Genomic DNA, 55,014 nt, shown 5'->3' on the forward strand with positions numbered 1-55,014 from the left:
AAGGTCGCAGATTCGAAAGGCCTTCTGATCACAAGGCCTTGTCCGTACTCTCGACGTCATCCTCGGGCTTGTCCCGAGGATCTGCAACGTTCCGATTTTGTGAGAGGTGGTTAGATCCTCGGGACAAGCCCGAGGATGACGAAAGTTACCGGAGTGGCCTAACGGCGCCCAATAGAACCACCAGCTTCAATCACAGATCCGGGCGGCGAAAGTCGCCCGTTTTGCCGTCCATCACCCACAATTCGCCGGTCGAGATGTCGAACCATGCGCCATGCAGCTTGACCTTGCCGGCGGTTTCCTGCGCCTTGACGAAGGGGAAACCGCGCAGATTGGCGATGGAGTTGCGGATGGAGACGCGTTCCAGCGCGGTCTGGCGCTCGGAGGCGGTCATGACGTCATTGCTCTGGATCTGTTCGGCCGCAGATTTGACCATGTTCATCCATTTGCCGATGAAGTCACCGGGTGACAGCGGCTCGAGATTGGGGTCGAGGGCCGCCTGAATGCCGCCGCAGCGGCCGTGGCCCATGACGACGATGTCTTTCACCTTCAGAACCTGCACGGCATATTCGATGGCCGCCGAAGTGGCGTGGTATTGCCCATCCGGCTCGAAAGGCGGCACCATGTTGGCAACGTTGCGGACGACGAAAAGCTCTCCCGGTCCGCAATCGAAAATGGTTTCCGGCGCTGAACGGGAGTCACAACAGGCAATGAACAGGGTCTGCGGCTTCTGTCCGGTATCGGCCAGAACGCGATATCTTTCGCGCTCATCGACATAGCGGCCGCTCATGAAGTTCTTGTAGCCGTTCAAAAGAGTTTCCGGAAAATCTTTCATCTATCGCAGTACCGTTATGCTTGGACCAAGATCACGGGGCGAACCTGGCGCGTTGAAGACCAATCCTTTAGAGCATTTTCGCTTTTCTTCGAACCGCGAAACCGCTCCAACTTCCTGTTGCCGCATTTCCGGATGGAAAACCGAGGGCCGCTTTTCCTGGAAATGCTCTAGCCGCTATTTGCGCTTGCTGCGTGAAGGATGCAAGAGATGACGCATCTGCACCATGGCCATGGGTGTGGAAAGACTTGAAGAATCGGTCTCCAGCGTCAGTTCGTTCATCCCGCGTTTTTTCGTTCGTGCCAGAATTTCGAACACGCTGGCGGTGGCCAGTTGCAGCGCCTTTTCATCATCCACACCTTCCAGCAGGCGGGCGAGGAACAGCGCCGACATCAGGTCGCCGAGGCCGTTCGGCGCATTTTCTATGGCGCGGTGTTCGGCAAGCAGGGCGTGGCGGCCGCTGAGGTAAAGATTGCCGGTTCCGCCCGTCATCATCGGCACGGCCGAAGTGACAAGCATTTTCGGCGGGCCGAGCGCGAGCGCGGCATCCATGATGGCATTGTTGGTTTCAAGCTCGGCGCCGCTCATCCAGGCCAGTTCGTAGCGGTTTGGTGTTGCGACGGTCGCAAGGGGAATGAGGTGGTCGCGGATGGCTTCGGCGGTCTCAAGGGGAATGTAAAGCCCGCCCAGATCGCCCATGACCGGGTCGCAGGCATAAATAAGCCCCGGGTTCTTTTCCTTCAGATTGCGGATCAGCCTTGCGACGGAGCGCACCTGCCCGGCACTGCCGAAATAACCGGTCAGAACAGCCTTGACCTCGCCGATCCATTGGGCGTTCTCAAGGTCGGTCATGGCCTTGTCGAAGTCATCGTCCTGAAAGCGCATCCGCGTGGACGGGCCATGGCCGGGATGCCAGGGCATGACGATGGTGGGCACTGCCCAGACCGGGTAACCTAGCGTCTCCAGCGCAAAAACGGCGGCGCGATTGCCGACGGAGCCACGCATGACGTGGCTGGAAATGACGATGACGGCGCCCTGTGTATTTTCCTGCATCACGGCCTTCTTGCTTTCAAATATCGCAGAAGCGCGCAAGTGCCCCTGCTTAGAGATCAAGATGCGCTCTCATGACATATCGCAAGGCTGGTTTCCACCGTTAATCCCGCAAGGGTCTGTCCCGCAAAAGCATGGGCGGGGCCGGGCGTTCTTCCGTTGTCGGGTCGCCTTCCTGTCATTGCGGGATTGGCTGAGTGCTCTATAGTTGCACCATGCTCGATCTCGTCATTGCCTATTGGCCGCATATCCTTGCCGTTCTCTCCATTCTGATGGGAACTGTGGCGGCCGTGCATGCCACGATGACGAAGGAGGAGGTGCGTTCCGCGCTGGGCTGGGTGGGCGTCATCGTACTGTCGCCGATTGTCGGCGCGGTCATCTACGCCATCGCCGGCATCAACCGCATCCGCCGGTCGAACATCACGCAGCAGCGGTCCTTCATGCTGGACGAGATCATGGATCGTGTGGCGCGCCTTGATGCCAGCAACGACATGATCGCGACGCGTTTCGGCCGCCGTTTCGAAGCGATGAAGACGCTGGGCGACCGGGTGACCCGCCATGCGCTGACGACCGGCAACGGCATCGAGCCGCTGGTGACCGGTGATGCCGCCTATGCCGCCATGCTGGAGGCTATCGGGGAGGCGAAGCGCTCGATCATTCTCGAAACATATATTTTCGATAATGACCGGATCGGCGCCCGTTTCGTCACGGCGCTCGAAAGGGCGAAGCTGCGTGGTGTGGAGGTGAGGGTGCTCATCGATGCCGTGGGCGCCCGTTATTCGGTGCCGAGCATCCTGCCGACACTCAGGGATAAGGACATCGTTGCCGATGTCTTCAACGGCAATGTCATCATGGGGCTGCGGTTGCCCTATGCCAATCTGCGAACCCACCGCAAGATTCTCGTGGTGGACGGTCGTACCGCCTTCAGCGGCGGCATGAATATCCGTGAGGGTTTCACCTTGGAATTCGGTGGCGAAAGCCAGTCGCACGACACGCATTTCAAGATTACCGGGCCGGTGGTCTCCGATTTTTTCTCAATCGCTGCGGAAGACTGGCGCTTCACGACGGGGGAGGTTCTCGACGCACCGGTCTGGGATATCGCCATTCCCGATGGTGTGCCGGGGTCGCAGATCGTTGCCCGCGTCTGTTCGTCGGGACCGGACAAAAGCATCGAGACCAGTCACAAGATGCTGATGGGGGCCTTTTCCGTCGCGCGCTCCTCCATTCTCATCATGTCGCCCTATTTTCTCCCCGATCGGGAGCTTATTTCGGCGCTCATTACCGCTGCAAGGCGGGGATGCGTGGTGGATATCATCGTGCCGAAGAGCAACAATCTGGTGCTTGTCGACAGGGCGATGACGGCGCAGTTCGACCAGATGCTGAAGAATTATTGCCGCATCTGGCGGGCGACAGGGGCTTTCAACCATTCCAAGCTTCTGGTGATCGACGGGCGCTGGAGTTATATCGGCTCCTCCAATCTCGATCCGCGGTCGCTGCGATTGAACTTCGAGATCGATCTCGAAGTCATGGACGAAGAATTCGCCGGGACGATCGGAGATCGTATCCGGAATGCGCTTGCAACCGCCTTGCCCGTCCGGCTCAGCGAACTGAATGCGCGGCCATTCGTTGTCCGTTTTGTGGAACGTGTCCTGTGGCTCGCTTCACCCTATCTTTAGAGTGCGGTGCGCCCGACAGGACGTCCCGCGAGACCGGAGGCATAAACGCGTGAAAAAGAACGGTTTGCTGGATGATGAAAAAACGGCCTTGACGAAAAACACCAGCCTGTCCGCCTTCGTCATGCAGTCGTTGCGCGACCATCGTCAGCGGCAGAAAGCGGTTCAGGCGGCGAAAGATCATTCTTTTCCGGTCATTGCTTCCTACAATGTGCATAAATGCGTCGGCCGCGACCGCAAGTTCGACCCCGATCGTACCAGCCGCGTCATTCAGGAAATCGGCGCCGATATCATCGCCCTTCAGGAGGCGGACAGCCGGTTCGGCGAGCGAACGGGCCTGCTCGATCTTGCCCGGCTGGAGCGGGAAAGCGGCCTCGTTCCCGTGCCGGTGCAGGCTGGCGTGAAAGCGCATGGCTGGCATGGCAATGTCGTGCTTTTCAGGGAAGGGGCTGTCAGGGATGTGCATACGCTGAAATTGCCGGGGCTGGAGCCGCGCGGCGCGCTCGTCGTGGAACTCGACCTTAAAAGCGGCGGCACGCTCCGGGTCATCGCCGCCCATTTCGGCCTGCTCAGGCATTCCCGCGCCCAGCAGGCCAAGGCGCTTGTCGGTCTTCTGGAAGCGCGCAACGAATGCGCGACCATCCTCATGGGAGACCTGAATGAATGGCGTCTCGGTAACGGATCGTCACTCAATACGTTCCGGGATGCTTTCGGTACCCTGCCGCCGGCGGTGCCAAGTTTTCCGTCCAACCTGCCGGTGCTGGCGCTCGACCGGATCATCGCCAATCGCGAAGGGCTTATCGAGCAGGTGGAGGCGCATGATAGCGCGCTGGCGCGCATCGCCTCGGATCATCTGCCGCTGAAAGCCGCGATCCGCACCGATCTGCTTCCGGCCTGAGCCGCCGCCTTATCCGCCGCCGACTGGCCGCGCTTCACGCCGCCGTCATGTGGTTGCGCGAGCGCGCTTCCAGCAAGGACGTGCGAATGGCTTCCATCAGTCGCTCACGATTGTTCCTGGTCTTGCACCGGTCGAGATTTTGCGCGGCAAGCGCGAGATCAAGACCCTCATGCATCACAATCGAATAGGCAACGGTTGTTGCCCAGTTTTCGTAGTCCTGCTCCATCATGTCGCCCCTGAACTAAATCATTTAGTCCGAATCACCCGCTTCTTGAAAGTTACCATAAAATTCAAAGCATAAAATAGCGTTGTTTCTTCGGGTTTCCGTCAATGGGTGAAGCTATATTGTTTTTGGGCAGTTCTACTGCGGTGCATATAGGTGCTTACTTCAGTTAAGTATTTGAAACTGATTCCATTTCAGGAAAGCCGCATAAATGTCTTTGGCCATGAAAAACGCCGCGCATCTGATGATGCGCGGCGGGCTTGCTTTGAAGGTGGCGGTGGATGGGAGTGTGGTCTCAGCCGGCCTTTTCGAGCTTGTAGTCCGAATTGGCCGGTTCTTCCTGCTTGTGCTGGATGAGCGGGCGGTTGCCCGCCAGCTTGCGCACCAGCACATAGAAAACCGGTGTCATGAAGATGCCGAAGAAGGTTACGCCGATCATGCCGGAGAACACCGCGACACCCATGGCGGCGCGCATTTCAGCACCCGCACCGGTGGAGATGACCAGCGGCACCACGCCCATGATGAAGGCGAGCGAGGTCATCAGGATCGGGCGAAGGCGAAGCCGGCTTGCCTCGATGGCCGCCTGAAGCGGCGTTCGTCCTTCAAATTCCAGCTCCCGGGCGAATTCCACGATCAGGATCGCGTTCTTCGCCGAAAGACCGACAAGGACGACAAGGCCGATCTGCGTAAAGATGTTGTTATCCCCTCCCGTCAGCCAGACGCCCGTGAGGGCCGCAAGTACGCCGAGCGGGACGATCAGGATGATCGCGATCGGCAAAGTGAGGCTTTCATATTGCGCGGCGAGCACGAGATAGACGAGCAGCAGTGCAAGCGGAAAGACCACGATGCTGGAATTGCCGGCCAGAATCTGCTGATAGGTCAGGTCCGTCCATTCGTAATCGACGCCGGCGGGCAGGGTTTCGGCGAGGATTTTTTCAATCGCCGCCTGTGCCTGTCCCGAGGAGAAGCCCGGTGCCGGTCCGCCGTTGATATCGGCCGCAAGGAAGCCGTTATAGCGGTTGGTACGTTCCGGTCCCGTCGTCGCATCCACCTTCAAGAGCGTCGAGAGCGGGATCATCTGACCCGTTGCCGAACGCACCTTCAGGCGGCCGATATCTTCCGCATGGGCGCGGAACTGCGAATCTGCCTGCACCCGAACGCTGTATGTCCGTCCGAAGGCATTGAAGTCGTTGACATAGAGCGAGCCGAGATAGATCTGCAGCGTCTGGAAGACGTCGCTGACGGAGACACCCAGCTGCTCGGCCTTGGCACGGTCGAGATCAGCGAAGAGCTGCGGCACGTTGATCTGGTAGCTGGAGAAGATGCCCGCCAGCTCCGGCGTCTGATAGGCCTTGCCGATCACCGCTTTGGTTGCTTCATCGAGCGTCTGGTAGCCGTAGCCGGCGCGGTCTTCGATCTGCAGCTTGAAGCCGCCCGTCTGGCCGAGACCGTTGACCGGCGGCGGCGGGAACATGGCGATGAAGGCATCCTGAATGCCCGCATATTTCTGGTTCAGCTGCATGGCGATGGCATTGCCTGACAGTTCCGGCGTCTTGCGCTTTTCGAAGTCGTCGAGAACCGCAAAGACGATGCCGGAATTGGAGCCAATGGTGAAGCCGTTGATCGACAGGCCGGGGAAGGCGATGGCGTGGCTGACGCCGGGGGTTTCCAGGGCGATGTCGCTCATGCGCTTGATGACGTTTTCCGTGCGGTCAAGCGTTGCACCATCGGGAAGCTGGGCAAAACCGATCAGGTACTGCTTGTCCTGCGCCGGCACGAAGCCGCTCGGCACCGTCGTGAACATGCCGTAGGTGGCGGCCACCAGCGCCATATAGACGATCATGACGAGGCTCTTGCGCGTCACCAACCCGCCGACGGTCTTGCCGTAGCCGTTCGAGGCCGCGCCGAAGGCACGGTTAAAGCCACGGAAGAACCAGCCGAGTATCTTGTCCATGAAGCGGGTCAGCCAGTCTTTCGGCGCACCGTGTTCCTTCAGCAGCAGGGCCGCAAGCGCGGGTGACAGCGTCAGCGAATTGATGGCCGAAATGACGGTGGAGATGGCGATCGTCAGCGCGAACTGCCGGTAGAACTGTCCGGACAGGCCGGAGATGAAGGCGAGCGGCACGAAGACGGCGACCAGAACCAGCGCAATCGCGATGATCGGTCCGGAGACTTCACGCATGGCCTTATAGGTGGCGTCGCGCGGCGAGAGCCCGTTTTCGATATTTCGCTCGACGTTTTCCACGACCACGATCGCGTCATCCACCACGATGCCGATGGCGAGCACAAGGCCGAACAAAGTCAACGCATTGATGGAAAAGCCGAAGGCATACATGACGGCGAAGGTGCCGATGATCGAGACCGGAACGGCGATCAGCGGAATGATCGAGGCGCGCCAGGTCTGGAGGAAGAGGATGACGACAAGCACCACGAGGCCAACGGCCTCGAGGAGGGTATCGACAACCTTCTCGATGGAGGAGCGCACAAATTTCGTCGTATCGTAGACGATCTCGTATTTCACACCATCAGGCATTGCCAGCTGCAGATTGTCCATCGTGGCGCGGACATTGTCGGCGATTTCGATGGCGTTGGAGCCGGGGGCCTGAAGCACGGCGACAGCCACGGCGGGTTCGCCGTCGAGCAGCGAGCGCAGCGTGTAATCAGCCGCACCCAGTTCAATGCGGGCCACGTCGCGCAGGCGGGTGATTTCACCGTTGGCGCCGCTCTTGACGATGATGTTGCCGAATTCTTCAGGCGTCGTCAGACGGCCCTGGGCATTGACGTTGAGCTGCAGGTCGACACCATTAGGGCTTGGTGAAGCGCCGATGACGCCGGCTGCTGCCTGCACGTTCTGCTGGCGGATGGCGTCGGAGACGTCGCTGGCGGCCAGATCGTGTTCGGCGACCTTTTGCGGATCGAGCCAGACGCGCATGGAATAGTCACCTGCGCCGAAGACCTGCACCTGGCCAACGCCTTCGATGCGGGCAAGACGATCCTTGACGTTCAGCGTCGCATAGTTGCGCAGATAGGTGATGTCATAGGCGTCGGTCTTCGAGACGAGGTTGACGACCATGATGAAGTCAGGCGAGCTCTTGACGGTGGTGATGCCGAGCGCGCGCACTTCCGCCGGCAGGCGCGGTTCGGCCTGCGACACGCGGTTCTGAACCAGCTGCTGCGCCTTGTCCGGGTCGGTGCCAAGCTTGAAGGTGACGGTCAGCGTTAGCACGCCGTCAGATGTTGCCTGGCTGCCCATGTAGAGCATGTCCTCGACGCCGTTGATCTGTTCTTCCAGCGGTGTCGCGACGGTTTCGGCAATAACGGTCGGGTTCGCACCGGGATAGGTGGCGCGGACGACGACAGATGGCGGAACGACTTCCGGATATTCGGAAATCGGCAGGGCGCGCATGCCGAGAAGGCCTGCCACCACGATCAGGATCGACAGCACGCCGGCGAATACCGGCCTGTCGACAAAAAATCTGGAAATATTCATATCCAGTCCCTCTCCGGGTCTTTGGGAATGCGAAGGCCGTTCCGGCGACAATCCTGCCGCCGGGTGAAGGCCGGTTCTGTGTGAAGGGGCGTCTCGCACAAGGGCGGGACGCTTATGGATCAAAAAGGCGGGTTACTGCGAGGTCGCAACCTTGTCTTCGGCCTGGGGTGCGATGGTCGCACCGGGACGAATGCGCTGCAGGCCGTTGACGACGATCGTATCACCGGCGGCAAGGCCGCTTTCGATGATGCGCTGGCCATCAGCCGGAGCGCCGGGCTTGATCTGGCGGTAGCTCACCTTGTTTTCGGCATCGACCACGAAGACGAAACGCTTGTCCTGATCCGTGCCGATGGCGCGATCGCTGATGACGATGCGGTTTTCCGGCTTCGGTTCGCCCATGCGTACCCGCACGAACTGGCCGGGGATCAGCCTGCCATTCGGATTGTCGAAGATGGCGCGCACACCGATGGTGCCGCTTGCCGAATCCACCTGGTTGTCGATCAGGTGCAGCGTGCCCTTGATCGGTGTGCCTTCATCCGAAAGCGTGCCGATTTCCACCGGTATCTGTTCCAGTGCCGGCAGGGCGCCGTCGGTCTTCGGCAGCTCTGCAAGAGCCTTCGCAACCGTACCTTCGCTGGCATTGAAGCTCGCATAGATCGGGTTGACCGAGACGAGCGTCGTCAGTGCCGGCGAGGTTGAGCCGGCGGCGACGAGGTTGCCGGCGGTGATTTCGATCCTGCCGACCCTGCCGGAAACCGGCGCGATGATTTCGGTGTAACCGAGATCAAGCTGGGCGGTGGTCAATGCTGCGCGGGCGGCGCGAAGCTGGGCTTCGGCATCCGCAAACGAGCTTTGACGCTGGTCGAGATCGCTCTGGGAGATGGTGCGATTGTCGGAAAGCCTGCGGCCACGGTCGAGTTCCGTCTTTGCAAGGCTGACCTTGGCTTCGGCGGAAGCGACCTGTCCTTCAGCGCCAGCGACCGCGGCCTGATAAGGGGCCGGGTCGATGGTGAAGAGGGCATCGCCTTCCTTCACCAGCGCGCCTTCGCGGAAATGCACGGCCTTGATCTGGCCGGCGACGCGGGAGCGGATCTGCACCCGGTCGACAGCTTCGAGACGGCCGGAAAATTCCTCCCAGCGCATCACATCACGGCTTTCCACCTTGGCGACGGTGACCGGGATCGCCGGCGTCTCGGCAGGGGTGGAAGCGGCCGTGGCATTGCGGCTGGTGGGGAGGTCGAAAAACAGTGCTCCTGCTGCAACGGACATGGCAAGCCCGATGCCGGCACCCGTCAGGGCCCGGCGCTTTGTGTTCAGCGTCATGGGTATCTCCTTGGCCCCAGATCAGGAGCCGATCAGTTTCTCAATAAATGCGGTATTCAGTGTTTCAATTGGTCAACGAAGGTTTTGAACTCCGAACAGACGGAGGAAACCCATCCGCCGCCCTCTCCTTGATAAAGCCCCGTCCAGCCGACGCCGGCGGGGAAAACATGCTGACGGACGCTGACACCCGAGGCGATGAGGCGGTCTCCATAATTGACCGTTTCGTCGCGCAGAGGATCATCCTCGGCTGTAAAGATCAGCGCCGGTGCCACCCGGTTCAGCCGCGTGCACTGGCAGGGCGCGGCATAGGGGTGGAAAAACCCGCACGCCTTGGCAAGGTAATGGCTCCAGCCATCGGCCCAACGCTGGCGCATGCCGATCCTGTCCGCATTGCGGAAGGATTCCGTCGTCATCATCGGATCGATCATGGGCGACAGAAGAATCTGGCCTGCGAGTTTGCCCGGCATGCGGTCACGGGCCTTCAGCGCAAGAACCGCCGCCACATTACCGCCAGCCTCTTCGCCGGCCACGAACAGCAGCGATTTCGCGCCACCATAATGCTTGCGATCCCGGCTCAGATGGTCGAGCGCCTCATAGGCACAGTCGATGACCATCGGAAACTCGTTGCCGGACGGCTTGCTGTAATCGGCCTCCACGACCACCGCGCCGCTTTCCGCAAGCGCGCGGGCCACCGGAAGCTCGGGGCAATTACCATCAGGCTCAAGGCCGGGTTCCAGAAATGATCCGCCGCGCAGATAAAGCACGATGGGCGGATGGCTGCACAGGCAGGACCCTTCATAACGGCGCACGGAGAGCTTTGACGCGGACGCCTCGCTGCTGCCCATGTTTTCCCAATGCGCGTTCATGAAACCAGATCCTTTGCGCCGCCACCCATTGGCGGATCATATTGCAAAATCTGAAATCCATATTATTGTTCGGATCGAAACGATCAAGCATGCAAATTTGAAAACACTATTCCGAAATCACGGATAATAATATCTTCGAGGCAGTGAATGGACCAGCTCTCCGCCATGCGGGTTTTTACGCGGGTCGTGGAAACCGGCAATTTCAGCCGCGCCGCCACCGCGCTGAACATGCCGAAAACCACGGTTACCAATATGGTGCAGGCGCTCGAGGCGCATTTGCAGACCACGCTCCTCAACCGCACCACGCGGCGAGTGATGCTGACGACGGACGGCGCTCTCTATTATGAGCGGGCATCACAGATTTTATCGGAAATCGAAGAGTTGGACGGCAGTATGTCCAGCGCACAGGTGCAGCCATCCGGCCGGTTGCGGGTGGAAATGGCCGGTGTCTTCGCGGACTTGGTGGTTATCCCACATCTTTGCGAATTTTACCAGCGCTATCCGCAAATCCGTCTCGACCTCGGCGTTGGCGACCGTCTGGTCGACTATATAGCGGAGAATGTCGACTGCGCGCTGCGTGTCGGCGTGCTTCGCGATCAGTCGCTCATTGCCCGTAAAGTCGGTGAACTTCGGTTCGAGACCTTCGCCTCGCCATCCTACATCGAAAATTTCGGCATGCCGCGCGAGCCGGAGGATCTGGAGAAGGATCATTATTCGGTGGGCTATCTCAATGCCACCACCGGCCAGATCATGCCGGCCTCCTTCGACAATGGCGTGCGCAGTGTCGAGCTGACTCCGAATTATGTCGTCTCGGTGAATGACAGCCGCACCTATCTCAATGCGGCGCTGGCCGGCATGGGCATCGTGCAGCTTCCCGTCTTCATGGTGAGGGATGCGCTCTCGCGCGGCGAACTGGTGCCGGTGCTTTCGGAATGGCGGCGCGAAGCCATGCCGATCTATGTGGTTTATCCGCAGACCCGGCATGTGACCAACAAGGTGCGCGTTTTTGTCGACTGGCTGGCGAAGCTGGTTCACGGGCTGGTGTGAGGCAGGCGGCGAATGCTCATGGCCGGGCATGAGCCACAGCCGCCGCAAATTGCCTGATCTATCTGGAAACTGGAGCGGGCGAAGGGATTTGAACCCTCGACCCCAACCTTGGCAAGGTTGTGCTCTACCCCTGAGCTACACCCGCTCAAATCCACCGGTCCGGGGTAGTTCGCTGAACCGTGGGTCGCCGAAGCGGCGACGGGTGCTATATCGCTCAATCGTTTTTGGAATGCAACAGTTTCTTTTGCGGTTTCGGTGGAAATCCTTCCGGTCGCGGGTTTATTCGAAAGGGCGTGCCCGATGCGGTTCCGGATGGTGGCAGTGGCGGGCGAAAGCATTGTTTCGGCTGCTCTTTATTCCAGCAGCAAAGGGCGCACGGACGGCCGATAGTGCAGGAAATAACCTGTTTACATTTGGTTAAAATCTGATTCGACAAGTGATTCGTTCGGGTGTACAAAATTGATGCCCACGAAAAAGAAACGATACTTGGCATATCATCATCGGGAGGATGAGCCTTGTCGTACGCAGCTTTTGAAAGAGTCGGCGCACAATTGTCGCCAGAACAAATCACCGATCTGCAGAATATTTTCGATGGTGTTTGTTTCGAGTGTTTTCAGGATCGCAGCAGCCATGTTGCCAATGAATGTGCAGCAATTTTGATCCGCAGCGCCCAGCGCGGCATTCTGGATCATGAAATGTTGCGCGACATAGGGCTTGCTGTTCTGCGCCGCCATTGATGACATCATCTCTACTAAAAAGCGCCCGAATCTCTCGGGCGCTTTGCTTTGACGGACCTGCTGGAAATGCTTTCGGCTCAGCTCTTTTCCTGTACATGGGCTTCGAGGAACCACAGGGATTTGTCGAGATCGCGCGAGGCGGCGGTGAAGATATCGGCCGTCGTCGGATCGCCGGCCTCGTCGGAATCGTCGATCGCCTTGCGGATCATGTTCGCCACCTCGCCATAACGCTCGATCAGAGCGTCGAGATGATCGTGGATTTTATAGATATCGGTCGGATAGGCCTTGAGCTTCGTCGTTGAAGAGACGGCTTGCAGGCTGCCGAGCGCCGTGCCGCCAAGCTGCACGACGCGTTCGGCAATCGTATCGCCGTGATTGTCGAGCTGGGTGCGGAAGGTGTCGAGAAGTTCGTGGACGGCGATGAATTGCGGGCCTTTCAGGTTCCAGTGCGCCTGCTTGGTGACAAGCGCAAGGTCGATCACCGAGGCCAGCGATTCATTCAGAATGCCGATTACGGTCGATTTCGCGTTGGAAGGCAGATCGTTTTTCGTCTTGTGCGTCTTCATCGATGTCTCCTGAAGTTGCGGACGGAATGCCGCTTTGGAAAAGTCTGTCGATTAACGTCCGGGCCTGTGGCCCTGTTCCATGTTAAGCACTGCAGCGGCAAAAAATCCTGCGCAATCATCATGTCATTCGTAAAACAGGCAGATGCGCCGGCCGTCTATGTCCTCGACGCGGATCGGCATGTCGTAGATGTCCTTGAGAATCTCCGGGCGGATGATTTCTTCCGCCGGTCCCTGATGGCAGATGCGGCCCTCGCGCATGGCGATGATGGTGTCGGAATACCAGGAGGCGAAGTTGATGTCGTGCAGCACCAGAACCACGGTCTTTTTCAATTCGTCGGCTGCCTTGCGCATGATCTTCATCATGCTGGAGGCATGTTTCATGTCGAGATTGTTGAGCGGCTCGTCGAGCAGCACATAATCCGTGTCCTGACACAGAACCATGGCTACGAAGGCGCGCTGGCGCTGGCCGCCGGAAAGCTCGTCCAGAAAACGGCCGGCCAGCGGTTCGAGATGGAGATATTCCAGCGCCCGGTCGATATGGACCTTGTCCTCGATGGTCGGGCGGCCCTTGGAATAGGGGTAACGGCCGAAACCGACGAGATCGCGCACCGTCAGGCGCGAGGAGATGTGGTTGTCTTGCCGCAGGATCGAAAGGCGTTTTGCCAGCGTATCGGAAGCGGTCTTGCTCACATCCAGACCATCGACCGTCACGGTTCCTGCATCCATGGACATCAGCCGCGCGACGATGGAAAGCAGCGTGGATTTTCCCGCCCCGTTCGGGCCGATGATCGAGGTGACGCCGCCTGCCGGAATGGAGACGGAGACGTCGTCGACGACGAGCGTATCGCCATAGGATTTGCTGATCTGACTGGCGATGATCATCGCGCACCCCGCTTTAAAATAAGACCGATAAAGACGATGCCGCCCAGGAATTCGATGATGATGGAAAGTGCCGTATCGAAGGCGAAGACCCGCTCCAGCACCACCTGGCCACCAACGAGGCAGATTATGGCGATGAGGATCGCCGCCGGCAGCACATAGGCGTGTTTGCCGTTGCCGGTGAGATAATGGGCAAGGGCGGCGACCAGCAGGCCGAAGAACATGACCGGGCCAACGAGCGCTGTTGAGACGGCGACGAGCACGGAGACCAGCACGAGGATGATGGTGACCGTGCGTTTATAGTCGACGCCGAGGCTGATGGCCGTTGCCCGGCCAAGCGAGAGGACGTCGAGCGTGTGCATGAGGCGCAGCCCGATGATGCTCACGACACCGATGATGATCGCCGAGATCGTCAGAAGCGTGGGATCGATGGAGTTGAAGCTGGCGAAGAGCACGTCCTGCAGCACGGTATATTCGTTCGGATCGAGCACGCGCTGCATGAAGCCCGAGAGGCTGCGGAAAAAGACGCCGAAGACGATGCCTACCAGTACGAGAAGATGCAGGCTGCGTTCCGCGCCAACGAAAAGCCAGCGGTAGAGCAGGGCGGAAAAGGTGACGAGCAGCGCGGTTTCAACGATGAACTTCAGCTGCGGATCGATCATGACAACGGTTGCCGAGCCGAAGACGAAGATCAGCCCGGTCTGCATCAGCACATAAAGCGAATCGAAACCCATCACCGAGGGGGTGAGGATGCGATTGTTGGTGACCGTCTGGAACAGCACGGTGGAGACGGCAATGGCATAGGCCACCAGCAAGAGCGACAGAAGCTTGATGCCGCGAAACGGCAGTACGAAGCTCCAGCTCCCTTTTGCGCCGAGCGTCATGAAGGCGGCCATGGAGATGAGTGCGAATGCCGCAAGCACGAGCAGAACGGTTTTTGCACGCCGGTCGGGATGTCTCTCACGCATGGTGGCGTTTCCGCAGCAGGAGATAGAGGAACAGCACGCTGCCGATGACGCCGACCACGGTGCCGATCGGTATCTCGTATGGCGCGCGCACGGTCCGGCCGATGATGTCGCAGGAAAGCACGAAGACCGCGCCAAGTGTTGCCACCCAGGGCACGGAGCGGCGCATATTGTCGCCGATCATCAGGCTGACGACATTCGGTACGATCAGGCCGAGAAACGGGATCATGCCGACGGTGACGACGACGACGGCGCTGACCAGCGAAACGATTGTGAGACCGAGCGCCATCACCCGGCGGTAGTTGAGGCCGAGATTGGTGGTGAAGTCGCGCCCCATGCCGGCCACGGTGAAGCGGTCGGCGGCGAGATAGGCGGCAATGGCGAAGAAGAAACCGACCCAGAGCAATTCATAACGGCCGCGCAGCACGCCGGAAAAATCGCCGGTCATCCATGCGCCGAGCGATTGCAGCAGGTCGAAACGATAGGCGAAGAATGTGGTGATGGCGGAAATGACGCCGCCCAGCATGATGCCGATCAGCGGCACCAGCAGCACATCGCGCAGCGGCACCTGTCTCAGGATACGCAGGAACAGCGCTGTTCCGGCGAGCGCGAAAGCCGCCGCCACCAGCATCTTGCCGAAGATGGGCGTTTCGGGTGCAAACAGGGTGACGACGAGAAGGCCGAGACCGGCGGATTCGGTCGTGCCGGCCGTCGAAGGTTCCACGAAGCGGTTGCGCACCAGCATCTGCATGATGAGACCGGCAATCGCCATGGAGCTGCCGGCCAAGATGAGCGCCAGCGTGCGCGGAATGCGGCTGACGAGCAGCACGCGCAGCGCATCCGCGCTCGTATCAGGCGCGAAGAGCGTTGTGAGCGAAACGTCGCTCACGCCGACGAACAGGCTGACGATGGCGAGCGTCAAGGCCAGAAGAAGGGCTGATATGAGGGGCAGGGATTTCACGTTGGTGATGTTTCAAAAATGGTAGGCGTTCAGGCGACCTCGCAGGGTGCCGAGAAGGCGTAAACCTCTCCTCCGTCATCCTCGGGCTTGTCCCGAGGATCTGCAACCGATTGATTTATTCGACGTGTTTAGATCCTTGGGACAAGCCCAAGGATGACGTTGCGTATGGAGCAGCCTTGGAGAAGATGGTCTGTGCCTTCTACGACTTCTTGCCTGAAACCGCGTTGTAGACCTGATCGAGCAAAGTGGTGAGCGCCGTATAACCGCTGCTGACGATATAGGCCGCCTGCGGATCGAGATAGACGATCTGCTTTTTCTTCCAGGCATTGGTCTGGTGGATCAGTTCGTTGTCCAGCACCTGTGCGGCGGCCTTGCCGGGGTCGGTGGCGCGGCCGATGCCGGCGTCACGGTCGATCACGAACAGCCACTCGGGATTGACCTCGGCCAGATATTCGAAGGAGACGACGTCACCGCGGTCGAAGCGGTCATCAATGTCGGCGGCGACCGGCTTGAAGCCGATCTCGGTGTGCAGCCAGCCGGTGCGCGAGCTCGGGCCATAGACGCCGACCTTGCCGGCATTGGTCAGCAGGATCATCGCCGTGCCGGAATTCGGGGCGATCTCTTTCAGCCTGGCGACTTTTTCGTCGAGGGCGGCGTCGAGCTTCTTTGCCTCTTCCTGCTTGCCGAAGATATCGCCGAGCTTGGTGATGTTGCCTTTGACGCTGTTGATGAATTCCTTGGAATCGATCGACATGTCGATGGCGGGCGTGATCTTCGAAACGTCAGGATATTTCGCCCGCGAACGGCCGCCGACGATGACGAGATCGGCTTCAGCCGCATTGATCGCCTCGTAATCGGGCTCGAACAGCGTGCCGACCTTCAGATATTTGCCGTGGGCATATTTCTGCAGATAGGCAGGCAGGTTTGAGTTGACGACACCGGCGGGCTCGACACCGAGCGCATCGAGATTGTCGAGCGAGGGAATATCCAGAACCAGAACCTTCTTCGGTGCCGCTTTCAGCACGGTTTCGCCCTGCGCATGGCTGATCGTCATTTCCTGCGCGCCTGCGGTCATCGCGCCAAGGCTGAAGGCTGCTGCCGCCAGCAGCCGAACGGGGAGGGTGAAGTTGATGGCCACGGATATGTCCCTTGCAATATGGTTCCAAGCCCGCGGAAGGATGTCCCGGCGGGTTAACTTGATGTCAACTGTCAGCTTTATTGGCAAGGTTCGCGGAAATCAAAAATATGTTTTAGAACGGTTCTGAATTGCGGTGAGCGGGAAATGTGGGGGCGGGAGAGCATGGCTTGCGATCTCTCCGGACGTCATCCTCGGGCTTGTCCCGAGGATCTAATCACGTTGAACAAAATCGATGGGTTGCAGATCCTCGGGACAAGCCCGAGGATGACGGAAGCACCGTTTTCACTCGCGTCGCTAACCCAGTCTGTGTCCGCACGCCTCAATCCGGCGGCCAGTCACCAACAATTTCGCGCCTCTCCAGTTTCAGTGACCGGTCGGGCTGCACACGGTAGGTCTCAACCGCAAGCCGTCCGTCACCCATGACGAATTCATTGCTGAGTGTGCTGCCGATGGGGGACTTGGTCAATTTGGTGCGGGGTTGCCCGCCGTAGGTGATACTGCCGGGAATGGGTTGCACGTCGGGTGCCGCGGTGGCGCAACCGGCGAGCGCCAGAACCATCATGATTGCGATCGTGCGCATGTTTTTCTCCTGCGTTTGGGGCGGAATCATATCACGGTCACGTCGGCGCCACACATCCCGTTGGCGTGAATAAAAAAAGCCCCGCATCCGGAGATACGGGGCCAGTTGCCTTGGGAGGTTTCCGGTTTCTCAGTCCTCGTTGGCGGCAAGCTGCGACAGCACCTCGCCGCGGCCGCGGATGCGCATGATGAGCGGGACGATGAAGGCGGCGGCCGCCACGATGAAGAGGCCAACGGCAATTGGCGAGGTGAGCAGCACCGTCGGATCGCCCTGGCCGATGGCGAGCGCGCGGCGCAGCTGCTGTTCGGCCAGCGGGCCGAGGATGAGGCCGACGACCGCGGGCGCAATCGGATAACCGAAGATGCGCATGATATAGCCGAGGATACCGAAGGCGAGCAGCATGCCGAGTTCGAACACCGACGGGTTGGCGCCGATGGTGCCGAGCGTGGCGAACAGCAGGATGCCGGCATAAAGCCAGGGCTTCGGAATGGTCAGCAGCTTCACCCAGAGACCGACGAGCGGCAGGTTGAGCACCAGCAGCATCAGGTTGGCGATGAACAGGCTGGCGATCAGGCCCCAGACGAGCTGCGGATTGGTGGCGAACAGCAGCGGGCCGGGCTGCAGGCCGAACTGCTGGAAACCGGCGAGCATGATGGCGGCGGTTGCCGTCGTCGGCAGGCCAAGCGTCAGGAGCGGCACGAGCGTGCCGGCGGCCGACGCATTGTTGGCGGCCTCGGGTCCGGCCACGCCTTCGATAGCGCCATTGCCGAATTCTTCCGGATATTTGGTCAGCTTCTTTTCGGTGGCGTAGGACAGGAAGGTGCCGATTTCAGCGCCGCCAGCCGGCATCGCGCCAATCGGGAAGCCGATCAAGGTGCCGCGCAGCCAGGGCTTCCAGGATCGCGCCCAGTCCTGCGCGCTCATCCAGACCGAACCTTTGACGGCCTCGACCTTTTCGTCGCCGCTATTGCCCTGTGCGACGATGAACAGCGTTTCGCCGATCGCGAACATGGCCACCGCAAGCGTCGTCACTTCGACGCCGTCGAGCAGGTCGGGAATGCCGAAGCTCATGCGCGTCTGGCCGGTCAGCTGGTCGATGCCGACGATGGCGAGCGCAAAGCCGATGAACAGCGAGGTGAGACCACGCAGCGCCGAATCCCCGAAAGCGGAGGAAACGGTGACGAAGGCGAGTACCATCAACGCGAAATATTCGCGCGGGCCGAACACCAGCGCCAGCTTGACGATGTAGGGGGCGACGAAGGCGAGTGCGATGGTGGCGATGAGGCCGGCCACGAAGGAACCGATGGCGGCGGTGGCAAGGGCCGGGCCGCCTCTGCCCTTGCGGGCCATCTTGTTGCCTTCGAGCGCCGTCACGATCGAGGCGCTTTCGCCCGGCGTGTTGAGCAGGATCGAGGTGGTCGAGCCGCCATACATGCCGCCGTAATAGATACCGGCGAACATGATGAGCGAACCGGCGGGATCGAGCCTATAGGTGACGGGCAGAAGCAGCGCCACCGTCAGCGCCGGGCCGATGCCGGGCAGAACCCCGACGGCGGTGCCGAGCGTCACGCCGATCAGCGCATAAAGCAGGTTCATGGGTTGGGCGGCAACCTCAAGACCGTGCAGCAGGAATTCAAACGTACTCATGGAAGGATGTCCCCCTGTCGGGCGAACCGCTGGTCTCTGCGACATCGCGCGCCGGCGGTTTTGTTATTATGATCTCGAATTTGGTCGGAATGGCTGTCAGAAGAACAGCCGTTCCAGAGGCCCGGCGGGCAGGGAAAGCTGCAGCAGCCGCGCGAAGAGGAGCCAGACGAAGAAGCTCAGGGCGATGCCGACGGGGATCGAATACCAGAGCTTGCGTTTGCCGAAGGCGCGCGCCGTAAACGCGAACAGCAGGCCGGTGGCGATGGAGAAGCCCGCGACATTGAGCAGCAGCATCTGCGCGGCAAGGCCGGCGACGACCCAGATGACCGGGGCGATTTCCTGCCTGTCGCGTTCGGGGAAATCACCGCGCCAGGCTTCGATGGCGGTCCACAGCGCGAGGCCGACAAGACAGAAGCCGATGGCATAGGGCACCGTTGCCGGGCCGACCGGGGAATAACCGGTGACGCTGGCGAGACGCGCGCTGTCCCAGAAGATCACGCAGGCGATGATGACGAGGAAGATGGCGATCGCCAGCGCCGCCCAGTCAGGGCGGCGCTTTTGATGCTCTAGAGGGTTGGAACCCTGGCTCATTTTACCAGTCCGATGTCTTTGAGGATGGTGGCGGTGGCGTCGGTATCCTTGGCGAGCTGTGCCTTGAATTCGTCACCGGCGAGATAGGTATCCATCCAGCCCTTGGTCTTCAGCGTTTCCTGCCACTTGGCGGATTTCACCAGCTTTTCGACGTCGGCATTGATGGCCTTTTCCTGATCGGCGGAAATGCCGGGGGCTGCCGCGACCATACGCCAGTTCTGGACGACGACATCGAGACCGCTTTCCTTCAGCGTCGGTGCGTCGACGCCCTCAAGGCGGTTTTCGCTGGTCACGGCGAGAAGGCGCAGCGTGCCGGCCTTGACCTGGCCTTCGAATTCGCCGTAGCCGGAAACGCCAGCCGTCACCTGCGAGCCGAGGATCGAGGCAAGCGCTTCGCCGCCGCCGGAATAGGCGATGTAGTTGATCTTGGTCGGATCGACGCCGGCCGCCTTGGCGATCAGGCCAACGGCGATGTGGTCGGTGCCGCCGGCCGAGCCGCCGCCCCAGGAAACGCTGCCCGGGTCTTTCTTCAGCTGGTCGACGAGGTCGCCGATGGTCTTCAGCGGTGAGGATGCCGGAACCACGATCGCTTCATATTCGCCGGTCAGGCGGGCGATCGGGGTTACTTCCTTCAGCGTCACGGGCGCATTGTTGGTGAGGATCGCGCCCACCATCACGTAACCGCCGACGATGAGCGCGTTCGGGTTGCCCTTCTGCTGGCTGGCGAACTGCGCAAGACCGATGGTGCCGCCGGCGCCCGGTACGTTCTGCACCTGAACGCTCTTGGAAATGCCTTCTTCCTGCAGCACGCTCTGCAACGAACGCGCCGTCTGGTCCCAGCCGCCGCCGGGATTGGCGGGCGCAATGACGGTATAGTCAGCCGCAGCGGCCGGAAGGGCGATCATGCCCGCCAGAAATGTACCGATAAGAAAATGCTTCACTTCGAAAACCCTCCTCAGGATGCCCTTTTTGGGCGTCGTTTTTCGTTTATGCGGAAGGGATTTCAAGGCGCACATATCCGCCGCTGACGTAGCAGCGCAGAATTCCGGCGGTCCTCAAGATTTCCTCCCGCATCTTCTTCCGCCTCCACGGAATGAAGAAGGACTACAGAGCATCACAAAAAGCTGTCATCTAACTGACGCTACGCAAGTCCTTGCTCATTTACTCTCTATTAATTTCTGGCGGACGTCCACTGCGGGGTGTCGGGTCAGCGCTTTCAAAGCTTGCCGCTCCCTCATCCCTGTGCTTGTCACAGGGATCCAGTCGACGCGCGTCTGCGCGCCGAGAAGAGTCGTTGCAGCCCAAGGACTTGGGCTAGCTGGATTCCTGTGACAAGCACAGGAATGAGGGATGGGGGGCGCTCAAACCTACTGCGAGCGCAACGCCTCGTTCCAGCGCTCGATCAGGCGGCTGCGCTTGACCTGATCCAGATAGACCATAAGCCCGGGGCTGACGGGCACGGGGCGCAGTTGCGCGCCGTGGATGGCCTGCATGGTGTTGGCGGTGTTTTCGCCCGCTACTTCCGGGCTGACGGCGGGGATTTGCAACTGCCGGGCCATGATTGTCTGGCCTTCCTTGGACATGAAGAATTCGAGGTAGCGGCGGCCAAGCTCGGGATTGGCGGCGGCTTCCGGCACCAGCCCGATGCGCGACATGACGACGGTATAATCCTTAGGCAAGACGATGCCGACATCGGGGTGGCGCGAGGCCCAGTCTGCGGCATAGGAGCCGAGAATATTGTAGCCCAGCACGAAACGGCCGTCGGATACACGCTCCAGAATGGCCGAGGAGGTGGAATAGACCTTCACGCCCGCCGCCCCCATGGCCTTGATGACGCTCCATATATCGCCGAACTGCTCCTGATCCCTTGACATGAAGAGGAAGCCGACGCCCGAGCGCTCGATGTCGTAGGTGGCGATGCGGCCATGCACCTCTTTCGCGTGGCGTTCGAGATAATCGACAAATTCGGCGCGGGTGGCGGGTGGTTTTTCGGTGGCAAAGCTCGGCTTGTGGTAGACGAAGACCGCTGGCTCGAAAGTCAGCGCATAAGCCGTGTTGCGCCAGTTCGCCCAGGCGGGCCAGCGGGCGCTCATGGCAAGGTCGGAGCGCTGGGCGTAACCGTCATTGCTCAGTTTCACCTGCAGGTCCATGGCGGAAGAGAAGGCGAAATCGGCGGTCTTCTTGCCGGCATCGGTTTCCTTGACGATGCGGTCGTAGATTTCACCGGTCAGCATATCCTCATAATGGACGGCAATATCGGGATTGGCCTTCTGGAAACCTTCGATCATCGGCGTCGCCAGCGGTTCATCCAGGGAGGAATAGACCACCAGCGTTTGGGCATCTGCCTTGCCCGATAGGGCCGGGAAAACGGCGACCTGCGCAAGCGCGGGCGAGGCCATGCAAAGACAGAGGCAGAGAAAAAAGCAGATACGCATGGAAAAGATCATGCCGCACGCGCTTGCCATTCACAAGCGCCGGAGCGGGATTGCGAAAAGTGTGAGCGGTTTTCGTCTGAAATCCCGCCCCGACTCTATAAGTGGATCATGATTCAAGTCATAGGCTTACCGGGCCGATGACTTGAATCATGATCGGGAGCTTGGTTAAATTCGGCGGATCGCGGGAGGGAAGATTTGCGTATTTTGCTGGTCGAGGACAATCAGGTGCTGTCGGAGGGGCTTTCCGCCCTTCTGCGCGGCAGCGGCTATGCGGTGGATGTGGTGTCGGATGGCGCCTCTGCCGATGCGGCGATCGCGGCTGAGAGCTTCGACCTCGTCATTCTCGATCTCAACCTGCCGGAAATGGACGGTATCGAGGTGCTGCGCTCTATGCGCTCGCGCCAGGACAAGGCGGCGGTGCTGATCCTGACGGCGCGCGGTACGCCGGAGGAGAAGGTCAAGGGGCTCGATCTCGGTGCCGACGACTATATGATCAAGCCCTTCGATATCACCGAATTCGAGGCCAGGGTGCGGGTGCTTTTGCGCCGCAATGCCGGCCTGCGGTCCTCCGCGCTTAGCTTCGGCAAGGTCCTATTCGATCTGACGTCGCGGACCTTTTCTGCCGATGGGCGCCCGCTCGATATTCCGGCGCGCGAGGTGGCGCTGCTGGAAGTGCTGTTCATGCGGGCGGGCAAGGTCGTCGCCAAGGAGGCGATCGTGCAATCGCTGACCGGCTTTGACGACGATATTTCCGCCAATGCCATCGAGCAATATGTCAGCCGCCTGCGCAAGCGGCTCGCTCCCCATGGGCTGACGGTGAAGACGGCGCGCGGCATCGGTTATTATCTGGAAAAGCTGCCGGAGATGGCTGAATGAGACAGGCCGCCTATTCGCTCAGGCGGCGACTGTTAGGCTGGCTTCTCATTTCCACCGCCATCATCGGCTGTGTTGCGTTGACCGATACCTGGCGCGAGGCGGTCAATACCGCCAATGTTGTCTCCGACCGGGTGCTTTCAGGTTCGGCGCTGGCCATTGCCGAGCGCGTGGTGGTGGCCGAGGATGGCTCGCTGGAGGTCGACATTCCCTATGTCGCGCTGGAAATGCTGACATCGGCGGCGCAGGACCGGGTGTTTTACCGTGTCGACGGGCCGAACGGGCAATTCCTCACCGGTTACCAGAACCTGCCGACGGTGGAGAACACGGCTGGCGATACACCTGCCTATCGTGACGCGGTGTTTCGCGACGAGCCGATCCGCATTGCCGCCATCCGTCGGTTTGCCTCCACTGGCATCAATTCCGTGCCTTTTTCCGTGACTGTTGCCGAAACCACGATTGCCCGCAGCCAGCTGGCGCAGGCCATCATCCTGCGCTCCGCGCTGCGCCTGCTTTTGATGATCGTGGGCGCGGCGATCATCGTCTGGATCGCGGTGACGATTTCGCTAAGACCGCTTTACCGGCTCAGTGAAGCCATTGCCGAGCGTAGCCCGAACGATCTGCATCCCATTCGTCAATCCGTGCCGGTGGAGGTGGAAAATCTGGTGGAGACGGTCAATTCCTTCATGGTGCGGCTGCAATCGGCGCTTGATGCGCTCCGGCATTTCACCGGCAATGCCAGCCACCAGCTGCGCACGCCGCTTGCCATCATCAGCACCCAGCTTGCGCTTTCCGCCCGTGCGGGAAGTCTTGAGGAAGCGCAGGCCGCGGCGCTGAAGGGCGGCGCGTCAGTGGCGCATGCCGAACATATCCTCGCCCAGCTTCTGCGCATGGCGAACATCGATGCCGCCGGCTCCAGTGAAAAACACGATTTCTCCGCGATAGACCTCGTGGCCGTTGCGCAGAACGTGACCGCCGATTTCGTGCCCCGCGCGGCCGACGCCGGCATCGATCTCGGTTTCGAGGGCGAGGGCGAAGCGACCATTCTCGCCGAACCGCTCCTGATCGGTGAGCTGATCGGCAACCTCGTTTCCAATGCCATCAATTATGCCGGGCGCGGGGCGGAGGTCACCGTGCGTGTCGGCAAGGAGACGGGCGCCGTCTGGCTGGAGGTGGAGGATAACGGCCCCGGCATTCCGCCGGAAAAACGCGCCATGGTGCGCCAGCGTTTCGCTCGCGGCGAAGCCAATGCCGCCCCCGGCGCCGGCCTCGGCCTTGCGATCATCGAAGAGATCGCCGGCCTGTTCGGCGGGCGGCTGACGCTGGAAGATGGTGCGGGCGGGCGCGGGTTGAAGGCGCGGGTGGTGTTTGGGGGAGCGGAGAAAGCATCGTAGGGTGCAGGTTTGTCAGGCGGCTGTATCTGCGGATGATTTCGCTATCAGGGAAAGTCTGTAGCCTAATGCATCGGCCACCTTGGCAATCGTTGCCAGTTCAGGATTTCCTTCACCGCTGAGCGCCTTGTACAAAGTCTGACGGGGAAGGCCGGTCTGTCTCGAAAGATCGGTCATGCCCTTGGCCCGCGCCACGACGCCGAGAGCGTGGGCAAGCTCCTGTGCGTCGCCGCTCTCAGTGGCGTCTGCTATGTAAGCGGCAAGTGCTTCGTCACTATCAAGATAGCGGGCAGCATCGTAATCGCGTGTTACAAGTGGCATGGTCTCATTCCTTGAGCGCTCTGGCCAGTTTCTTGGCTTTGGCAATGTCGCGGGACTGGGATGCCTTGTCGCCACCGCACAGCAATATGATCACGACATCGCCGTTCCGGATGAAATAGACCCGGTATCCGGGTCCAAGATCGATCCTGAGCTCACTGACGCCTTCGCCGACCGGCTTTACGTCTCCGGGATTGCCATCTGCCAGCCTGTAAATGCGCCGTGCAATGCGGGCACGCGCCTGCAGATCGCGCAGACCGGCAAGCCAATCGGCAAACTCGCTTGTTTCCCGGATCGTGAGCATGGCCAAATGTAAACTATGGTTGTCATTCCGTCAATGACGGACACCTCACCCCATCCGCTCGGACGCATAGCTGCCGGGGCTTGGCGGGAAGACCACGGTGCGGTTGCCGTTGATGAAGGTGCGGTGGTGGATGTGGGCGTGGATGGCGCGGGCCAGTACCTGGCTTTCCACGTCGCGGCCGAGCGAGACATAGTCTTCTGCCGATTGTGCGTGAGTGACGCGCACCGTGTCCTGTTCGATGATCGGGCCTTCGTCGAGATCGCCGGTGACATAATGCGCCGTTGCGCCGATCAGCTTCACGCCGCGCTCATAGGCCTGCTTGTAGGGGTTTGCGCCCTTGAAGCTCGGCAGGAAGGAGTGGTGGATATTGATGATCTTGCCAGACATCTTGCGGCACATCTCATCGGAAAGCACCTGCATGTAGCGGGCCAGCACGACGAGTTCCGTGCCGCTGGTCTCGATCAGGTCCATTAGCTGGGCTTCGGCCTTCGGCTTGTTCTCCTTCGTCACCTTGATGTGGTGGAAGGGGATGTCGTGGTTGACCACCACTTTCTGGTAATCGAAATGGTTGGAAACGACACCGACGATATCGATCGGCAACGCGCCGATCTTCCAACGATAAAGGAGGTCGTTGAGGCAATGGCCGAAACGCGACACCATCAGCATCGTCTTCATGCGCTGGCCATCGGGGTAGATATCCGATGCCATACCGAATTTTTCCGCCACCGGCTGGAAGCCTTCGGTGATGGCCTGAAGGGAGGCGCCTTCTTCCGAAATGAAGGAGACGCGCATGAAGAATTTTCCGGTCTCGAGGTCGTCGAACTGCGAACTGTCGACGATGTTGCAGCCTTTTTCCGCCAGATAACCGGAAATCGCGGCGACGATGCCGCGGGTCGATTTGCAGGCTACGGTCAGAACATAGGATGTCATTCGTTTTCCCTCAAAGACGTCGTGCCGGCGTCAACCGGCGCAGTTCGGCGTGTTGCATAGCGCAGCTTGGCAGCGGAGCAAAGCGCCAAGGCGGCATAGCCAAAGTCTTAGGGCGGGAAAGGGCCGTGCGCCGTGCCGGAAACGACATGGAATGTTCCATGGCCAGCACGGCGGCGCCTGTAAATTGCCGGCAGAGCGCTCGCGGTCAGGCGCGGCGCAGGCGCATCGCCGGGCGGCCGCGGCCGTCGATGAGTTCCAGCGTACCGCGCCGCGGCTCCAGCCGGAAGGAGCGTGCGCCTTCCAGCGCTTCGATGAACTGCCGCTCCTGACGCATGATATCGGGTGCGCAGGCCATCTGGATGGAAATCATTCGGCCGAAATCGACACGGTTGCGGCTGATCTTCACCTCGCCGCCGATGCCGTTGCAGCCGGCATTGCCGGAAACGCGGCCCTCGCGGGAAATTTCAAGCGTCGCCTGGCGGCGGCCACGGACCCGCTCGCCGCGAATCTCCTGCACCAGCCAGCGCCCGTCGATGCCGGCTTCCGGCTCCGGCCTGCCCGGACCAGCGCCGACGCGCTCCAGCACGAGGTCGGTATCGTCGCGGCCGCCGGTCAGGACGGAGTAACGCCGCGTGGTGGTGAAGAGTAGGTGGTCGCGGTCGCGGATTTCGGCGCTCAGCGCATAGGAGCGGCGGCCCCTGATGTCGCGGTCGTCATAACGCAGCACGAAGGGCACGGGCACCTGGCCGCGCGGGCGGATGGTGGTTTCGGCAATCGTCTGTGACGGCGCATCCGCCAGCGAGACGTCGATCAGCCGCACCGTCACGGTTGCACCGGGCGGTAGCGCAATGCGTTCGCGATAGGAGACGCTGCCACGCAGGCTTGCCGGTGCCGCCGCCGCGCCGCCCGCTGCAAAAAGCGGGGCAAGCGCGAGGAGACCGGCGAAACTGCGGCGCGAGAGAAGGGGCTGATTGTCGGTCATGATGCTTTGCTCCGTGCTGGGTCCGTTCGAATTTCAACGGATGATAGAAAACCGCACTGAACGGGCGATGAACCGGATTTTTACACCCGGTCAGGTGGACATTTGGTGTGGATAGCAAGGATGCGACGGGAGGATTCTATGCCATTTGCATCCCCACCGCCCTCATTCCTGTGACAGGCACAGGAATGAGGGTGAAGGGAGGCAGCATCGTCCAAGGGAGCAATTCCTTGCCAGCGGCTTCCCCTCAGCTTTCAGCCGCGGAAACCGTCCCGCAGTTCTTCGAACTTCGCCAGTTGCCCGGCCAGTAGTTCCTTGTTCTCGTCGCGGCGGACGAACATCTTGAACATGGCGCCGCCGGCGGCGTTCATGAACCAGACGGAGCAGGAGCGGCGGCCGTGGAAGCCGCGGTCGACGAAGGTAATCGCAGCGCAATTGTCCTTCTTGATGTGACCGCCAATCGGGCTGTCGCCGTGAATGTTGAACCAGCCATGGCTTTCGCTGCCCTCCGGCAGATGGCCCGGCACTTCCAGCACGATATCGCCGGTCTGCACGATCATCAGGACTTCGCCCCAGCCGCGCATCTCGTTCCAGATCGCGTCGAAGCGGTTGGCGGAGGCGGAGACCGCTGCACCTTGCGGCAGGATCGCCAGAATTTCGGCCGGCGTCACCTCGGCCCTGGCGGCGATGGCCTCGACGATACCGTCAGGTTTTTCGGCAAGGGCGGCGAGCGCGCGGGCCTGCCTGTCGTCGTCGGTCTTCTGGGCTGCAATGCTCATCGGGTGGCCTCAGGCGGCAATCGAATGGCGTTCGCCATTCTTGTCTTCATGGATGATGACGTCGAAACCTTCGAAATGCGGGCCGGAGAGATATTCCACCTTGCCGCGGTTCTCGCCGGCCTTGGCATGGGCGGCGCGGAACTGTTCGGATTTCGTCCAGGCAAGGAAGTCGTCCTTGGTGGCCCAAACGGTGTGCGAGGCATAAAGCGTGTGATCGTCCGCCTTCGGGCCCTTCAGCATATGGAATTCGATGTAGCCCGGCAATTCGCTCAGGTGCGATTTGCGCTCGCGCCAGATGGATTCGAAGGTTTCTTCATAACCCGGCACGACGCGAAAGCGGTTCATTGCGATAAACATGAAAGTCTCCCTTTAAGTTTCCAGTTTCAGTCAGGATATCGACCGCGGGCGGGGTTGGAAAGGGGTTCACGACAAAGCGAACAAAAATACTCCACTTATCGATTGCGTGGCTTATAAACATGTGCAAATAACTCAAGATTAGTGGCGTGGGGAACCTGCGCCGGGTTGTGTTTCAGGATAACGCCATGTTCAATTCCCGTCTTCATTCCCTCGTTTTTGCCGCCCTCGTGCCCGCCGCAATCGCCTTTGCCGCGCCGGCTGCCATGGCATCGGACAAGGGTAATCCGGAGGCGAAACGCATCGTTGCCGTGGGCGGAACGGTGACGGAAATCCTCTATGCGCTGGGTGCGCAGGACCGCATCGTGGCGCGTGACAGCACCAGCAGCTACCCGGCCGACGCGCTCGCCAAGCCTGATATTGGTTACATGCGGGCGCTCTCTTCAGAAGGCATCCTGTCGCAGAAGCCCGATCTCATTCTCTCCGAAGACGGTTCTGGCCCGGCGGATGTCATCTCCATTCTCAAGGCAAGTGCGGTGCCTTTCGTTACCGTCGATACGCCGCCGAGCGGTGATGCCATCCCCAAGAAGATCGAGGATGTCGGCGCGGCCGTCGGTCTTTCCGACAAGGCGAAAGCGCTGGCTGCGGAGACCAAAGCCGGGCTCGAAGCGCTTGCCAAGGATGTCGCCGCGGTGCCCGAAAAGGGCAGGAAGCGCGTTCTCTTCGTACTCTCCAGTGCCGGCGGCCGTGTGATGGCGGCGGGCAAGGATACCGAGGCGGCGGCGATCATCGAGATGGCAGGCGGTATCAATGCGGCTGAGGAGATCAATGGCTACAAGCCGCTGACGGATGAGGCGGTCATCGCCGCAGCGCCCGACGTGGTGCTGACCATGGCGCGTGGCGATCATGCCGCCAAGGCGGCCGAGATTTTCGCGCTGCCGGCCTTCCAGTCCACGCCGGCTGCCGCCAGCAAGGCCCTCATCAGCATGGACGGGCTTTATCTCATCGGTTTCGGCCCGCGCACGCCGGCCGCCGGCCGGGAGTTGGCGCACAAGCTTTACCCTGAGGTGGTGAAACCGTGAGCCTTGCGGTCTTGAGTTCCACCGCCGGCGGGGTTGCGGGCGACAGATCCCGTCAGGGGGTCGTCACCCTTGCCGTGCTCGTCGGCATCCTGCTGTTTGCCTGTGGCGTATCACTCGTCAGCGGTCCCACCGGCGTCGGCATCTCCGAACTCTTTGCCTATCTCACCGGTGGTGCGGATCAACTCGATGCACGCGACAGGGTCATTCTCGAAGCCGTGCGCCTGCCGCGCACGACGCTCGGCATGCTGATCGGCGCGGGGCTTGGTGTCTCGGGCGCGATGATGCAGGGCCTCTTCCGCAATCCGCTGGCCGATCCGGGCATTGTCGGCGTCACCTCGGGCGCCGCGCTGTTTGCGGTTGCGGCCATTTCGCTGGGGGAAGGCGCGCTTGCCACGGTTGCCGTGTTTTTCGGCCCGCATTTCCTGCCGCTGATGGCATTTTTCGGCGGGCTGCTGAACACCTGGGTCCTTTATCTGATCGCCACCAAGGACGGCGCGACTTCCACCACCACGCTCATTCTGGCCGGTATCGCGGTTGCCGCGATCAGCGGCGCGCTGACCGGCCTGATGATCTTCGTGGCCGATGATCGCGCATTGCGTGACATCACCTTCTGGTCGCTCGGTTCGCTGGGTGGGGCAACGCCGGCCAAGGTGCTCGCCACCCTGCCTTTCATCATCGTTGTGCTTGCCATCATTCCCTTCGTTGCCCGAGGGCTGGATGCGCTGATCCTTGGGGATGCGGCTGCCTTTCACATGGGCATTCCGGTGCAGCGGCTGAAGCGGGTCGTCATTCTGGCCGTTGCCGCCGCCTGCGGGGCGAGCGTGGCGGCGGCCGGTTCCATCGGTTTCGTCGGCATCGTCGTGCCGCATCTTTTGCGCCTCGCCATTGGCCCGTCGCATCGTTTCCTGCTGCCGGCCTCGGCGCTGGGCGGCGCGGCACTTCTGCTTCTGGCCGACAGTTTTGCCCGCACGGTGGCCTCGCCGGCAGAACTGCCGATCGGCGTTGTCACGGCGCTCATCGGCGCGCCGGTCTTCCTCTTCCTGCTGCTTGGCCGCGGCGGGTTTTCCATGCGGAATGCGCCATGATCCGGGCCGAAAACATTACTCTCATCCGCTCCGGCCGCCGCCTGCTGGAAGATGTCAGCATCGATCTGAAGCCGGGGAAGGTCAATGTCATCATCGGCCCGAATGGCGCGGGCAAATCCACGCTGATGAAGGTTCTTTCGGGCGAGATGCGGGCTGAAAGCGGTTCGGTGACCTATAATGACGTCGCCCTGCCGCAATTCACGCCGGTGCAGCTTGCGCGCCTGCGTGCGGTGCTGCCGCAAAATACCCAGCTTGCCTTTCCCTTCACCGCGCTGGAGATCGTGCGCATGGGTGCGGTAGCGCAGGGCTCACGCGCACCGGAAGAACAGGCCCGCCGGGCGCTTGCCCGGGCCGGGCTGCGTGGCTTCGAGCAGCGATCCTACAATATGCTGTCCGGCGGCGAGCAGCAGCGGGTGCAGTTTGCCCGGGCACTGGCGCAGGTGCCGAACCCGGTTGAAAATGGGCAGGCACGGGCGCTCTTCCTCGATGAACCGACGGCCAGCCTCGATATCGGCCACCAGATCTCCGTGCTGGAAACGGCGCGCGATTTTGCAAGCGGCGGCGGGCTGGTGCTCGCCATCCTGCACGATCTCAACCTGGCGGCGGAATTTGCCGATCAACTTATCGTCATGCATGGCGGCCGGGTAACGGCGAGCGGCCCTTCGCTGGAAACGATCAGCGATGAGACGATCGCCCGGGTTTATGGCATTGGCGGCGTCGTCGGCCGGCTGCCCGCGCGGCATATTCCCTATGTGCTGCCGCAATCGCGGCATCGCTAGAGCATTTCCAGCCGAAGCGTTTTCGCTTCGGCGTCGGACAATGCGGCGAAAACAAGAGGATAGAGCCCCTCTTCAGCTTTCCGGCCGTGTGGCGATGAAGAGCGCGGAGCCAAGCATGACGGCGGCGACGATTGTCGCCCGCAGCGGCGGCGGCTCGCTCAGAAACCAGAAGGCGGCATAACTCACCGTCATGGCCGAAAGTGCCGCGATCTTGGCCTTTCGTGCAATTGCGCCACGCTCGCGCCAGCGGCGAAGCGAGGGACCGAACCTCGGATGGGCAAGAAGCCATGCCTCGAGTTTCGGGGAGGAGCGGGAAAAACACCAGAGCGCCAGAAGCAGAAAGGGCGTGGTGGGCAAAACGGGAAGAAACGCGCCGACAATGCCGGTCGCGACCATCAGCCAGCCAAGACAGAGGTATAAAAGGCGCATGTCCAAGCCGGTATCATGAGTTCAGCACTCAGGATAGAGTGCAGGCGCCAAATCGATGCGGTCCCGTTGCCGCAGGTCAGGCCGCAGCGGAAAAATCGGGGGTTTTCGCCATCACATTTGCCGTGATCGGGCCGTTACGCTTTGTCGCCGGGTGCCTTTAGGGTTGAAAGCGCGGCGCACTGTCTTTATCCCCTTGGGCCGCGATGCCCGGAGCATAACCGGGCCGTCAACAGGAAGAAGAAGGAAACACCATGGCCAAGCTGATCCACTCGATGGTCCGGGTGCTGGACGAAAAGCGTTCGGTGGAATTTTACAAACAGGCTTTCGGGCTTGAGATCGCGGAACGCGCCGAGTTCGAGAATTTCACGCTGATCTATCTCAGCAATGCCGAGGGCGATTTCGAGCTGGAACTGACCGTCAACCGGGGTCGCGAAGTGCCCTATGCGCTGGGTGACGGTTATGGCCATCTCGCCGTCAGTGTTGCTGACGTGGACGCCGAACATCAGCGTTTCATCGAGATCGGGCTTTCTCCCGGCAAGATGATCGAAGCCGATTATAAGGGCCAGCCTTTCGCAAAATACTTTTTCATCTGCGATCCGGATGGTTACAAGATCGAAGTGCTGCAGCGCGGCAACCGGTTTAAATAAGCTCTGATGGAGGCGGGCATGGCAGAGGCAGGCGTCAAACTCGAAGACAGCTGGAAGCACGTTCTCTCAGGCGAATTCGCCAGCCCCTATATGCAGAAGCTGAAAGAGTTCCTGCTTGCCGAAAAGACCGCCGGCAAGCGTATCTTTCCGAAGGGCGCGGAATATTTCCGCGCTCTCGATCTCACGCCGCTCGATGAGGTCAAGGTCGTCATTCTGGGACAGGATCCCTATCATGGGCTTGGCCAGGCACATGGGCTCTGCTTTTCCGTGCAGCCCGGGGTGCGCATTCCGCCCTCGCTCGTCAATATCTACAAGGAATTGCAGAGCGATCTGGGCATTCGCCCGGTCAAGCACGGTTTTCTGGAAAGCTGGGCGAAACAGGGCGTGCTGCTGCTCAACAGCGTCCTGACGGTGGAAGAGGCCCGCGCCGCCTCGCATCAGGGGCAGGGCTGGGAAAAATTCACCGATGCGGTCATCCGCGCTGTCAACGACGAGTGCGACCACGTCGTCTTCCTGCTCTGGGGTTCCTATGCCCAGAAGAAGGCGGCCTTCGTGGACCAGCGCAAGCACCTCGTGCTGCGCTCGCCACACCCTTCGCCGCTTTCGGCCCATAACGGCTTTTTCGGCAACGGCCATTTTTCCAAGGCCAACGCTTTCCTCGTTTCGCATGGCCGCGATCCGATCGACTGGCAATTGCCTGAGCTGGCGGAAAGCGACAAAAACCTTCTTTAATCACTCATAAATACCTTTGCGCTTTGCCAGTCCCGGGGTTAAAGATAACCGGACTACAAAGTGAAGGATTATGCCCGTGTCTCTCCTGTCTGCAGAAACCTCAGTTTCGCTGCCCGACCCGCTGTCGATCGTTAAAGCTTTCGAGGATCATTTCTCCGAGCATATGGAGATGGAGCGCGACGGATCGACGGTGCGGTTCAAGACGGAATATGGCCATGGCAGCTTCAGCGCCGAGGGTGGCCGTTTCGCCGCGCGGGTGAACTGCGTTTCCGAACATATATTGACGTCGGTCAAGGCCATGGTGGCCGAGCATATTGCGGAGTTTTCCGGCGAGACGGGGCTCGATTTCCGCTGGAGCGGCCACGGCGCCGAGCAACGTGAGCTGCCCAATCTTTTCCGCGGCAAGGTCGCGCGTGCCTATAATCTCACACCGCATATGCGCCGGCTGGTCGTGTCAGTCGAAAGCGGCATCGACAGGCTGCTGACCGGCGGCATGCATGTGCGACTGCTTTTGGTGCCGGATCAGGCCCGCGCGCCGGTCTGGCCTCATCTCGCCCCCACCGGCGCGATCATCTGGCCGGAGGGTGACGATCTTCTGACAAGGCGAGTCTACACCATCCGTTCCGGCGATGTCGGTCGTGGCGAAGTCGATATCGATTTCGTCATGCATGAGGGTGACCATATGCCGGGTGCCACTTTCGGTGCGACGGCAAAGCCGGGCGATGTCGTCGGCATCATCGGCCCGAGCGGTGTCTGCCCGGAAGCCGAGCGTTATGTCTTTGCCGGGGACGAGACAGCGCTGCCGGTGATGCTGCGCATGGCGGCCGAAATGCCTGCCGGCAAGACGCTCAGCGTCTATGTCGAAATCGACAACGAGGCAGAGCGACAGGAAGTGGTCTGCGCGGCCGATGTCGAATGGACATGGCTTTATCGTCGCGGCAAGCCTGCCGGGACCTCCGGCCTCATCGAAAAGGCGCTGCGCGAGCATGCGTGGAGTGCAGACCACGACGGTCTGCATGTCTTTGCCGCCTGCGAAAAATCCGAGGCGAGAGCGGTAAAATCCTTCCTGACCGACGAAGTCGGCTTCCCGAAGGCGTCCCTGCGTGCCGTGGGTTACTGGACCATGGGCGCTGCCGACGACCACTAGGATGGTCTGCGCGACTGGTTGAACAGTCGATTTTATTGTTCACTGATCGGGAACAATCCGTTCCTGTCGTCCACTCTATACCTCTCGCGGCTCTTACCCCATCTTAACGCCATGAACAGGGCAGGCCCGATTGCGAGGCCTGCCGGCGAAAAGGGGTTTAATCATGCTCAACCAGATCAAGGGCTTGCACCACGTCACGTCGATGGCGGCGAGCGCGCGCCAGAACAACGGCTTTTTCACGGATACGCTCGGCTTGCGCCGGGTGAAGAAAACGGTGAATTTCGACGCGCCTGATGTCTATCATCTCTATTATGGCGATGAGGTCGGCACGCCCGGCTCCGTCATGACCTATTTTCCGTTCCCGCATATTGCCCAAGGCCGCCCCGGCACCGGGGAGGTGGGGACGACGCTGTTTTCCGTTCCGGAGGGATCACTCGGCTACTGGCAGGACCGCCTTTCCAGGGCCGGCGTCGATGGCCTGAAGTCGGACGAAGCTTTCGGCAACAAGCGCCTGCATTTCGCCGGCCCGGACGGCGACGGTTTTGCGCTGGTTGAGGTCAGGGACGACAATCGCGCGCAATGGACCGGCAATGGCGTCGGTGAAGATCAGGCGATCCATGGTTTTCAGGGCGCTTCGCTGCGGCTTCGCGACGAAGGCGCGACCGCCGAACTCTTGAAATTCATGGGATATCAGGAAGTGGACCGTCAGGACGGCGTGCTGCGTCTCGGTATGCCCGGCGGTAACGGTGCCGATGTCATCGATATCGAAACCATGCCGAATATATCAGGTGCAAGGCTGGGTGCCGGTTCCGTGCACCACATCGCTTTTGCGGTCGAAAACCGTGAAAAGCAGTTGGAAGTGCGCAAGGCGCTGATGGATACGGGTTACCAGGTGACGCCGGTCATCGACCGCGATTATTTCTGGGCGATCTATTTCCGCACGCCCGGCGGCGTGCTGTTCGAGGTGGCCACCAACGAGCCCGGTTTCGACCGCGACGAAGATACCGCCCATCTCGGCGAGGCGCTGAAACTGCCAAGCCAGCACGCGCATCTGCGTGCCGCGCTGGAAAAGCAGTTGGAGCCGCTTGGGGATGAGAAGACGGTTTAATCCCTCGATAACGTTTGGCAGGACGTTGCCACGTATTTCTTCTCCCCGTTCGGGGAGAAGGTGGCCCGAAGGGTCGGATGAGGGGGCAAGCTCTCCGTATATCTCGACCCTTGCCCCCTCATCCCGCTGCCGCGGACTTCTCCCCGGCGGGGAGAAGAAACAAGCCGTGCCCGCTCGCTCCATATGACTGCTCTGCTTGGCCGAAGAGACCTTGCGGATACCGCTGAACCTTCTTCCTTCCAGAAAGGATACTCCCATGACCAAGGATAGCTATTTCCACAAATCCCGCGCCGGCGCTGCGGGCGCCCCGCTTTTCGTTCTGCTGCACGGCACCGGCGGCGATGAGAACCAGTTCTTCGATTTCGGCGCGCGTCTTTTGCCGCAGGCCACCATCATCTCGCCGGTCGGCGATGTGTCCGAACATGGTGCGGCGCGGTTCTTCCGGCGCACGGGCGAAGGCGTTTACGACATGGCCGACCTTCAGCGGGCAACCGGCAAGATGGCGGATTTCGTCACGGCGAACCGGGAGCATTATCAGGCCGGGCCGGTCATCGGTCTCGGTTTTTCCAACGGCGCGAATATTCTCGCCAATGTGCTGATCGAGCAGCCGGAGCTTTTCGATGCGGCGGTGCTGATGCATCCGCTCATCCCGTTCCAGCCGAAGATTTCTCCGGCGAAACCCACGCGCCGCGTGCTCGTCACGGCCGGCGAGCGCGACCCGATCTGCCCGGTGCCGCTGACCAAGGCGCTGGCGGAGAGCCTGAAAGCGCAGGGCGGCACGGTGGAAACCGTGTGGCACCCGGGCGGACATGAAATCCGCTCCAGCGAGATCGATGCGGTCAGGGGTTTTCTGGCGGGCTATGTGGAGTAGGTGACCACCTCCATCATGCCGGACTTGATCCGGCATCCAGCCACGGCGCGTCTTCGCCGTGAAAGGAGTCTTTCGCGATCAGGGACTTGATCGTGCTGGACCCCCGCCTCAGCGATATCCGCATTGCTGCAGCTGTGCCTCGTAACGTAGCGCCATGTTGGCGGAGCGGCGGGCCGCCTTCTGGACGGCGGAATTGTTGCGCCAGCTGCCTTTCGCATAACCGGCATGGCCGGAATAATAAGCGAGGTAGAGATTATACGGGTCGTTCAGCGCAATGCCGTTTTCGCGCCGGCTCTTGGCGTGGTACCAGCCGACGAAATGGATGGCATCGGTGAAATCGGTGCGGCTTGCCGACCAGCGGCCGGTTTCGCGCTGGTAAACACTCCATGTGCCGTCAAGCGCCTGCGCATATCCGTAAGCGGTGGACTGGCGTTTCCAGGGAATGAAACCGAGAAGCTTGGTCCGGGGCGGCCGCGCATAGGGGCGGAAGGCGGATTCAGTGTAGATCGTCGCCATCATGACCGGCACGGGCACGCCGAATTCCCGCTCGGCCGCTTTCGCGTCGCGCCGCCAGTTGTTGAAGATGCCGTTGCGCTGCTCGAAAATCGCACAGGCATTGGTGACCTGTGACGGTGCGGTGGCACAGCCTGCCAGGACGAGCATCAGGAAAACAACGGCAGATACGCCACGCATAACGGAACCCTTTCGTTCCGCTATTCTTAAATTGCTAACCATTAACGTCGGGTTTTAAGACAAGGTTAATTCAAATGCCTGACATCGGGCGGCCGTTAACCCCATGAAAATTCCTGTGTCCGGGATGGGGCGAAACCATGCGCCACGCGTCCCTTTCTCACCCTTTTTGGAATTTGTTTATGCCCGTGCGTCCCCGCTGCCGCCGGGTGCGGTAGACTCCTCTCCATCCCGGTCATCGAGCGTGCGCGCGGCGCAAGGTGGGCGGGGCAGGCGGCCGAGATCGGGGAATTTCCCAATGTCACGGTTGAGGCGGCCGGCATGTGTCCATCCTCCAAACAGGAACCGGTTTGGCGGGTGTGTCACAGGCTGAAATGTCGGAGCCGGGGCCGCATCGTCTGCAAAACCCTGCACTACCACCTTATACCCCCGCAGCGATGCGGCCCATCATCGTTTCCAACGTTGCCCGGAATCCGTGGCGACGGTGCTCGCGCATATTCGAGAAAAAGCATCCGCTGTTCAAAAATGAAAACCGATAAAATTGTAGCAATCGGCTTAAAGCGGCTGAAAACAGTGGTGTGCCATTGTGGGATCACAGACAGGGAGTGGCCTTAAAAAGAGGCGCTCCGCAAAACGAAATCGAGACCGGCACAAGCCGGCGGATCGCAAACGGGGTATGAAATGCTGAAGAAGATTATTGCTGCCGCCATCTGCGGAATTGCCATTGCTTCCATGTCCACCCATGCCGATGCGGCGGGCGCTGCCGGTTTTGCCCGTGGATTTGCCGCCGTCGAGAAGTCCGCCGTGACTGCCGTCGGTATTTCCGCACCCGGTGGTTTTGATGGCTGCGTTCTTGCCGCGGGCCAATGCGTGTCCACCATCGCCGCGCCGTTGACCGGCGAGCGCCGTGAGGAACTGCTGCGCGTTAACCGCGATGTGAACGCCACCATGGGCGCGCTCGATGATTATGTCTCCGGTTTTGCAACCGATCTTCCGGCACAGCCATCGTCAAGCCTTGGGGATTGCGGTGACTGCGCCGCGATCAAGCGCACGGCCCTTGCCGGTGCCGGTTGGTCTTCCAACGCGCTGCGGCTTGCCTTTGCACTCAAGGATGACGGATCGCTCGAAAAAGTGCTTGTTGTTACCACCGACAAGGGCGATATCGTCCTTGGCAATGCAACCTTTTCTCCGGCCAGCCGCGAAACTGCGCTCTGACCTTTCCCTTCGGGCACCGGACGAGATTTTCGATCCGATGCCCCACTCGTTCATGCCTGCCAGACTACGCCGGTTTTTCTGATCCTCGTTGGTTCAGGAAGCCGGCGATTTTTTTCGTTCCGCCACGGCAATGCCGGCAAGCGCCATGAAGAGCGCCGCGATCTGATAGGTGTGCAGGGTTTCGCTCAGCACGAAGACCGAAAGCAGCGTGCCGAAGACCGGCACGAGGTTGATGAAGAGGCCGGCGCGGTTGGCGCCGATCTGCTCCACGCCCTTGATGTAGAGGATCTGCGCGATGAGCGACGCGAAGATACCGGCATAGACCACCAGCATCCAGCCCGTCTGGTCCGGCCAGATCAGGCTTTCGCGCGACATTTCAAAGAAGACCAGCGGCACCGAGGTGAGGAGGGCGAAAAAGGCGGGGATCGCCATCAGCGTGCGCCAGTCAACCGCGGGTTTCCAGCGCAGGATGACGGTGTAGATGGCATAGACCAGCACGGCGAGCAGCATGACGGCGTCGCCGACATTCATTTCCAGCTGCAGCAGCGAGAGCGGATCACCATGCGAGGCAAGCAGCGCCACACCTGAAATGGTGAGGCAGAAGCCGGCGATCTGGCCGAACAGCACGCGGGTGCGGAACAGGATGAAGTTCAGGACGAAGATGACCATGGGAATGCCGGCCTGGATGACGGCGGCATTGATGGCCGAGGTGTGCTGCAGGGCCGTGTAGAGAAACACGTTGAAGGCGGTATAACCGACGCTGCCGAGCACGAAGAAATAGGGCAGGCGCTTTTTCACCACCGGCCAGTCCTTGATCAGCTGCGGCACGGAAATGGCGAAGATGATGGCGACGGCGAGAACCCAGCGCAGGAAGGTGAAGGCCATGGGGCTGATGTGGCCGACGGCGAGCTTGCCGGCAACAGTGTTGCCACCCCAGCAGAGTGTGGCGATGATGAGGGCGAGATAGGCTTTCGACGGCACGCGGATGTTTCGCTTCTTCATGGGGCGGGAAAAATGGCAGGGGGGTGAACCGCGGCCTTGCGCCCGCGCCTGTCCCCCACGGGGCGAGATAATGCGGGAAATCCGCGCCTTGTCACGGAAAAAGCAAATTTCTCCATAAGAAACAGGGTCGCTTTCCGTAAAACAACGCAGTATACATTCGCGGGTTTGGGTTTCCCATCGGGTTATCGGGCGCGCAAGCGCCATGAGCAGGAAAGCAAGAAATGACGAATGTTGTGGTGGTCGGCTCGCAATGGGGCGACGAAGGCAAAGGCAAGATTGTCGACTGGCTGTCCGAGCGGGCAGATGTCGTCGTGCGGTATCAGGGCGGTCATAATGCCGGCCATACGCTTGTCATCGATGGCATCAGCTACAAGCTTTCGCTTCTGCCTTCCGGCGTCGTGCGTCCCGGCAAGCTCGCCGTTATCGGCAATGGCGTCGTGGTCGATCCGCATGCGCTGATCGCCGAAATCGGCCGTCTGGAAGTGCAGGGCGTCAAGGTCACGCCGGAAAACCTGCGCATCGCCGACAATGCCACGCTCATTCTTTCCCTGCACCGCGAACTTGATGGCATGCGCGAAGACGCCGCCTCCAACAGCGGCACCAAGATCGGCACCACGCGCCGCGGCATCGGCCCGGCTTACGAAGACAAGGTCGGCCGCCGCGCCATCCGCGTCATGGATCTGGCCGACATGGAAGCGCTCTCCGCCAAGGTCGATCGCATCCTGACGCATCACAATGCGCTTCGCCGTGGTTTCGGCGCGACCGAAGTGTCGCATGAAACCATCATGGAAGAGCTGTCGTCGATTGCCGAGCGCATCCTGCCCTTCAGCGAAACCGTCTGGCTGCTGCTCGACAAGAAGCGTCGCGCCGGTGCGCGCATCCTGTTTGAGGGCGCTCAGGGCTCGCTGCTCGATATCGACCACGGCACCTACCCTTACGTGACCTCTTCCAACACGGTTGCCGGCCAGGCCGCTGCCGGTTCGGGCATGGGTCCGGGTTCGCTGGGTTACATTCTCGGCATCACCAAGGCTTACACCACCCGCGTCGGCGAAGGCCCGTTCCCGACGGAACTGAATGACGAGATCGGCCAGTTCCTCGGCGAAAAAGGTCATGAATTCGGCACCGTCACCGGCCGCAAGCGCCGTTGCGGCTGGTTTGACGCTGCACTGGTGCGCCAGTCGGTCGCCACCAATGGTATTACCGGCATCGCGCTCACCAAGCTTGACGTGCTTGATGGTCTCGACGAGCTGAAAATCTGCGTCGGCTACAAGCTTGACGGGCAGGAAATCGACCATCTTCCGGCCAGCCAGGGCGCGCAGGCGCGCGTCGAGCCGATCTACATCACGCTGGAAGGCTGGAAGGAATCGACCGTCGGTGCCCGAAAATGGGCGGATTTGCCTGCTCAGGCAATCAAATATGTCCGTCAGGTCGAGGAATTGATCGGGGCGCCTGTCGCGCTCCTGTCGACAAGTCCGGAGCGTGACGACACCATACTTGTGACTGATCCGTTTGAGGATTAATGTCCTCGGCGATCTAGATTCATAAACCATATCGGGCCGGTACGTCGCCGGTCACGACGAGAAAGTGCTTATGGCGGATTTTGTAGCAGTCATTCGCAAGGCCGTGGATGGCTTGGCGAACAATACTCCCGAAAACCGGGCGAAGGTTTACGACAAGGCGCGCAGTGCGGTTGTGCGCCAACTCGAGAATATGAAGCCACGTCCGCCGGAAGAATTGTTGCGCCGGCAGATCGCCAAGCTGGACGCCGCCATTGCCGAGGTGGACAGCGAATATGCCGAGGCGCTTCCGGCGCTGGAGGAGGATGACGCTGTCTCTCCCGCTGCGGAAGAGACGGCGGCATCCTATTACCAGCAGGATGCTGCCGACGAAGACGAGGCCCGCGCCGCCGAGCCGGCAGAGCATGCCGAGCGGGAAGAGGAGCGGCACGCGCCGGCCTACGAAGAGCCAACACCCGCTGAACCCGCACAACCGGAGCCGGCTTACGCAGAAGCCGCCGAAGAGGAAGAGCCTCGGCACACTGATACCGTTGCCGATGAGGACGAGCGTCACGGTCAACACGAGCCGGAAGAGCTTTATGATGCGCCGGAAACGGTTCATGCCGCTCCTGCCCCGGCACACGCCTCCGAGGAAACCGTCGGCACCTATTTCACCCGGGCGGATGAAGAGCCGGCTCACCAGCAGGAGCCTGAAGCGGCGCCCGGTGCTGCCGATGATTCCGTTCCCTCCCATTGGGCGCAGCCTGTGGATGAGGACGACTGGCGCAAGCTCGATGAAGCGCAGGGCGACGATGTGCGTCCGGCCGCCGAGGAATATGAAGAGGTTCGCAACGAGACCGACGAACGTCCGCTTGTTGCCGGTTATGCCGCGCAGCATTACCAGGAACCGGACGTAAGTTTCGAGCCCGCCCCTTACGAAAAGCCCGCCCCTTATGAAAAGGATGAGCGGCGCGAGGCGGATGACCATTTGGGCCCCGCCGCCGTGGAGCATGCTCCGGTGTTTGGCGGCCGGCACGATTTTGACGACCATCACCGGACGGAAGAGCAGGCGCCGAAAAAGGCGGCCGTGGTCGAGGATTTCTCGTCCTATTTCCAGGATGCGGATATTGCCATTCCCGCCAAGGACGCGCCGGCGCTGCCGCGCGCCGATAATGATCTCTTCGGTGAGCAGGCTGGCGCCAAGGACAATAAGGAACGCACGCCTTGGGACGATCTGGACGAGCTGATCGGTTATGACGGCGCTTCCTCGTCCAACCGGCAGGCTTCGGATGAAACGCCGGGCATTGGTGCCGCGGCGGCGACGCCCGCCTATATGGTCAAGAAGAAGCCACGTCGTAACTATGCCTCGGTCGTGCTCGCCCTTGTCGGCGTGGCGCTGCTTGCCGGCGGCGGTTATGCCGTTTGGATGAACCGCGATGCCCTGAACGATATGGTCGATGGGCTGGTCAGTTCCGCACAGAATGGCGGCAATGGCCAGACGCCTCCGGCAAATACGGCGCAGACGCAGCCATCGACACCGCCGGCGACCCAGCAGCCACCGGCCGCCAATGGCCAGCAGCCACCTGCCACGTCCAACAATCATCAGGCCCAGTCGCATGGCGATGATGGTTCCGTCACCGGCACCAAATTTACCCAGCGGCTGATGGCCGACGGCACCGAACGGGACGAAGGACCGGCAGCCGGTGCGAACGGCCAGCCCGTTACGGCCGAGGGCCAGTCTGTCTATGAGCAGAACGTTGCGCCGCCGCCTGCGGGCGAAGCTCCCGCCAATAATGCCGCGGGTGCACCTGCGGGAACGCCGGCCGGCACGCCGGCGGGACAGCAACCTGCCGCCGCCGCCAGCGGCGACCGCATGTTCCTCTACGAAGAAGTGCTGGGCCAGACGGTTCCGACTGCCATTCAGGGCAGCGTGTCCTGGTCGTTGCAGCAGGAAAATGACGCGGAAGGCAAGCCTTCGCCCACCGTTCAGGGCCAGATCACCGTGCCCGGCCGTGGCCTCAGCGCGCTCATCACCTTCAAGCGCAACACCGATCCGTCGTTGCCGGCGAGCCATCTGATCGAGATCGTCTTCTCGGTTTCGCCCGGCTTCGAAGGCGGGGCGATCGACAGCGTCCAGCGCATCGCGATGAAGAGCACCGAGCAGGATCGCGGCAACGCGCTGATCGCGGTTCCCGCCAAGATCACCGATGATTTCCACATGATCGCGCTCAACGACTTCCCGGATGCGATGAAGACCAATCTGGAGCTGCTGAAGAGCCGCAACTGGATCGACATTCCGGTGTCTTATCGCAATGGCCGGCGTGCGCTCCTGACCCTGCAAAAGGGCAATGACGGCATCGCCGCCTTCGACAAGGCGCTCAGCGAATGGGCGGCCGCAGCGCCTGCTGCCGGCGGTCAATAAGGATTGAAAGGGCGGCTCGGGCCGCCCTTTTTGTTATATGGCTACGGCGGTGTCTTTGCGTTTGTCGGGTGATGGGTGGGTTAGTTGGTGCTGGTGGGTGTGGCTCACCCCCCTCTGCCCTGCCGGGCATCTCCCCCACAAGGAGGGAGATCGGCAAGACGCTCTACCGCCGCTTCATCCTCGACCGTTGAGTTGGTCGAGACCTCGCGGCATATCGATCTCCCCCCTTGTGGGGGAGATGCCCGGCAGGGCAGAGGGGGGTAAGCGGCATCCCCCGAAGCATGGATATTTTTCCTGCCGGTTTTCCTCCAGCGCAATCGCCGGTCGCGGATGGCAGGCCATTTCCCATCGCCCGCCTTTTACAAACAAAAAATGCCCGGCCGAAGGCCGAGGATGATTCATGGTCAGCGCATTGGCGTCAAGAGCGCGCTGCCTTACGCATCCACTACGCGCAATGCGCGCGCGGCTTCCAGCGCTTCCTTCTGCACCGCTTCCTGCACCTTCTCGAAGGCGCGAACCTCGATCTGGCGCACGCGTTCGCGGCTGATGTCGAACTCGGAGGAGAGTTCCTCCAGCGTTACCGGGTCTTCCGCGAGGCGGCGGGCCTCGAAGATGCGGCGTTCGCGCTCATTCAGTACGCCCATGGCCTTGGCCAACATGCGGCGACGGGTTTCCAGCTCGTCCTGTTCGATCAGCACGGCTTCCTGGCTTTCATGGTCATCCACCAGCCAGTCCTGCCATTGGCCGGACTCGCCCTCGGACGCCTTGATCGGCGCATTCAGCGAGGCGTCGCCATGCAGGCGGCGGTTCATCGAAATGACTTCTTCTTCCGACACCTGCAGCTTGGTGGCGATTTCCTTGACGTGTTCCGGCTTCAGATCGCCATCGTCAATCGCCTGGATACGGCCTTTCAGCCGGCGCAGGTTGAAGAACAGGCGTTTCTGGTTGGCCGTTGTACCCATCTTCACCAGCGACCACGAACGCAGGATATATTCCTGGATCGAGGCCTTGATCCACCACATGGCATAGGTAGCCAGACGGAAACCGCGTTCCGGATCGAACTTCTTCACCGCCTGCATCAGGCCGACATTGCCTTCGGACACGACTTCGCCGATCGGCAGGCCGTAACCGCGGTAACCCATGGCGATCTTGGCAACGAGACGCAGATGGCTGGTGACGAGCTTGTGCGCGGCGTCGCGGTCGCCATGCTCGGCATAACGCTTGCCAAGCATGTACTCTTCCTGCGGCTCCAGCATCGGAAATTTACGGATGTCGTCGAGATATCTATTGAGACCGGCTTCACCGGCCGTAATCGTAGGCAAACTATTGCGGGCCATAAAGCACCCCCTTATCTATGGTCTGGAACGGCACCCTCTCTGGCGTGGTAAAATCATCCGCCCGAGGCATGCCGTAAGCTGCGGGTCGTTACCGACCCCGCACGAACCCATGTGACAGATATGTACGCGCCCGCCGTGTTTCAAGCGAACGCTGTGTTCACACATGCGTTATGTTCCGGTGACACCTTCTTTGACCTGTTTAACTTTCGAACGGTAGATTCGTTCCGAAAATCCACCGAGACCGGAGCGCACCATCAGCTCATACATCACCCGCCGGCGCATGGGATTGTGCAGGCGCACCACCTTTGAGCCAAGGAACTGCGTCTCGACATGGCCAAGCGCCTGCAGGTCGGGATCGGCGGTGATGGCGGCTGCGTAGGTGGCGTAGAATTCACGGCGGCAGACATAGGTCTTGTATTTCGTCATGCCGAAACAGACGAGGCTGTGGCCGTGGGTTCGCAGAAAATCGGCGACGCCAACCGTCACCTCCGGCCAGGCGGGATTGAAGGTATCGTCGAAGACGATGACGCCGTGTGGCGCGATCACCTCCATTGCCAGCTTCGCATCGGCCAGCACATGATGCAGATGGTGGCCGCCATCGATGCTGAAGAAGCGCGCGGGGCCGATGCGCGAGGTGATCTCGGCAGGCGCCAGCCGCGTGCTGTCGCCTTTGATGATGAGGTCCTCATCCATCGGAAATCCCAGCCGGCGGCCGTTTTCCAGCAGGCGCTCATATTGGTCGAGGCTGCCGTCTTCGGGCGGATCAAGGTCGAAAAGATCGACGCCCAGCACCTTTTCCTGTGGCTGCGCGAATTTGCGCAGCAGGAAATAGGAGCGGCCATAATAAACGCCGATTTCCGCCATGCCGCCTCCAAGGCCACCTTTGGTCTGCGCCTGCAGCAAAGCCTTGAAGACCAGCGCATCGGGCGGGTCGATGTAACCTTCGACGCTGCGCAGATCCTGGAATATAAACCGGCGGTCTTCGATATTCATGTGCGATAAATCCCGTCATCATGCCGTTTCCGTTCAGGGAGATGCGACTTGAACGAACGGCGTTTCCTGCGGCGTCTTTTCCGGCCAAGCTCTTGTGCGGCCACGGTTTTCACCGTGGCGCCTTCGAGCTTTGCACGAGGCCGAGGAGGTGCGACGATTGAAGCGAAATTGGGGCGGTCTACAAAAAGGACCGTCGGCGGAATATCGCTATCCGCTAATCTTTTTTTATTATCCGGGGCTTCCGGCGAAATGCATGGCGCAGTTTTTTGGCTGCGCCAGCCAGGTTTTCAGCTGCGCAGGGCCGTCAGCAGCTCTTCCATGTCTTCAGGCATGTCGGTTTCGAACTCCATCACCTCGCCGGTGCGCGGATGTTCGAAGGCCAGAAGATAGGCATGCAGCGCCTGGCGCGGAAAGCGGCTGACGGTGCTTCTGGCCGGTTCTTCCAGTAGGTTCGCCTTGGTGCGGAAGGCCGCGCCATATTCGGGATCGCCGATCAGCGGATGGCCGATATGGGCCATGTGCACGCGGATCTGGTGTGTGCGGCCCGTTTCCAGACGGCACTCCACCATCGAGGCGAGGCAGGAGGCGTCAGGCTTTTCCTGGAAACGTTCCATCACCTCATAATGGGTGATCGCCTCGCGGGCATCGAACGAATCCTCATTCTTGACGGCGCGCTTGGTGCGGTCGGTGCCGCGGCCGAGGGCTGCATCGATGGTGCCGCGCAGGGTGCGCGGGCGGCCCCAGACGACGGCCTTGTAGGCGCGTTCCAGCGGGCCGGTGCGGCCATGATCGGCAAATTGGGCGGCGAGATGGCGGTGGGCATTGTCGTTCTTCGCCACCACCATGACGCCCGACGTTTCCTTGTCCAGCCGGTGCACGATGCCCGGCCGCTTGACACCGCCAATGCCGGAAAGGCTGTCGCCGCAATGGTGGATGAGGGCGTTGACCAGCGTGCCGGTCCAGTTGCCCGCGCCCGGATGCACGACGAGACCGGCGGGCTTGACCAGCACGATCAGGTCTTCATCCTCATATTCCACATCGAGCGGAATGTCCTCGCCCTGTGGCACGGGGTCTTCCGGCTCAGGCATGACGATCTCGATGCGATCGCCCGGATGCACCTTCTTTTTCGGTTCGGTCACGGGTTTGCCGTTGAGGAGAACCGCGCCCTGCTCGATCAGCGCCTTCAGGCGGCTGCGCGACAGATCGCTGCCGACTTCGCCCACCAGCCACACATCGAGGCGGCCTTCGGCGTCTTCCCCGGCAATCAGGACTTTCCTTGCGTCTCCGCCTTGTTTAAAGGGGTCGTTCATTCTTATTTTTCCGATCCATCAGCATTTCAGGGAACCCGATGACGCAGATCGAGCCAGACGAACAGGAAGACAAGCCGCTTGATCCGGCCATGGAAAAAGTTCGCCGCAAGATGATCCGTTTGCAGATCGTGTCGGGCTCCGTGATGTTTATCAGCCTTATGGCCGTCTTCGGTGCGGTTGTCTACAAGGCGATGGGGCCGTCGAAAACGGTTCAGACGCAAAGCGAAGCGCCGAACCTTGCGGTTCCCACCGGCAACGGACCGGTTGCGGTCACCGCCAGCCTGCCGCAGGGCTTTGTGATCGACAATGTCAGCTATTCCGGCGGCGACATGCTGTTTTACGGCCGGCTTGCCAACGGCACCCGCAAGGCGCTGGTCTTCAACGTCGCGGCCGGCAGATTTCTGGCCGATGTGACGGTCGATGGCCAGTGAGGGCAATGACCGGCTGGAGGGTCGGGCGCTGATCCCGGTCGAGGATCCGGCCGATCCGCGCATTGCCGCCTTTCGCGACATCCGCGAGCGCGATCTCACCGGCCGGCAGGGCCGCTTCATTGCCGAAGGTACGGTGGTGCTGCGCATGCTGGCTGCGGCCCATAAAGCGGGCAGGGCCTTTGCGGCGGAAAGCATCCTGATCCTGCGCAACCGGCTTTCCGGCGTGGCAGATATTCTCGCCGATTTCCCTGATGATGTTCCCGTTTATGTGGCGGAAGCGCCGGTGCTGGACGGTATCGTCGGTTTTCACCTGCATCGCGGCATTCTGGCGCTTGGGCGACGGGTGCGTGATGATGGGCTGGTGCAGATGACGGCGGCGCTTCCCGCCTCCTCGCTGGTGCTTGTGGGCTGCGGCATTTCCAACCACGACAATCTCGGCGCGATGTTCCGCAATGCGGCGGCATTTTATGCCGATGCGGTGTTTTTGGACGAGACGTGCTGCGACCCGCTCTATCGCAAGGCGCTCAGGGTTTCCGTGGGCTCGGTGCTGTCGGTGCCCTATCATCGCGGTGGCGGGGCGGTGGAGATGCTGGAGCAGCTCTCTGGGGACGGATTTGCAATCTGGGGCCTTTCGCCTGACGGCAAGACGGAGATACGCGACATTCCCCGATCCGAACGCATGGCGCTGGTGATCGGCACGGAGGGCGAGGGGCTGCCGCAATCGGTGCTGTCGCGTTTTCACACGGCGCGGATCGCGCAGTCGCCGCAGCTGGATAGCTTGAATGCGGGGACGGCTTCGGGGCTGGCGCTTTATCAGATGGCGGGGGCGATGGGGCGGGTGTGAGGTTCTGCTCACAGCTACCTTTGTGGATGAAGTTTACGTTTGCCTTGGTGGGTGTGGCTTACCCCCCTCTGTCCTGCCGGACATCTCCCCCACAAGGAGGGAGATCGGCAAGCGGCGCTATCGCCACTTCATTCTCAAGCTTTGAGATGGGCGAGACATTGCCGCATATCGATCTCCCCACCTGTGGGGGAGATGCCCGGCAGGGCAGAGGGGGGTAAGCCGCACACTCAACGTTGTGGTAAACCACACCCACGGCGTGCCTAGCGTTTCCGCTTCTCCATCACCACCTTAGCCCGCGTCGCAAGGCTCTCCCGCCCTGACGAACCGGAGGCCTTGGCCAGCAACCCCGGAATAGGCGACGCCTCACCCTCCCGGGCGGCTGTCAGCGCGATCATCTCGGCGGCGATCCTTGCGATTTCGCGGCGTATCGGTTCGTCGTTGCCGGTGCCGCGCACATTCAGCAGGCGTTCGGTGAGCGCCGTGCCCTGATTGCGGATATCCTCGATTTCCTGTTCCAGACCTTCCGGTGCCGGTGCCGTTGGTTCAACCACCGGCGAGAGTGGTGCCTCTTCCGCGGCCACCGCCTGTGCCATGTCCTCAGCGACGACGGGCGCTGTTTCAAGGGTGGCGATTGGGGCAGTCCCTGCCGGTTGCGGCGGGTTGACCACTTTCTCCACCGGCACGGCCGGGTTCGGCAGGCGAATGATCATGTCGTTGCTGCGGCCGCCGGTTGCCGCAAGCTGTTCCTTGAGGCGGGCGACGTCCTGGTTACGCAGGGTCAACATCGTGTCGAGATCGGCATTTTTCGCCATCAGCGTGGCGAGCTGTTCCTCCAGCCGGGTAACCTTGCGGCTTTCGCGCGCAACCGCCGTCATCGCTTCCTTGTTACGGGCGGCAACGTCCTGCAATTCGCGGGTCGCGGTCTCGCCCTCTTTGCGGAAACGCGTGGCGGTCTGTTTCGCCTGCTCGGCCTCCAGATCGCGGGTGGCGGCGTTGATTTTCGAATCATCCAGCTCGCGCGTCAGATTGGTGAGGCGGGCGGTGAGGTCGGACATCTGGTTGGCGCGCTCGTTGGCGGCCTGTTCGTGCTGCAGGAGATTAGTCGCAATCGTGCCGGCGCGCTCTTCGCTTGCATCGAGGGCGGAGCGCAATTCGCCGATCTCCAGCGTCAGCTCCTCGATTTTCAGGGAAAAGCCGCGGTTCTGCTCGCCGAGGCGATAGGCATCGCTGGAGGCGGCCTCGTTGGCGAGGCGCAGCGAGGTGTTTTTTTCCCGTTCGGTATCCAACTCCTGGCGCACCTTGGCATTTTCGGCGGCGTAAAGCGCGCGCGCCATGTCCTTCTGGGCGCGGACTTCCTGCGGGCTGATGGGCATGGTCGCACGCAGGCGTTTTTCCGTATAGGCTACGATGCGGCGATGGATCGCGGGTGCGATCAACAGGGCCAGCAGGGTTGCGGTGAGAAAACCCAATCCGAAAAGAATGGCATATTCGATCACGCGGGACAGTCTCCGAAACTCAGATACGCGCGCATTCGGAAAGAGGAGCGCGAAGGCACGTTACGCTATTATTGCAACCGTGGGGAGGGGTGTCTCTCCGGCAATTGCAGGGGCTGTGTCAGCGCCGCTTGTTTCTTCTCCCCGTGGGGGAGAGGGTCGCGGCAGCGGGATGAGGGGGAAAGGGTAGAGATATACGGAGAGGGTGCCCCCTCATCCGACCCTTCGGGCCACCTTCTCCCCGGCGGGGAGAAGAAACCTGCGGCAATCTCTTGTCCCATATGCCACCGTTGGCTCGGCTGCACTTCGAATTCGGCGAATCAGAAGGGGTTCCAGGTCGGCTGCTGGGTGAGCTTCAGGTAACCGACATTGATGCCGAGGCGCGCGCCGATGCCGGTGCGGATGGGGGCGAGCGTGACGTCGCTGCTCTTCAGATAGGTCATGCCGACGCCGGCGACGATGAAGGCGGAACCGCTGACGCCGCCGTAACGGCGGTAAAGCGCGTCGACCGAGGGGAGGTTGTAGACCAGCATCATGGCGCGGGTGCCCTGGCCGCCATAGTCGAGACCGAGCGAGGGGCCCTGCCAGAAGACGGGGTGCTGGCCGGCGTTCTTGGTATAAAGCGTGCCTTCACCATAGGTGAGGCCGGCAACGAAGGCGCCGGAGCCTTCCTGGCCGAGAATGTAACCGTTCGGAAGTCCGTATTGCTGGAAGGCGCGCTCCACCACCTTGGCAAGGCCGCCGGTGGTTTCACCGAAGAATCCGTGGCCTGCATCCACGACTTCCTGGATAGAATATTGATCGCTGGTCTGGGCAAAGGCCGGAGTGACCCACATCAAGAGGCTCGCAAGGAGCGCGACAATCTTTCCCAGTCCGAGGCGTGCAATGGTGCGGGTTTTCGTAAGGCGCATCGTCATGTCCGTCCGTCTGTTTCGTTAACGCGTCAGCCCGAAAAACCGAATCGATTTTCGCGAGGGCCGATGCGTAGAGTCAAAGTTCTACAGCATGTTTCGTGCATCCTGACAGATACACGGGGCTCCAGTGTGGCCTGTTAAGGCATTTGGCATTTTGAAACCATCCTATTAACAATCGGTTTACCAAATATGGTGTCATTATGGCTTAACAATTTCCACACCGTCCGCGCCTCCCTTGCGCAGGAGAGAATTTTATGACGAGCAAACTCAATATCACGCTGTCCGGTCCCGATCTGGCGGCTCTTCTGTGCAGCCGTGTGTGCCATGATGTGATTTCTCCTGTCGGCGCCATCAATAACGGCCTCGAACTTCTGGACGAGGGCGGCACGGATGACGATGCGCTCGATCTCATCCGCACGTCAGCGCTTAACGCATCCGTGCGGCTTAAGTTCGCCCGCCTTGCCTTCGGCGCTTCCGGCTCGGCCGGTGCTTCGATCGACACCGGTGAGGCCGAAAAGGCTGCCCAGGATTTCGCCGCCGCTGAAAAGAAAGCGGAAGTGAGCTGGAGCGGTCCGCGCGCCATCGTTCCGAAAAATCGTGTTAAACTTCTGCTTAACCTCTTCCTCGTCGCTTATGGCGCCATCCCGCGGGGCGGCAATGTGGATGTGCTCTTGGAAAACCCTGACGGCGACGCCAAATTCGAAATCGCCGTCAAGGGCCGGATGATGCGCGTTCCGGCCAAGTTCGTGGAAATTTACGAAGGCCGGCTGGAAGAGGCGGTCGATGCCCATTCCGTGCAGCCCTATTACACGCTGCTTCTGGCTGAAGAGGCCAATATGGTCGTGGAATACAAGGTGCATGAAGACCGCATCGTCTTTACCGCAAAGACGGTTGCCGCGTGACGGTGCAGTTGCCGATGTGAATTTGTGAGAGGCCGGACCGCGTCAACCGACGCGCCGGTCTTCTTTGTTTTTGGGAGCATGTTCATGACGCGTCTGGCAACCGCCCGCCTTGTCCTGCGGCCGCATGCCATTTCGGATGAAGCGCTTTATTGCGCCTTCTGGGGGGCGGCCGTCCGGCCGATCGAGGGGGTGACGTCGATTGCCCCACTGGACCCGGAACTCGCCTTCGCGCGCCTGTTGCGTTTCATCGGCCATTGGTCCGTCTTCGGCTTCGGCCCCTTTGTGGTGGAAGAGCTTGCCACAGGGCGCATCGTCGGTGAGGTGGGCTTTGCCCATATGCGCCGCGGCAATGGCGCCGATTTCGACGGCGTGCCCGAGGCGATGTGGAAAATCGACGGGCAACTGACGGGCAAAGGTGTCGCGACTGAAGCGGTGGCCGCCGTGACCGGATGGTTCGATGAGAGCGGTATTTCGCAGCGGAGCGTCTGCATGATCGACGCACTGAATACGCCGTCGCTGGCGATCGCAGCCCGATTCGGCTTTCGTCCGTTTCGCGAGATGATGTTCCGCAACAATCCTGTCCGGCTTTTCGAGCGGGTGAGCCGGAAATAGGGCGAGGTGCGACCCAAGAGACCTTGAATAGGTTTCAGAACGTGCTGAAACCTGTTCAAGGTCTCGGCAGATGGCGGTTTGAGGCAAGGGTTGGCCGTATCAACCCTGGAGCCTCTCATGCGTGTTTTTCTTCTGACGGCAATCGTCGTCCTTTCCACCCTTCGCGTCGCGATGGCAGACAGCGCCATCGGTTTCAAACAGACGGAATTGCCTGCTGATGCCGGTGGGCATGCGCTCACAATATCCCTGTGGTATCCGTCCGCGCCCTCGGGCAAAACCGAGACCGTGGGGGGAAACGCGGCCTTTTATGGCCTTGAAGTCCAGCCCGGCGCCCCATTCCTTGCGGGGTCACGCCCTCTTGTCCTGTTATCGCACGGTTTTGGTGGAAGCTGGCGTAATCTCAACTGGATTGCCGGCGAGCTTGTGCAGCAGGGTTATGTGGTGGCTGCGCCTGACCACAATGGCGAAACATTTACCGAGGCGAATGCGACCGAGATTGTTCCGTTATGGGAGCGGCCGCGCGACATCAGCCGAACGCTGGCGGCGCTGCTCGATCATGACGATCTTGCCGGCGGGATCGACCGTGGGCGAATCGCCGTGATCGGCCATTCTCTCGGCGGCTGGACCGCGATGGAACTCGCAGGCGCCCGGTACAGCGCCGATCTTGCCCTGAAGGATTGCAGCACGGAGAAGCTGCCGCCGCAATGCAAGGCGCCGCGGCTGCTGGGCAAGGTCGGCATTGTCGGTGACGGCAAAGCCGATCCGCGTCTGGCGATGGATTGGCGCGACGAGCGTTTCCGTGCCGTGATTGCGCTCGATCTCGGGCCGGCTGCCGGTTTTCTGCCGGAGACGCTGCAGCAAGTGAAGGTGCCCGTGCTGGTTCTGGCCGCGGGTGTGGAGACCCCGGAGATCGCCGCCATCAAGGCCGATTCGGAATATATTGCCCGCCATCTGCCCAAGGCGACACGTATCTATCGGGAAATACCGGATGCCAGCCATTTCAGCTTCATGCAGATATGCAAGCCGAACGGCGAAAAAATCGTGGAAGAGCTTTCGCCGGGCGAGGGGTTCGTCTGCCGCGATGGCGGCGGCAGAGACCGCGCCGCCCTCCATGCGCAGATCGCCGAGGCAATCCTCGGCTTCCTGAAAGCGGAAATGCGTTAGGACTTTTGAAGCGCTTCGGGGCTATGGCGGCCCCGAAATGTTCCGATTTTCAAGGCCTCTTGACCTGGTGATAACGATAAACGAGGTCCTCGGGGTCGGAGCGTGGTGCCGACGGATCGAGAGTGCCACCGATTCGTTCGGCGACGGCCGCTGATTTCCGGTTCTGCGGCGAGACGTAGCTGACCAGTGTCGACAGGTTCAGGGTTTCGAAAGCCCAGTCACGTAGTGCCGTGGCGGCTTCCGCGGCATAACCAAGGCCTTCATGCCCGTCGTAAAGCAGCCAGCCGAGTTCCTTTTCGGGAAAGAGCGGGCCGTGATTGATGCCGACCTGGCCGATACATTCACCCGTCTCGCCAAGGTCGATCATCAATGCGCCATGGCCGAAGAAGTGCCAGTTGGCCAGATCGTGGCAAAATACACCCCATGTCGACGGCAGGTCATAGGGGCCGCCGACGCCGGTGGAGCGCGTTGACGCCATGGAAATCCCGATAGGCGGGGAAGTCCGCCATGGCGAGCGGGCGCAATGTCAGGCGTTCGGTCCGGAGGGTTGGGATGGTGTGATTCATGGGCCGGCGTCCTTTGGCGATGGGTGACTAGGTCTTTCTCTTGCTCATTCCTGTGACAGGCATAGGAAAGAGCAACAAAAAACCCGCTGTCGCCAGCGGGTCTTTTAAAAACTGTCCTGTTCCTGATTGGATCAGGCGGTTTCGAGGAATTCCGTGGCGCCGTCAGGCTCGCGCAGAACATAGCCGCGGCCCCAGACGGTTTCGATGTAGTTTGCGCCGCCAGCGGCGTTTGCCAGCTTCTTGCGCAGCTTGCAGATGAAGACGTCGATGATCTTCAGTTCCGGCTCGTCCATCCCGCCATAAAGGTGGTTCAGGAACATTTCCTTGGTCAGCGTCGTGCCCTTGCGCAGCGAAAGCAGCTCGAGCATCTGATACTCCTTGCCGGTCAGGTGAACGCGCTGGCCGCCCACTTCAACCGTCTTGGCATCGAGATTGACGATCAGCTCGCCGGTGGAGATGACCGACTGCGCATGGCCCTTGGAACGGCGGACGATGGCGTGAATACGGGCAACAAGCTCATCCTTGTGGAACGGCTTCGTCATGTAGTCGTCGGCACCGAAGCCGAGGCCACGCACCTTGTCCTCGATGCCGGCCATGCCGGACAGGATGAGGATCGGCGTCTTGACCTTGGAAAGGCGCAAGGTTCTCAGGACTTCGTAACCCGACATGTCGGGCAGGTTGAGGTCGAGAAGAATAATGTCGTAATCGTAGAGCTTGCCAAGGTCCACGCCTTCCTCACCGAGGTCGGTCGTGTAGACGTTAAAGCTCTCCGACTTGAGCATCAGTTCAATGCTCTGCGCTGTTGCGCTGTCGTCTTCAATCAGTAGAACCCGCATAATTATCCCCTTTGCCGCCCGCGAACCGGTAAATCATTGCCTCGCGCGATGCGGATCCAGACGTTGCCTGATTTGCAGGCTGCCACCAAATGGTTAACAAATTCTAATTGCCTTTGGCAAGCTGTATCGAATTTATTAAGCAAACTAGGCATTTTGCTGTTTTTGCACGTGAATCCACCATCGCCAAAATTGAAGCTTAACGTGAGGATTTCCCGCTAAGTGATTCAATCGACTCTTACATCGTCTGGCCCGTTTTTTTGGACCTGGCATTTACCGACCCTTAAATGATCGTGGTTATCATTAACGATGCCCGTAAACGAAAGGTTAACGACGGCGGTTTTTTATTAACGTCGGGTAACTTTTAGGAATCATTCCGGCACAACGGGTTAACCCGGCCGGTTGAACGGGCGGGTTAAACGGGCCGATCAGGGGGGCATAGTGCCTTTTTGATCCGGGTCTCGCTATCCATGGAGTATTGCGTATGAAGTCGCGTGACAGCCTGGTTCGCCTGAAGGAATTTCAGGTCAACGAAAAACGCCGGCAGCTTAACCAGCTGCAGCAGATGATGTCCGAATTCGAGCGGATGGCAAAGGAACTGGTGCATCAGATCTCGCTGGAGGAAAGCAAGTCGGGTATTACCGATCCGACGCATTTCGCCTATCCGACCTTCGCCAAGGCCGCGCGCCAGCGGGCGGACAATCTTCAGGTCTCGATCAGGGAACTGAAGGCCCAGCAGGAAGCGGCCGAAGCTTCGCTGGAAGAGGTGCAGGCCGAATATGAAAAGGCCGCGGCCCTCGAAAACCGCGACGGAGCAATCCGCGCCCGCGCCTGACGATTGGCGCAAAACCAGACGAATGATCGTCCTCATTGACGGCTGCCGGTGGATCAGGAGGCGGCTTTCAATGACAGGACGCCCATGATTTTTTTAAAAAGGCCGCCCCATGAGGGCGGCCTTTTTGCTTTGCTGTGTCGCTGGTGTTTTCCGCCGGGAGGCGATCCCCGATTTCGATTGTCCGGGGGTGGGGAAAGGGGTAATTTGAAGGGGTTCCGACCATGAGCCGGAGGCTTCTGCGCACGCGCC

Annotated in this window: 55 protein-coding genes, 1 tRNA gene and 1 pseudogene (1 of these 57 cut by a window edge); 24 read left to right on the top strand and 33 right to left on the bottom strand. The window is 60.7% G+C overall.

Annotated elements, in window-relative coordinates:
* Positions 1-2 carry a 2-nt sliver of a lytic murein transglycosylase gene (locus tag O8B93_RS19245; protein ID WP_269711515.1) on the top strand. The gene continues 814 nt to the left of window position 1, outside the view, so only 2 of the gene's 816 nt are visible here; its start codon lies beyond the left edge, outside the window; the stop codon is cut by the window's left edge — 2 of its three bases fall inside, at positions 1-2.
* A 188-nt stretch (positions 3-190) separates the two neighbouring features.
* Here the strand turns inward: O8B93_RS19245 and O8B93_RS19250 are convergent, their stop codons facing one another.
* Together O8B93_RS19250 and pdxY are read right to left on the bottom strand one after the other, a co-directional pair.
* Entirely contained in the window at positions 191-832 is a 642-nt protein-coding gene (locus O8B93_RS19250; protein WP_035224474.1) for a carbonic anhydrase, read from the bottom strand.
* Between the two features lie 174 nt (positions 833-1,006).
* A complete protein-coding gene (gene pdxY, locus O8B93_RS19255) occupies positions 1,007-1,882 on the bottom strand; it encodes a pyridoxal kinase PdxY (RefSeq protein WP_269711516.1) in 876 nt (291 codons plus the stop codon).
* Positions 1,883-2,094: 212 nt separating this feature from the next.
* Here pdxY and O8B93_RS19260 point away from each other — a divergent pair, with 212 nt between their 5' ends.
* Both O8B93_RS19260 and O8B93_RS19265 read left to right on the top strand, forming a co-directional pair.
* Positions 2,095-3,555, top strand: a complete 1,461-nt coding sequence (locus tag O8B93_RS19260) for a phospholipase D-like domain-containing protein (RefSeq protein WP_269711560.1) — start codon at positions 2,095-2,097, stop codon at positions 3,553-3,555.
* Positions 3,556-3,604: 49 nt separating this feature from the next.
* Positions 3,605-4,450 carry an endonuclease/exonuclease/phosphatase family protein gene (locus tag O8B93_RS19265; protein WP_269711517.1) on the top strand — a complete coding sequence of 282 codons (846 nt, stop codon included), beginning with the start codon at positions 3,605-3,607 and terminating at the stop codon, positions 4,448-4,450.
* 34 nt (positions 4,451-4,484) lie between these two features.
* On the opposite strand, the gene O8B93_RS19270 is transcribed toward O8B93_RS19265, so the two are convergent.
* From O8B93_RS19270 to O8B93_RS19285, 4 genes are all read right to left on the bottom strand, one after another.
* On the bottom strand, positions 4,485-4,679 hold the full coding sequence (locus tag O8B93_RS19270) for a hypothetical protein (protein ID WP_269711518.1): 195 nt from the start codon (positions 4,677-4,679) through the stop codon (positions 4,485-4,487).
* 289 nt (positions 4,680-4,968) lie between these two features.
* Positions 4,969-8,163 (bottom strand): efflux RND transporter permease subunit, encoded by a 3,195-nt coding sequence (locus O8B93_RS19275; RefSeq protein WP_269711519.1) that lies wholly within the window; start codon positions 8,161-8,163, stop codon positions 4,969-4,971.
* A gap of 132 nt (positions 8,164-8,295) precedes the next feature.
* Positions 8,296-9,486, bottom strand: coding sequence for an efflux RND transporter periplasmic adaptor subunit (locus O8B93_RS19280; RefSeq protein WP_269711520.1), 1,191 nt, complete (start codon positions 9,484-9,486; stop codon positions 8,296-8,298).
* A 56-nt stretch (positions 9,487-9,542) separates the two neighbouring features.
* Positions 9,543-10,352 (bottom strand): alpha/beta hydrolase fold domain-containing protein, encoded by an 810-nt coding sequence (locus O8B93_RS19285; protein WP_269711521.1) that lies wholly within the window; start codon positions 10,350-10,352, stop codon positions 9,543-9,545.
* A gap of 147 nt (positions 10,353-10,499) precedes the next feature.
* Here O8B93_RS19285 and O8B93_RS19290 point away from each other — a divergent pair, with 147 nt between their 5' ends.
* Entirely contained in the window at positions 10,500-11,399 is a 900-nt protein-coding gene (locus O8B93_RS19290) for a LysR family transcriptional regulator (RefSeq protein WP_269711522.1), read from the top strand.
* 70 nt (positions 11,400-11,469) lie between these two features.
* Here O8B93_RS19290 and O8B93_RS19295 read toward each other — a convergent pair.
* Positions 11,470-11,544, bottom strand: a tRNA-Gly gene (locus tag O8B93_RS19295).
* 370 nt (positions 11,545-11,914) lie between these two features.
* Between O8B93_RS19295 and O8B93_RS19300 the strand changes: the two genes are divergently transcribed.
* Positions 11,915-12,136: a hypothetical protein gene (locus O8B93_RS19300; protein ID WP_173987573.1), complete on the top strand. Its 222-nt coding sequence runs from the start codon at positions 11,915-11,917 to the stop codon at positions 12,134-12,136.
* A gap of 77 nt (positions 12,137-12,213) precedes the next feature.
* On the opposite strand, the gene dps is transcribed toward O8B93_RS19300, so the two are convergent.
* The 10 genes from dps to O8B93_RS19350 form a co-directional block, all read right to left on the bottom strand.
* Complete coding sequence (gene dps, locus O8B93_RS19305; protein WP_006312098.1) at positions 12,214-12,702, bottom strand: DNA starvation/stationary phase protection protein Dps; 489 nt, start codon at positions 12,700-12,702, stop codon at positions 12,214-12,216.
* 123 nt (positions 12,703-12,825) lie between these two features.
* A complete protein-coding gene (locus tag O8B93_RS19310) occupies positions 12,826-13,584 on the bottom strand; it encodes an iron ABC transporter ATP-binding protein (protein WP_269711523.1) in 759 nt (252 codons plus the stop codon).
* Positions 13,581-14,549 (bottom strand): iron chelate uptake ABC transporter family permease subunit, encoded by a 969-nt coding sequence (locus O8B93_RS19315; RefSeq protein WP_269711524.1) that lies wholly within the window; start codon positions 14,547-14,549, stop codon positions 13,581-13,583. The genes O8B93_RS19310 and O8B93_RS19315 overlap by 4 nt, the downstream gene beginning before the upstream one ends.
* Positions 14,542-15,507: an ABC transporter permease gene (locus O8B93_RS19320; protein ID WP_269711525.1), complete on the bottom strand. Its 966-nt coding sequence runs from the start codon at positions 15,505-15,507 to the stop codon at positions 14,542-14,544. Before O8B93_RS19320 ends, O8B93_RS19315 begins: the two co-directional genes overlap by 8 nt.
* Positions 15,508-15,706: 199 nt before the next feature.
* Positions 15,707-16,645: a siderophore ABC transporter substrate-binding protein gene (locus O8B93_RS19325; protein ID WP_269711526.1), complete on the bottom strand. Its 939-nt coding sequence runs from the start codon at positions 16,643-16,645 to the stop codon at positions 15,707-15,709.
* A 319-nt stretch (positions 16,646-16,964) separates the two neighbouring features.
* Positions 16,965-17,225 (bottom strand): hypothetical protein, encoded by a 261-nt coding sequence (locus O8B93_RS19330; protein WP_269711527.1) that lies wholly within the window; start codon positions 17,223-17,225, stop codon positions 16,965-16,967.
* Between the two features lie 129 nt (positions 17,226-17,354).
* A complete protein-coding gene (locus tag O8B93_RS19335) occupies positions 17,355-18,872 on the bottom strand; it encodes a tripartite tricarboxylate transporter permease (protein ID WP_269711528.1) in 1,518 nt (505 codons plus the stop codon).
* 96 nt (positions 18,873-18,968) lie between these two features.
* Positions 18,969-19,463 carry a tripartite tricarboxylate transporter TctB family protein gene (locus O8B93_RS19340; protein ID WP_269711529.1) on the bottom strand — a complete coding sequence of 165 codons (495 nt, stop codon included), beginning with the start codon at positions 19,461-19,463 and terminating at the stop codon, positions 18,969-18,971.
* Complete coding sequence (locus O8B93_RS19345) at positions 19,460-20,368, bottom strand: Bug family tripartite tricarboxylate transporter substrate binding protein (RefSeq protein ID WP_405049075.1); 909 nt, start codon at positions 20,366-20,368, stop codon at positions 19,460-19,462. The genes O8B93_RS19340 and O8B93_RS19345 overlap by 4 nt, the downstream gene beginning before the upstream one ends.
* Positions 20,369-20,830: 462 nt before the next feature.
* On the bottom strand, positions 20,831-21,928 hold the full coding sequence (locus O8B93_RS19350) for an ABC transporter substrate-binding protein (RefSeq protein ID WP_405049072.1): 1,098 nt from the start codon (positions 21,926-21,928) through the stop codon (positions 20,831-20,833).
* A 165-nt stretch (positions 21,929-22,093) separates the two neighbouring features.
* Between O8B93_RS19350 and O8B93_RS19355 the strand changes: the two genes are divergently transcribed.
* Both O8B93_RS19355 and O8B93_RS19360 read left to right on the top strand, forming a co-directional pair.
* Positions 22,094-22,774, top strand: a complete 681-nt coding sequence (locus O8B93_RS19355; RefSeq protein ID WP_010972345.1) for a response regulator — start codon at positions 22,094-22,096, stop codon at positions 22,772-22,774.
* A complete protein-coding gene (locus O8B93_RS19360; protein WP_269711531.1) occupies positions 22,771-24,165 on the top strand; it encodes a sensor histidine kinase in 1,395 nt (464 codons plus the stop codon). Before O8B93_RS19355 ends, O8B93_RS19360 begins: the two co-directional genes overlap by 4 nt.
* A gap of 12 nt (positions 24,166-24,177) precedes the next feature.
* Here the strand turns inward: O8B93_RS19360 and O8B93_RS19365 are convergent, their stop codons facing one another.
* The 6 genes from O8B93_RS19365 to hmuQ all read right to left on the bottom strand — a co-directional run bounded on the left by O8B93_RS19365 (position 24,178) and on the right by hmuQ (position 27,829).
* Positions 24,178-24,483, bottom strand: a complete 306-nt coding sequence (locus O8B93_RS19365) for an addiction module antidote protein (RefSeq protein ID WP_269711532.1) — start codon at positions 24,481-24,483, stop codon at positions 24,178-24,180.
* Between the two features lie 4 nt (positions 24,484-24,487).
* Entirely contained in the window at positions 24,488-24,784 is a 297-nt protein-coding gene (locus O8B93_RS19370; protein ID WP_149899856.1) for a type II toxin-antitoxin system RelE/ParE family toxin, read from the bottom strand.
* A 45-nt stretch (positions 24,785-24,829) separates the two neighbouring features.
* Positions 24,830-25,714 carry a formyltetrahydrofolate deformylase gene (gene purU, locus O8B93_RS19375; protein ID WP_080824405.1) on the bottom strand — a complete coding sequence of 295 codons (885 nt, stop codon included), beginning with the start codon at positions 25,712-25,714 and terminating at the stop codon, positions 24,830-24,832.
* A 205-nt stretch (positions 25,715-25,919) separates the two neighbouring features.
* Positions 25,920-26,696, bottom strand: a complete 777-nt coding sequence (locus O8B93_RS19380; RefSeq protein WP_269711533.1) for a YbaY family lipoprotein — start codon at positions 26,694-26,696, stop codon at positions 25,920-25,922.
* A gap of 251 nt (positions 26,697-26,947) precedes the next feature.
* Positions 26,948-27,472, bottom strand: a complete 525-nt coding sequence (hutX, locus tag O8B93_RS19385) for a heme utilization cystosolic carrier protein HutX (protein WP_269711534.1) — start codon at positions 27,470-27,472, stop codon at positions 26,948-26,950.
* Between the two features lie 9 nt (positions 27,473-27,481).
* Entirely contained in the window at positions 27,482-27,829 is a 348-nt protein-coding gene (gene hmuQ / locus O8B93_RS19390) for a heme-degrading protein HmuQ (RefSeq protein ID WP_006314959.1), read from the bottom strand.
* Positions 27,830-28,014: 185 nt separating this feature from the next.
* Between hmuQ and O8B93_RS19395 the strand changes: the two genes are divergently transcribed.
* From O8B93_RS19395 to O8B93_RS19405, 3 genes are read left to right on the top strand one after another with little or no spacing between them, the layout of a single operon-like run.
* Positions 28,015-28,908, top strand: coding sequence for a heme/hemin ABC transporter substrate-binding protein (locus tag O8B93_RS19395; protein ID WP_269711535.1), 894 nt, complete (start codon positions 28,015-28,017; stop codon positions 28,906-28,908).
* Positions 28,905-29,993 carry a FecCD family ABC transporter permease gene (locus O8B93_RS19400; RefSeq protein ID WP_269711536.1) on the top strand — a complete coding sequence of 363 codons (1,089 nt, stop codon included), beginning with the start codon at positions 28,905-28,907 and terminating at the stop codon, positions 29,991-29,993. Before O8B93_RS19395 ends, O8B93_RS19400 begins: the two co-directional genes overlap by 4 nt.
* On the top strand, positions 29,990-30,772 hold the full coding sequence (locus tag O8B93_RS19405) for a heme ABC transporter ATP-binding protein (protein WP_269711537.1): 783 nt from the start codon (positions 29,990-29,992) through the stop codon (positions 30,770-30,772). The genes O8B93_RS19400 and O8B93_RS19405 overlap by 4 nt, the downstream gene beginning before the upstream one ends.
* A gap of 72 nt (positions 30,773-30,844) precedes the next feature.
* On the opposite strand, the gene O8B93_RS19410 is transcribed toward O8B93_RS19405, so the two are convergent.
* On the bottom strand, positions 30,845-31,201 hold the full coding sequence (locus O8B93_RS19410; protein WP_080824409.1) for a YbaN family protein: 357 nt from the start codon (positions 31,199-31,201) through the stop codon (positions 30,845-30,847).
* 251 nt (positions 31,202-31,452) lie between these two features.
* Between O8B93_RS19410 and O8B93_RS19415 the strand changes: the two genes are divergently transcribed.
* From O8B93_RS19415 to O8B93_RS19435, 5 genes are all read left to right on the top strand, one after another.
* On the top strand, positions 31,453-31,848 hold the full coding sequence (locus O8B93_RS19415) for a VOC family protein (RefSeq protein WP_269711538.1): 396 nt from the start codon (positions 31,453-31,455) through the stop codon (positions 31,846-31,848).
* Positions 31,849-31,866: 18 nt separating this feature from the next.
* A complete protein-coding gene (gene ung / locus O8B93_RS19420) occupies positions 31,867-32,580 on the top strand; it encodes a uracil-DNA glycosylase (protein ID WP_269711539.1) in 714 nt (237 codons plus the stop codon).
* Positions 32,581-32,650: 70 nt separating this feature from the next.
* Positions 32,651-33,727, top strand: a complete 1,077-nt coding sequence (locus O8B93_RS19425; protein WP_269711540.1) for a siderophore-interacting protein — start codon at positions 32,651-32,653, stop codon at positions 33,725-33,727.
* 163 nt (positions 33,728-33,890) lie between these two features.
* Positions 33,891-34,835, top strand: coding sequence for a VOC family protein (locus O8B93_RS19430; protein ID WP_269711541.1), 945 nt, complete (start codon positions 33,891-33,893; stop codon positions 34,833-34,835).
* Positions 34,836-35,091: 256 nt separating this feature from the next.
* Positions 35,092-35,706 carry an alpha/beta hydrolase gene (locus tag O8B93_RS19435; protein WP_269711542.1) on the top strand — a complete coding sequence of 205 codons (615 nt, stop codon included), beginning with the start codon at positions 35,092-35,094 and terminating at the stop codon, positions 35,704-35,706.
* A gap of 108 nt (positions 35,707-35,814) precedes the next feature.
* On the opposite strand, the gene O8B93_RS19440 is transcribed toward O8B93_RS19435, so the two are convergent.
* A complete protein-coding gene (locus O8B93_RS19440; RefSeq protein WP_269711543.1) occupies positions 35,815-36,399 on the bottom strand; it encodes a transglycosylase SLT domain-containing protein in 585 nt (194 codons plus the stop codon).
* A gap of 678 nt (positions 36,400-37,077) precedes the next feature.
* On the opposite strand from O8B93_RS19440, the gene O8B93_RS19445 reads away from it, so the two are divergent.
* Positions 37,078-37,611 (top strand): transglutaminase-like cysteine peptidase, encoded by a 534-nt coding sequence (locus O8B93_RS19445; protein ID WP_269711544.1) that lies wholly within the window; start codon positions 37,078-37,080, stop codon positions 37,609-37,611.
* A gap of 93 nt (positions 37,612-37,704) precedes the next feature.
* Here O8B93_RS19445 and O8B93_RS19450 read toward each other — a convergent pair whose 3' ends face one another.
* Positions 37,705-38,592, bottom strand: a complete 888-nt coding sequence (locus tag O8B93_RS19450; RefSeq protein WP_269711562.1) for a DMT family transporter — start codon at positions 38,590-38,592, stop codon at positions 37,705-37,707.
* 242 nt (positions 38,593-38,834) lie between these two features.
* Here O8B93_RS19450 and O8B93_RS19455 point away from each other — a divergent pair, with 242 nt between their 5' ends.
* The gene (locus tag O8B93_RS19455) at positions 38,835-40,133 is read left to right on the top strand and encodes an adenylosuccinate synthase (protein WP_269711545.1); all 1,299 of its coding nucleotides are present in this window, start codon (positions 38,835-38,837) and stop codon (positions 40,131-40,133) included.
* Between the two features lie 70 nt (positions 40,134-40,203).
* On the top strand, positions 40,204-42,531 hold the full coding sequence (locus tag O8B93_RS19460) for a hypothetical protein (RefSeq protein ID WP_269711546.1): 2,328 nt from the start codon (positions 40,204-40,206) through the stop codon (positions 42,529-42,531).
* A gap of 434 nt (positions 42,532-42,965) precedes the next feature.
* Here O8B93_RS19460 and rpoH read toward each other — a convergent pair whose 3' ends face one another.
* The 3 genes from rpoH to O8B93_RS19475 form a co-directional block, all read right to left on the bottom strand.
* On the bottom strand, positions 42,966-43,868 hold the full coding sequence (gene rpoH, locus O8B93_RS19465; RefSeq protein ID WP_080824422.1) for an RNA polymerase sigma factor RpoH: 903 nt from the start codon (positions 43,866-43,868) through the stop codon (positions 42,966-42,968).
* Between the two features lie 168 nt (positions 43,869-44,036).
* Complete coding sequence (locus tag O8B93_RS19470) at positions 44,037-44,861, bottom strand: class I SAM-dependent methyltransferase (protein WP_269711547.1); 825 nt, start codon at positions 44,859-44,861, stop codon at positions 44,037-44,039.
* Between the two features lie 287 nt (positions 44,862-45,148).
* Positions 45,149-46,171 (bottom strand): RluA family pseudouridine synthase, encoded by a 1,023-nt coding sequence (locus O8B93_RS19475; protein ID WP_269711548.1) that lies wholly within the window; start codon positions 46,169-46,171, stop codon positions 45,149-45,151.
* A gap of 38 nt (positions 46,172-46,209) precedes the next feature.
* Here O8B93_RS19475 and O8B93_RS19480 point away from each other — a divergent pair, with 38 nt between their 5' ends.
* Positions 46,210-46,602, top strand: coding sequence for a hypothetical protein (locus O8B93_RS19480; RefSeq protein WP_080824425.1), 393 nt, complete (start codon positions 46,210-46,212; stop codon positions 46,600-46,602).
* Complete coding sequence (locus tag O8B93_RS19485) at positions 46,592-47,446, top strand: TrmH family RNA methyltransferase (protein ID WP_269711549.1); 855 nt, start codon at positions 46,592-46,594, stop codon at positions 47,444-47,446. Before O8B93_RS19480 ends, O8B93_RS19485 begins: the two co-directional genes overlap by 11 nt.
* Positions 47,447-47,706: 260 nt before the next feature.
* Here the strand turns inward: O8B93_RS19485 and O8B93_RS19490 are convergent, their stop codons facing one another.
* Positions 47,707-48,942, bottom strand: a complete 1,236-nt coding sequence (locus O8B93_RS19490) for a coiled-coil domain-containing protein (RefSeq protein WP_269711550.1) — start codon at positions 48,940-48,942, stop codon at positions 47,707-47,709.
* Between the two features lie 317 nt (positions 48,943-49,259).
* Positions 49,260-49,856, bottom strand: a complete 597-nt coding sequence (locus O8B93_RS19495) for a DUF1134 domain-containing protein (RefSeq protein WP_006314968.1) — start codon at positions 49,854-49,856, stop codon at positions 49,260-49,262.
* Between the two features lie 251 nt (positions 49,857-50,107).
* Here O8B93_RS19495 and chpT point away from each other — a divergent pair, with 251 nt between their 5' ends.
* The 3 genes from chpT (at position 50,108) to O8B93_RS19510 (ending at position 52,531) form a co-directional block, all read left to right on the top strand.
* A complete protein-coding gene (gene chpT / locus O8B93_RS19500; RefSeq protein ID WP_269711551.1) occupies positions 50,108-50,755 on the top strand; it encodes a histidine phosphotransferase ChpT in 648 nt (215 codons plus the stop codon).
* Positions 50,756-50,839: 84 nt separating this feature from the next.
* Positions 50,840-51,367 (top strand): GNAT family N-acetyltransferase, encoded by a 528-nt coding sequence (locus O8B93_RS19505; RefSeq protein ID WP_269711552.1) that lies wholly within the window; start codon positions 50,840-50,842, stop codon positions 51,365-51,367.
* A gap of 117 nt (positions 51,368-51,484) precedes the next feature.
* The gene (locus tag O8B93_RS19510; RefSeq protein WP_269711553.1) at positions 51,485-52,531 is read left to right on the top strand and encodes an alpha/beta hydrolase family protein; all 1,047 of its coding nucleotides are present in this window, start codon (positions 51,485-51,487) and stop codon (positions 52,529-52,531) included.
* A 49-nt stretch (positions 52,532-52,580) separates the two neighbouring features.
* On the opposite strand, the pseudogene O8B93_RS19515 reads toward O8B93_RS19510, so the two are convergent.
* Positions 52,581-53,097, bottom strand: a pseudogene (locus O8B93_RS19515) (GNAT family N-acetyltransferase).
* A 131-nt stretch (positions 53,098-53,228) separates the two neighbouring features.
* Complete coding sequence (gene ctrA, locus O8B93_RS19520; RefSeq protein ID WP_003491823.1) at positions 53,229-53,933, bottom strand: response regulator transcription factor CtrA; 705 nt, start codon at positions 53,931-53,933, stop codon at positions 53,229-53,231.
* 481 nt (positions 53,934-54,414) lie between these two features.
* Between ctrA and O8B93_RS19525 the strand changes: the two genes are divergently transcribed.
* Positions 54,415-54,765, top strand: coding sequence for a flagellar export protein FliJ (locus tag O8B93_RS19525; RefSeq protein ID WP_003491821.1), 351 nt, complete (start codon positions 54,415-54,417; stop codon positions 54,763-54,765).
* Positions 54,766-55,014: the final 249 nt, after the last annotated feature.

This window comes from Martinezella rhizogenes, assembly GCF_027460065.1.
In the GTDB taxonomy this organism is placed as follows: Bacteria; Pseudomonadota; Alphaproteobacteria; order Rhizobiales; family Rhizobiaceae; genus Agrobacterium; species Agrobacterium rhizogenes_C.

What these genes read in the sequence shown, in the direction of transcription:
- O8B93_RS19250 (WP_035224474.1), bottom strand. Translation starts at nt 832, where the DNA reads ATGAAAGATTTTCCGGAAACTCTTTTGAACGGCTACAAGAACTTCATG.
- pdxY (WP_269711516.1), bottom strand. Translation starts at nt 1,882, where the DNA reads ATGCAGGAAAATACACAGGGCGCCGTCATCGTCATTTCCAGCCACGTC.
- O8B93_RS19260 (WP_269711560.1), top strand. Translation starts at nt 2,095, where the DNA reads ATGCTCGATCTCGTCATTGCCTATTGGCCGCATATCCTTGCCGTTCTC.
- O8B93_RS19270 (WP_269711518.1), bottom strand. Translation starts at nt 4,679, where the DNA reads ATGATGGAGCAGGACTACGAAAACTGGGCAACAACCGTTGCCTATTCG.
- O8B93_RS19275 (WP_269711519.1), bottom strand. Translation starts at nt 8,163, where the DNA reads ATGAATATTTCCAGATTTTTTGTCGACAGGCCGGTATTCGCCGGCGTG.
- O8B93_RS19280 (WP_269711520.1), bottom strand. Translation starts at nt 9,486, where the DNA reads ATGACGCTGAACACAAAGCGCCGGGCCCTGACGGGTGCCGGCATCGGG.
- O8B93_RS19285 (WP_269711521.1), bottom strand. Translation starts at nt 10,352, where the DNA reads ATGAACGCGCATTGGGAAAACATGGGCAGCAGCGAGGCGTCCGCGTCA.
- O8B93_RS19290 (WP_269711522.1), top strand. Translation starts at nt 10,500, where the DNA reads ATGGACCAGCTCTCCGCCATGCGGGTTTTTACGCGGGTCGTGGAAACC.
- dps (WP_006312098.1), bottom strand. Translation starts at nt 12,702, where the DNA reads ATGAAGACGCACAAGACGAAAAACGATCTGCCTTCCAACGCGAAATCG.
- O8B93_RS19310 (WP_269711523.1), bottom strand. Translation starts at nt 13,584, where the DNA reads ATGATCATCGCCAGTCAGATCAGCAAATCCTATGGCGATACGCTCGTC.
- O8B93_RS19315 (WP_269711524.1), bottom strand. Translation starts at nt 14,549, where the DNA reads ATGCGTGAGAGACATCCCGACCGGCGTGCAAAAACCGTTCTGCTCGTG.
- O8B93_RS19330 (WP_269711527.1), bottom strand. Translation starts at nt 17,225, where the DNA reads ATGCGCACGATCGCAATCATGATGGTTCTGGCGCTCGCCGGTTGCGCC.
- O8B93_RS19335 (WP_269711528.1), bottom strand. Translation starts at nt 18,872, where the DNA reads ATGAGTACGTTTGAATTCCTGCTGCACGGTCTTGAGGTTGCCGCCCAA.
- O8B93_RS19340 (WP_269711529.1), bottom strand. Translation starts at nt 19,463, where the DNA reads ATGAGCCAGGGTTCCAACCCTCTAGAGCATCAAAAGCGCCGCCCTGAC.
- O8B93_RS19345 (WP_405049075.1), bottom strand. Translation starts at nt 20,368, where the DNA reads ATGATCGCCCTTCCGGCCGCTGCGGCTGACTATACCGTCATTGCGCCC.
- O8B93_RS19350 (WP_405049072.1), bottom strand. Translation starts at nt 21,928, where the DNA reads ATGGCAAGCGCGTGCGGCATGATCTTTTCCATGCGTATCTGCTTTTTT.
- O8B93_RS19360 (WP_269711531.1), top strand. Translation starts at nt 22,771, where the DNA reads ATGAGACAGGCCGCCTATTCGCTCAGGCGGCGACTGTTAGGCTGGCTT.
- O8B93_RS19365 (WP_269711532.1), bottom strand. Translation starts at nt 24,483, where the DNA reads ATGCCACTTGTAACACGCGATTACGATGCTGCCCGCTATCTTGATAGT.
- O8B93_RS19370 (WP_149899856.1), bottom strand. Translation starts at nt 24,784, where the DNA reads ATGCTCACGATCCGGGAAACAAGCGAGTTTGCCGATTGGCTTGCCGGT.
- purU (WP_080824405.1), bottom strand. Translation starts at nt 25,714, where the DNA reads ATGACATCCTATGTTCTGACCGTAGCCTGCAAATCGACCCGCGGCATC.
- O8B93_RS19380 (WP_269711533.1), bottom strand. Translation starts at nt 26,696, where the DNA reads ATGACCGACAATCAGCCCCTTCTCTCGCGCCGCAGTTTCGCCGGTCTC.
- hutX (WP_269711534.1), bottom strand. Translation starts at nt 27,472, where the DNA reads ATGAGCATTGCAGCCCAGAAGACCGACGACGACAGGCAGGCCCGCGCG.
- hmuQ (WP_006314959.1), bottom strand. Translation starts at nt 27,829, where the DNA reads ATGTTTATCGCAATGAACCGCTTTCGCGTCGTGCCGGGTTATGAAGAA.
- O8B93_RS19395 (WP_269711535.1), top strand. Translation starts at nt 28,015, where the DNA reads ATGTTCAATTCCCGTCTTCATTCCCTCGTTTTTGCCGCCCTCGTGCCC.
- O8B93_RS19405 (WP_269711537.1), top strand. Translation starts at nt 29,990, where the DNA reads ATGATCCGGGCCGAAAACATTACTCTCATCCGCTCCGGCCGCCGCCTG.
- O8B93_RS19410 (WP_080824409.1), bottom strand. Translation starts at nt 31,201, where the DNA reads ATGCGCCTTTTATACCTCTGTCTTGGCTGGCTGATGGTCGCGACCGGC.
- O8B93_RS19415 (WP_269711538.1), top strand. Translation starts at nt 31,453, where the DNA reads ATGGCCAAGCTGATCCACTCGATGGTCCGGGTGCTGGACGAAAAGCGT.
- ung (WP_269711539.1), top strand. Translation starts at nt 31,867, where the DNA reads ATGGCAGAGGCAGGCGTCAAACTCGAAGACAGCTGGAAGCACGTTCTC.
- O8B93_RS19425 (WP_269711540.1), top strand. Translation starts at nt 32,651, where the DNA reads ATGCCCGTGTCTCTCCTGTCTGCAGAAACCTCAGTTTCGCTGCCCGAC.
- O8B93_RS19430 (WP_269711541.1), top strand. Translation starts at nt 33,891, where the DNA reads ATGCTCAACCAGATCAAGGGCTTGCACCACGTCACGTCGATGGCGGCG.
- O8B93_RS19435 (WP_269711542.1), top strand. Translation starts at nt 35,092, where the DNA reads ATGACCAAGGATAGCTATTTCCACAAATCCCGCGCCGGCGCTGCGGGC.
- O8B93_RS19440 (WP_269711543.1), bottom strand. Translation starts at nt 36,399, where the DNA reads ATGCGTGGCGTATCTGCCGTTGTTTTCCTGATGCTCGTCCTGGCAGGC.
- O8B93_RS19445 (WP_269711544.1), top strand. Translation starts at nt 37,078, where the DNA reads ATGCTGAAGAAGATTATTGCTGCCGCCATCTGCGGAATTGCCATTGCT.
- O8B93_RS19455 (WP_269711545.1), top strand. Translation starts at nt 38,835, where the DNA reads ATGACGAATGTTGTGGTGGTCGGCTCGCAATGGGGCGACGAAGGCAAA.
- O8B93_RS19460 (WP_269711546.1), top strand. Translation starts at nt 40,204, where the DNA reads ATGGCGGATTTTGTAGCAGTCATTCGCAAGGCCGTGGATGGCTTGGCG.
- rpoH (WP_080824422.1), bottom strand. Translation starts at nt 43,868, where the DNA reads ATGGCCCGCAATAGTTTGCCTACGATTACGGCCGGTGAAGCCGGTCTC.
- O8B93_RS19470 (WP_269711547.1), bottom strand. Translation starts at nt 44,861, where the DNA reads ATGAATATCGAAGACCGCCGGTTTATATTCCAGGATCTGCGCAGCGTC.
- O8B93_RS19475 (WP_269711548.1), bottom strand. Translation starts at nt 46,171, where the DNA reads ATGAACGACCCCTTTAAACAAGGCGGAGACGCAAGGAAAGTCCTGATT.
- O8B93_RS19480 (WP_080824425.1), top strand. Translation starts at nt 46,210, where the DNA reads ATGACGCAGATCGAGCCAGACGAACAGGAAGACAAGCCGCTTGATCCG.
- O8B93_RS19485 (WP_269711549.1), top strand. Translation starts at nt 46,592, where the DNA reads ATGGCCAGTGAGGGCAATGACCGGCTGGAGGGTCGGGCGCTGATCCCG.
- O8B93_RS19495 (WP_006314968.1), bottom strand. Translation starts at nt 49,856, where the DNA reads ATGACGATGCGCCTTACGAAAACCCGCACCATTGCACGCCTCGGACTG.
- chpT (WP_269711551.1), top strand. Translation starts at nt 50,108, where the DNA reads ATGACGAGCAAACTCAATATCACGCTGTCCGGTCCCGATCTGGCGGCT.
- O8B93_RS19505 (WP_269711552.1), top strand. Translation starts at nt 50,840, where the DNA reads ATGACGCGTCTGGCAACCGCCCGCCTTGTCCTGCGGCCGCATGCCATT.
- O8B93_RS19510 (WP_269711553.1), top strand. Translation starts at nt 51,485, where the DNA reads ATGCGTGTTTTTCTTCTGACGGCAATCGTCGTCCTTTCCACCCTTCGC.
- ctrA (WP_003491823.1), bottom strand. Translation starts at nt 53,933, where the DNA reads ATGCGGGTTCTACTGATTGAAGACGACAGCGCAACAGCGCAGAGCATT.
- O8B93_RS19525 (WP_003491821.1), top strand. Translation starts at nt 54,415, where the DNA reads ATGAAGTCGCGTGACAGCCTGGTTCGCCTGAAGGAATTTCAGGTCAAC.